The 56,753-nt window shown below is 52.9% G+C and carries 56 protein-coding genes and 1 tRNA gene (2 of these 57 cut by a window edge); 35 read left to right on the forward strand and 22 right to left on the reverse strand.

The window, feature by feature from the left end:
• From lptA to CLR77_RS08000, 5 genes are all read right to left on the reverse strand, one after another.
• On the reverse strand, positions 1–269 hold the start of the coding sequence (gene lptA, locus CLR77_RS07980) for a lipopolysaccharide transport periplasmic protein LptA (RefSeq protein ID WP_097460103.1). The gene continues 325 nt to the left of window position 1, outside the view; 269 of the gene's 594 nt are visible here — the first part of the coding sequence; its start codon is at positions 267–269; the stop codon falls past the left edge of the window.
• Entirely contained in the window at positions 238–840 is a 603-nt protein-coding gene (gene lptC / locus CLR77_RS07985; protein WP_097460104.1) for an LPS export ABC transporter periplasmic protein LptC, read from the reverse strand. The genes lptA and lptC overlap by 32 nt, the downstream gene beginning before the upstream one ends.
• A gap of 5 nt (positions 841–845) precedes the next feature.
• Entirely contained in the window at positions 846–1,391 is a 546-nt protein-coding gene (locus CLR77_RS07990) for a KdsC family phosphatase (protein WP_097460105.1), read from the reverse strand.
• Positions 1,392–1,489: 98 nt separating this feature from the next.
• Positions 1,490–2,464 carry a KpsF/GutQ family sugar-phosphate isomerase gene (locus CLR77_RS07995; RefSeq protein ID WP_097460106.1) on the reverse strand — a complete coding sequence of 325 codons (975 nt, stop codon included), beginning with the start codon at positions 2,462–2,464 and terminating at the stop codon, positions 1,490–1,492.
• A gap of 64 nt (positions 2,465–2,528) precedes the next feature.
• On the reverse strand, positions 2,529–3,497 hold the full coding sequence (locus CLR77_RS08000; RefSeq protein ID WP_097460107.1) for a calcium/sodium antiporter: 969 nt from the start codon (positions 3,495–3,497) through the stop codon (positions 2,529–2,531).
• A gap of 385 nt (positions 3,498–3,882) precedes the next feature.
• Between CLR77_RS08000 and CLR77_RS08005 the strand changes: the two genes are divergently transcribed.
• The 10 genes from CLR77_RS08005 to CLR77_RS08050 all read left to right on the forward strand — a co-directional run bounded on the left by CLR77_RS08005 (position 3,883) and on the right by CLR77_RS08050 (position 11,515).
• Positions 3,883–4,689, forward strand: coding sequence for an ATP-binding cassette domain-containing protein (locus CLR77_RS08005; RefSeq protein WP_097460108.1), 807 nt, complete (start codon positions 3,883–3,885; stop codon positions 4,687–4,689).
• Entirely contained in the window at positions 4,689–5,471 is a 783-nt protein-coding gene (mlaE, locus tag CLR77_RS08010) for a lipid asymmetry maintenance ABC transporter permease subunit MlaE (RefSeq protein ID WP_097460109.1), read from the forward strand. Before CLR77_RS08005 ends, mlaE begins: the two co-directional genes overlap by 1 nt.
• Positions 5,471–5,923, forward strand: a complete 453-nt coding sequence (mlaD, locus tag CLR77_RS08015) for an outer membrane lipid asymmetry maintenance protein MlaD (RefSeq protein ID WP_097460110.1) — start codon at positions 5,471–5,473, stop codon at positions 5,921–5,923. Before mlaE ends, mlaD begins: the two co-directional genes overlap by 1 nt.
• Before the next feature lie 43 nt (positions 5,924–5,966).
• Positions 5,967–6,644: an MlaC/ttg2D family ABC transporter substrate-binding protein gene (locus tag CLR77_RS08020; protein ID WP_227519851.1), complete on the forward strand. Its 678-nt coding sequence runs from the start codon at positions 5,967–5,969 to the stop codon at positions 6,642–6,644.
• A gap of 5 nt (positions 6,645–6,649) precedes the next feature.
• Entirely contained in the window at positions 6,650–6,988 is a 339-nt protein-coding gene (locus CLR77_RS08025) for an STAS domain-containing protein (RefSeq protein WP_097460112.1), read from the forward strand.
• A 130-nt stretch (positions 6,989–7,118) separates the two neighbouring features.
• Positions 7,119–7,364 carry a BolA family protein gene (locus tag CLR77_RS08030; protein ID WP_097460113.1) on the forward strand — a complete coding sequence of 82 codons (246 nt, stop codon included), beginning with the start codon at positions 7,119–7,121 and terminating at the stop codon, positions 7,362–7,364.
• Between the two features lie 66 nt (positions 7,365–7,430).
• On the forward strand, positions 7,431–8,693 hold the full coding sequence (gene murA / locus CLR77_RS08035) for a UDP-N-acetylglucosamine 1-carboxyvinyltransferase (protein ID WP_097460480.1): 1,263 nt from the start codon (positions 7,431–7,433) through the stop codon (positions 8,691–8,693).
• A gap of 33 nt (positions 8,694–8,726) precedes the next feature.
• Positions 8,727–9,374, forward strand: coding sequence for an ATP phosphoribosyltransferase (gene hisG / locus CLR77_RS08040; protein ID WP_097460114.1), 648 nt, complete (start codon positions 8,727–8,729; stop codon positions 9,372–9,374).
• A gap of 43 nt (positions 9,375–9,417) precedes the next feature.
• On the forward strand, positions 9,418–10,725 hold the full coding sequence (hisD, locus tag CLR77_RS08045) for a histidinol dehydrogenase (RefSeq protein WP_097460115.1): 1,308 nt from the start codon (positions 9,418–9,420) through the stop codon (positions 10,723–10,725).
• A gap of 31 nt (positions 10,726–10,756) precedes the next feature.
• Complete coding sequence (locus tag CLR77_RS08050; protein WP_097460116.1) at positions 10,757–11,515, forward strand: Nif3-like dinuclear metal center hexameric protein; 759 nt, start codon at positions 10,757–10,759, stop codon at positions 11,513–11,515.
• 51 nt (positions 11,516–11,566) lie between these two features.
• Here CLR77_RS08050 and CLR77_RS08055 read toward each other — a convergent pair whose 3' ends face one another.
• Positions 11,567–12,037 (reverse strand): YhcB family protein, encoded by a 471-nt coding sequence (locus CLR77_RS08055; protein WP_097460117.1) that lies wholly within the window; start codon positions 12,035–12,037, stop codon positions 11,567–11,569.
• A 191-nt stretch (positions 12,038–12,228) separates the two neighbouring features.
• Between CLR77_RS08055 and zapE the strand changes: the two genes are divergently transcribed.
• The gene (zapE, locus tag CLR77_RS08060) at positions 12,229–13,332 is read left to right on the forward strand and encodes a cell division protein ZapE (protein ID WP_097460118.1); all 1,104 of its coding nucleotides are present in this window, start codon (positions 12,229–12,231) and stop codon (positions 13,330–13,332) included.
• Positions 13,333–13,390: 58 nt separating this feature from the next.
• Here zapE and CLR77_RS08065 read toward each other — a convergent pair whose 3' ends face one another.
• The gene (locus tag CLR77_RS08065) at positions 13,391–14,575 is read right to left on the reverse strand and encodes a thiolase family protein (protein WP_097460119.1); all 1,185 of its coding nucleotides are present in this window, start codon (positions 14,573–14,575) and stop codon (positions 13,391–13,393) included.
• A 386-nt stretch (positions 14,576–14,961) separates the two neighbouring features.
• On the opposite strand from CLR77_RS08065, the gene CLR77_RS08070 reads away from it, so the two are divergent.
• The 3 genes from CLR77_RS08070 (at position 14,962) to CLR77_RS08080 (ending at position 21,663) form a co-directional block, all read left to right on the forward strand.
• On the forward strand, positions 14,962–16,818 hold the full coding sequence (locus CLR77_RS08070) for a DUF1302 domain-containing protein (protein WP_097460120.1): 1,857 nt from the start codon (positions 14,962–14,964) through the stop codon (positions 16,816–16,818).
• 69 nt (positions 16,819–16,887) lie between these two features.
• Positions 16,888–18,249, forward strand: a complete 1,362-nt coding sequence (locus tag CLR77_RS08075) for a DUF1329 domain-containing protein (protein ID WP_097460121.1) — start codon at positions 16,888–16,890, stop codon at positions 18,247–18,249.
• A 705-nt stretch (positions 18,250–18,954) separates the two neighbouring features.
• The gene (locus tag CLR77_RS08080; RefSeq protein WP_097460122.1) at positions 18,955–21,663 is read left to right on the forward strand and encodes a LuxR C-terminal-related transcriptional regulator; all 2,709 of its coding nucleotides are present in this window, start codon (positions 18,955–18,957) and stop codon (positions 21,661–21,663) included.
• A 23-nt stretch (positions 21,664–21,686) separates the two neighbouring features.
• Here the strand turns inward: CLR77_RS08080 and CLR77_RS08085 are convergent, their stop codons facing one another.
• The 14 genes from CLR77_RS08085 to pilB form a co-directional block, all read right to left on the reverse strand.
• A complete protein-coding gene (locus CLR77_RS08085) occupies positions 21,687–22,595 on the reverse strand; it encodes an acyltransferase (protein WP_097460123.1) in 909 nt (302 codons plus the stop codon).
• Positions 22,596–22,789: 194 nt separating this feature from the next.
• Positions 22,790–23,191, reverse strand: coding sequence for a YkvA family protein (locus CLR77_RS08090; protein ID WP_227519852.1), 402 nt, complete (start codon positions 23,189–23,191; stop codon positions 22,790–22,792).
• Positions 23,192–23,393: 202 nt separating this feature from the next.
• On the reverse strand, positions 23,394–24,299 hold the full coding sequence (locus CLR77_RS08095) for a glucosaminidase domain-containing protein (RefSeq protein ID WP_097460124.1): 906 nt from the start codon (positions 24,297–24,299) through the stop codon (positions 23,394–23,396).
• A 242-nt stretch (positions 24,300–24,541) separates the two neighbouring features.
• Positions 24,542–26,770 carry a hypothetical protein gene (locus CLR77_RS08100; protein ID WP_143269379.1) on the reverse strand — a complete coding sequence of 743 codons (2,229 nt, stop codon included), beginning with the start codon at positions 26,768–26,770 and terminating at the stop codon, positions 24,542–24,544.
• Between the two features lie 143 nt (positions 26,771–26,913).
• Positions 26,914–27,468, reverse strand: a complete 555-nt coding sequence (locus CLR77_RS08110) for a YfaZ family outer membrane protein (RefSeq protein WP_097460127.1) — start codon at positions 27,466–27,468, stop codon at positions 26,914–26,916.
• Between the two features lie 230 nt (positions 27,469–27,698).
• Entirely contained in the window at positions 27,699–30,044 is a 2,346-nt protein-coding gene (locus tag CLR77_RS08115) for a response regulator (RefSeq protein WP_097460128.1), read from the reverse strand.
• Positions 30,045–30,152: 108 nt separating this feature from the next.
• Complete coding sequence (gene tsaA, locus CLR77_RS08120; RefSeq protein WP_097460129.1) at positions 30,153–30,890, reverse strand: tRNA (N6-threonylcarbamoyladenosine(37)-N6)-methyltransferase TrmO; 738 nt, start codon at positions 30,888–30,890, stop codon at positions 30,153–30,155.
• Between the two features lie 30 nt (positions 30,891–30,920).
• Positions 30,921–32,000, reverse strand: a complete 1,080-nt coding sequence (locus tag CLR77_RS08125; RefSeq protein ID WP_097460130.1) for a hypothetical protein — start codon at positions 31,998–32,000, stop codon at positions 30,921–30,923.
• 94 nt (positions 32,001–32,094) lie between these two features.
• Positions 32,095–32,553: an HIT family protein gene (locus CLR77_RS08130; protein ID WP_097460131.1), complete on the reverse strand. Its 459-nt coding sequence runs from the start codon at positions 32,551–32,553 to the stop codon at positions 32,095–32,097.
• A 2-nt stretch (positions 32,554–32,555) separates the two neighbouring features.
• Positions 32,556–32,753, reverse strand: coding sequence for a DNA gyrase inhibitor YacG (yacG, locus tag CLR77_RS08135; protein ID WP_097460132.1), 198 nt, complete (start codon positions 32,751–32,753; stop codon positions 32,556–32,558).
• A gap of 106 nt (positions 32,754–32,859) precedes the next feature.
• Complete coding sequence (coaE, locus tag CLR77_RS08140; protein ID WP_097460133.1) at positions 32,860–33,477, reverse strand: dephospho-CoA kinase; 618 nt, start codon at positions 33,475–33,477, stop codon at positions 32,860–32,862.
• Positions 33,477–34,352 carry a prepilin peptidase gene (locus CLR77_RS08145; protein ID WP_097460134.1) on the reverse strand — a complete coding sequence of 292 codons (876 nt, stop codon included), beginning with the start codon at positions 34,350–34,352 and terminating at the stop codon, positions 33,477–33,479. Before CLR77_RS08145 ends, coaE begins: the two co-directional genes overlap by 1 nt.
• A 90-nt stretch (positions 34,353–34,442) precedes the next feature.
• Positions 34,443–35,663, reverse strand: a complete 1,221-nt coding sequence (locus CLR77_RS08150; RefSeq protein ID WP_097460135.1) for a type II secretion system F family protein — start codon at positions 35,661–35,663, stop codon at positions 34,443–34,445.
• A gap of 2 nt (positions 35,664–35,665) precedes the next feature.
• The gene (gene pilB, locus CLR77_RS08155; RefSeq protein ID WP_097460136.1) at positions 35,666–37,381 is read right to left on the reverse strand and encodes a type IV-A pilus assembly ATPase PilB; all 1,716 of its coding nucleotides are present in this window, start codon (positions 37,379–37,381) and stop codon (positions 35,666–35,668) included.
• A 385-nt stretch (positions 37,382–37,766) separates the two neighbouring features.
• Here pilB and CLR77_RS08160 point away from each other — a divergent pair, with 385 nt between their 5' ends.
• The 20 genes from CLR77_RS08160 (at position 37,767) to CLR77_RS08250 (ending at position 55,788) form a co-directional block, all read left to right on the forward strand.
• Positions 37,767–38,111 carry a pilin gene (locus CLR77_RS08160; protein WP_097460137.1) on the forward strand — a complete coding sequence of 115 codons (345 nt, stop codon included), beginning with the start codon at positions 37,767–37,769 and terminating at the stop codon, positions 38,109–38,111.
• Positions 38,072–38,215, forward strand: coding sequence for a pilin (locus CLR77_RS20560; RefSeq protein ID WP_097460138.1), 144 nt, complete (start codon positions 38,072–38,074; stop codon positions 38,213–38,215). Before CLR77_RS08160 ends, CLR77_RS20560 begins: the two co-directional genes overlap by 40 nt.
• Before the next feature lie 62 nt (positions 38,216–38,277).
• A complete protein-coding gene (locus CLR77_RS08170) occupies positions 38,278–40,086 on the forward strand; it encodes an O-antigen ligase family protein (RefSeq protein ID WP_158227146.1) in 1,809 nt (602 codons plus the stop codon).
• A 67-nt stretch (positions 40,087–40,153) separates the two neighbouring features.
• Entirely contained in the window at positions 40,154–41,710 is a 1,557-nt protein-coding gene (locus CLR77_RS08175) for an O-antigen ligase family protein (protein WP_097460140.1), read from the forward strand.
• Between the two features lie 35 nt (positions 41,711–41,745).
• Positions 41,746–41,821 (forward strand) — tRNA-Thr (locus CLR77_RS08180).
• Between the two features lie 354 nt (positions 41,822–42,175).
• Positions 42,176–42,949 carry a hypothetical protein gene (locus tag CLR77_RS08185; protein WP_097460141.1) on the forward strand — a complete coding sequence of 258 codons (774 nt, stop codon included), beginning with the start codon at positions 42,176–42,178 and terminating at the stop codon, positions 42,947–42,949.
• Between the two features lie 460 nt (positions 42,950–43,409).
• Positions 43,410–43,568 (forward strand): hypothetical protein, encoded by a 159-nt coding sequence (locus CLR77_RS20115; protein ID WP_158227147.1) that lies wholly within the window; start codon positions 43,410–43,412, stop codon positions 43,566–43,568.
• On the forward strand, positions 43,569–43,961 hold the full coding sequence (locus CLR77_RS08190; protein ID WP_097460142.1) for a phosphohexomutase domain-containing protein: 393 nt from the start codon (positions 43,569–43,571) through the stop codon (positions 43,959–43,961).
• Positions 43,954–44,943, forward strand: a complete 990-nt coding sequence (locus CLR77_RS08195) for an FAD-binding oxidoreductase (RefSeq protein WP_097460143.1) — start codon at positions 43,954–43,956, stop codon at positions 44,941–44,943. Before CLR77_RS08190 ends, CLR77_RS08195 begins: the two co-directional genes overlap by 8 nt.
• Before the next feature lie 19 nt (positions 44,944–44,962).
• Complete coding sequence (gene rfbF, locus CLR77_RS08200; RefSeq protein WP_097460144.1) at positions 44,963–45,736, forward strand: glucose-1-phosphate cytidylyltransferase; 774 nt, start codon at positions 44,963–44,965, stop codon at positions 45,734–45,736.
• Positions 45,737–45,740: 4 nt separating this feature from the next.
• The gene (gene rfbG / locus CLR77_RS08205; RefSeq protein ID WP_198962727.1) at positions 45,741–46,808 is read left to right on the forward strand and encodes a CDP-glucose 4,6-dehydratase; all 1,068 of its coding nucleotides are present in this window, start codon (positions 45,741–45,743) and stop codon (positions 46,806–46,808) included.
• A 38-nt stretch (positions 46,809–46,846) separates the two neighbouring features.
• Positions 46,847–48,160, forward strand: a complete 1,314-nt coding sequence (gene rfbH / locus CLR77_RS08210) for a lipopolysaccharide biosynthesis protein RfbH (RefSeq protein ID WP_097460145.1) — start codon at positions 46,847–46,849, stop codon at positions 48,158–48,160.
• Positions 48,160–49,035 carry an NAD-dependent epimerase/dehydratase family protein gene (locus tag CLR77_RS08215; protein ID WP_097460146.1) on the forward strand — a complete coding sequence of 292 codons (876 nt, stop codon included), beginning with the start codon at positions 48,160–48,162 and terminating at the stop codon, positions 49,033–49,035. Before rfbH ends, CLR77_RS08215 begins: the two co-directional genes overlap by 1 nt.
• Positions 49,032–50,051: a GDP-mannose 4,6-dehydratase gene (locus CLR77_RS08220; protein ID WP_097460147.1), complete on the forward strand. Its 1,020-nt coding sequence runs from the start codon at positions 49,032–49,034 to the stop codon at positions 50,049–50,051. Before CLR77_RS08215 ends, CLR77_RS08220 begins: the two co-directional genes overlap by 4 nt.
• Before the next feature lie 32 nt (positions 50,052–50,083).
• Positions 50,084–51,358 (forward strand): oligosaccharide flippase family protein, encoded by a 1,275-nt coding sequence (locus tag CLR77_RS08225; protein WP_143269382.1) that lies wholly within the window; start codon positions 50,084–50,086, stop codon positions 51,356–51,358.
• Positions 51,359–52,324, forward strand: coding sequence for a glycosyltransferase family 2 protein (locus CLR77_RS08230; protein ID WP_097460149.1), 966 nt, complete (start codon positions 51,359–51,361; stop codon positions 52,322–52,324).
• Positions 52,321–53,439: a GDP-mannose 4,6-dehydratase gene (gmd, locus tag CLR77_RS08235; RefSeq protein ID WP_097460150.1), complete on the forward strand. Its 1,119-nt coding sequence runs from the start codon at positions 52,321–52,323 to the stop codon at positions 53,437–53,439. Before CLR77_RS08230 ends, gmd begins: the two co-directional genes overlap by 4 nt.
• A gap of 6 nt (positions 53,440–53,445) precedes the next feature.
• Positions 53,446–54,411, forward strand: coding sequence for a GDP-L-fucose synthase (gene fcl, locus CLR77_RS08240; RefSeq protein ID WP_097460151.1), 966 nt, complete (start codon positions 53,446–53,448; stop codon positions 54,409–54,411).
• Positions 54,404–54,874 carry a GDP-mannose mannosyl hydrolase gene (locus CLR77_RS08245; RefSeq protein WP_097460152.1) on the forward strand — a complete coding sequence of 157 codons (471 nt, stop codon included), beginning with the start codon at positions 54,404–54,406 and terminating at the stop codon, positions 54,872–54,874. Before fcl ends, CLR77_RS08245 begins: the two co-directional genes overlap by 8 nt.
• 11 nt (positions 54,875–54,885) lie before the next feature.
• The gene (locus CLR77_RS08250; RefSeq protein ID WP_097460153.1) at positions 54,886–55,788 is read left to right on the forward strand and encodes a glycosyltransferase family 2 protein; all 903 of its coding nucleotides are present in this window, start codon (positions 54,886–54,888) and stop codon (positions 55,786–55,788) included.
• Between the two features lie 234 nt (positions 55,789–56,022).
• On the opposite strand, the gene CLR77_RS08255 is transcribed toward CLR77_RS08250, so the two are convergent.
• Positions 56,023–56,352, reverse strand: a complete 330-nt coding sequence (locus CLR77_RS08255) for a hypothetical protein (protein WP_097460154.1) — start codon at positions 56,350–56,352, stop codon at positions 56,023–56,025.
• Positions 56,353–56,626: 274 nt separating this feature from the next.
• Between CLR77_RS08255 and CLR77_RS08260 the strand changes: the two genes are divergently transcribed.
• Positions 56,627–56,753, forward strand: partial view of a glycosyltransferase family 9 protein gene (locus CLR77_RS08260; protein WP_097460155.1) — the beginning only. It continues 761 nt past the right edge of the window; the window shows 127 of its 888 coding nt (coding positions 1–127); the start codon lies at positions 56,627–56,629; the stop codon falls past the right edge of the window.

Here is a 56,753-nt window from a genome sequence, read left to right on the forward strand (position 1 = left end):
ACACCTTGTTTGTCCCGGTAGAGAACAACCTTGTCCCCGGTCAGTTTTGAACCTTCCTGGGTGACCACGACATCCCCAGTATAGGTGGCCGTACCCTGGCGATCATCGAGCCGGGCATGGTCGGCGGTCACGTGGATGGGTTGATTCGAGTTGAGGTTGAACGCCCATGCGGGTGCTGTGATCCAGGTGCCGGCCAGGAGCAGCGACGCCAGCGCCAGGTGCCGGAAAGCACAGGGTTCAGCGCTTGGTCTTGTCGGACGAGAGGTCATAATTGCCATCCACTTGACTATTCAACTCGAGAATTCGTTGGGCAACGAACGCCTTCATGCCAACGGCATGAGTTACGCCCTGGGCGTCGGTAATCGTCACTGGGGCGTCAGTGTGCACAATGCGGCTTTGGTTATCCAGTACAAGCCGGCTGGTGGTCAGGGTCGACGGCTGTTGTGCGTCGCCCTGGCGAGTCACGACGACGGAATCTTCCAGTGTCAGGCTGTCCTGAGAAATGTTGTAGATGCCTTTATCCGCGCGAATGTGCCAGGGCGCGCCGCCCTGTTTTTCGAACACTTCGGCGGTGGGCTGCTGGAGATATGCCTTGTGTTGGCTGTCATATTCTTCCGCGCGTTGACTGTGCATACGGGTGGATGGATCGCCGTCGGTATCGAAAGTGAAATAGAGGCCGTTCTCGACGAAGGCGTCGGGCTCTTGTGGGCCGCCGACGGGAGATTCGGCAACCGGTGTCGGTTCCTCGCTATGCCATACCAGGAACGCGAGAACCAACGCGGCGGCAAGTAGCGCCATATAGCGGACGATAGGGCGATCCCACCATTCGGCAATGGACATGGGGGCTAGCCTTCGCCCAGATAATGGGCGTGGATGTCGGCCAGGTGGCCCCGGGCCTGAAGGATCAGGTCGCAGACTTCACGCACGGCACCTTCGCCGCCGGCCGCCTGGGTGCTCCAGTCCGCCTGCTCGCGGACAAACCAGTGACCGTTGGGAACCGATATGCCGAGTCCGGCATGGCGTATCGCCGACAGGTCAGGCAGGTCATCGCCCATGTAAGCGACCGACGAAAGTTCAATGCCGAGTTCGCGCGTCAGCTCCCGGAGTGCGTCCAGTTTGTCTTCCCGCCCCTGGAGCAGGTGCTCAATGCCAAGGTCCCGTGCCCGTCGGGCCGTCAGTGGAGAGGTACGGCCTGTAATGATCGCCACGGTGACGCCGGATTTCTGCAGCATCTTGATACCGTGGCCATCGAGGATGTTGAACGCCTTAAGTTCGTCGCCCTGAGCAGAAAAGTACAGTCGCCCATCGGTCAAAACGCCATCGACATCCAACGCTAGCAGTTGAATGCGACTGGCAAGGCTTATCAGTGATTCCGGCAGGGGTTCGGTCACTGGGTCTCTCCTGTATCCTGATCTTCCGGTCCGCGGTATCGGTTCTGGCGTGCAACCGTATACACAAGGCTCTGTCGTTATGTCGAATTCAACCGTCTTTAGATGACGCCTGCGCGTAGCAGGTCGTGCATATTCAGCGCACCCACCAAGTGGCGCTCGCTATCGGTCACGATCAGTGCGTTGATTTTGCGTTCTTCCATGATGTTCAGCGCTTCAGCCGCAAGAATATCCTGACGGATTGATTTGCAGTTGCGGGTCATGACGTCGGCGATCGGTGTTGCATGGACATCGATATTGCGATCAAGGGTTCGCCGCAGGTCGCCATCGGTGAAAATGCCGACCAGGCGGCCATCGTCATCGATGATGGCGGTCATGCCCAGTCCTTTTCGGGACATTTCGAGCAGGGCCTCGCGCATCAGTGTGCCTTCGTGAACGGACGGGATGCGTTCGCCGGTATGCATGACATCCTCGACCTTCAGCAACAAGCGTCGACCCAGTGTGCCACCAGGGTGAGAGAAGGCAAAGTCTTCGGCACTGAAGCCACGAGCTTCCAATAATGCAACGGCCAATGCATCGCCCATCACCAGGGTGGCTGTGGTGCTGGATGTCGGCGCCAGTCCCAGGGGGCAGGCTTCCCGCGTGACACTGACGTCCAGATTGACCGCAGCTTCCTTTGCCAATGTTGAGGTGTCGCTGCCGGTCATGCTGATCAAGGGGGCGCCCATGCGCTTGATCAGCGGCAGGATGGTGATCAGTTCGGCGGTATTGCCGGAATTCGAAATGGCGATCACCACATCCTGGCCGGTAATCATGCCGAGGTCGCCGTGGCTGGCCTCTCCGGGATGCACAAAAAAGGCGGGGGTGCCGGTGCTGGCAAGGGTCGCTGCTATCTTGGTGCCAACGTGGCCGGATTTGCCCATGCCGGTGACGACAACGCGCCCCTGGCACGCCATGATGATTTCGCAGGCTTTTATGAAGCCTGTATCGATGTGCTCTCGCAGCGCGTGAATGGCATCGCGCTCGATATCGATGGTGCGCAGAGCTGACTGGATAAAAGCGTTGTCCTGTACCATGGCGTTACTGATCGATTAGCTCCGTGTGCAGTATTCGATGGCGGGTCCGGCCGTTCAGCAGGCATCAACCGCTTGCTCGGGCTGCCTGATAAAGGAGCAGGCTGTACCCCAGATAAACGGCGAGCAGTATACCACCTTCAAGGCGGGCCAGTTTTCCCTTTTTGGGCATCAGGTAGGCAAAGCCGGCAAGGAGGAATGTGAGCAATGCCATGGTGCCGTAGTCGCGTAACCTGACACTTTCGCTGATGGGGGTGGGGGCGATCAGTGCGGGCATGGCGGCGACGACCAATAGGTTGAAAAGGTTCGAGCCGATGATGTTGCCCAGCGCGACATCATGATGGCCTTTGATTGCGCTGGCCAGCGATGCTGCCATTTCCGGCAGGCTGGTGCCGACGGCGACAACGCTGAGGCCGATGATCAGGGGGTCCACATGCAGGTAATTGGCCAGTCCGACCGCTCCCCAGACCAGTAGGCGGGAGCCTGCGATCAGGATAGTGAGCCCGATTAACGTCCATGTCATTGCGCGTGCTGAGGAGTAGATCGGGGCTTCGTTCACTTCCTCGGTCAACTCGGGCGGTGCGCCGCCGGCTTTTCGACTGAGCAGCCACAGCGCAACGGCCATCATGGCGAGCAGGATGATGCCATCCAGCCGACCTAGAGAGCCGTCCGTGAAGAGTGGGTAGGCCAGTACCGTTGAGGCCAGCAGTATCGGTAATTCCCGAAGGAGGACGATTCTTTTCAGGGGGAGAGGGGCGACCAACGCCGTCACGCCCAGTACGAGGCCGATGTTGGCAATGTTCGACCCCAGCGCGTTGCCGATCGCCATATCGGGTTCGCCTGATAGCGACGCCGTTGCGGATACCAGGATCTCCGGTGCGGAGGTGCCAAAAGCAATGATCGTCAGGCCAATGATCAGTGGTGAGATGTTATGGTTTCTGGCGTAGGCTACCGCACCGTCAACAAAACGGTCTGCACCCCAGGTGAGCAGGGCCAGGCCCAGGAGTATGGCTAAAAACAGGGTGAGCAGCGTCATGATCGTTTCCGTGTTTGGCGCGCCGGCGCATTGTGCGGGGTAGGCGGATGCTATTCAACCCTGTATGATCCGATCCACCTTTCTTGGCGAATCTAGGTGTTGGGCATACTGGGCTTCTCGAAAAAGGTCTGGAGTGTTCGTTGATTGTCCAGCGATGTCGTGGTTGGGGTCTTTGTCATATATCGGACTGAGATAATTTGGTTTGATGTTTGTGTCTGTGCCTAAGTTGGCTTAATGTTGCCCCGTTTTTGCGAGCCCCTGGCGTCTCCGATACCCAGTTTCCTGTGTTGCCATTGCCATTGTCGGATAGATTCAAGCATTTCGATGGACGGGTGGGTTATCGCCTATACCCGAGAGCTGTGTTGCAGCGGAGCCTGATTGATTCATGAATCCGGATACGTACGTTGAAATACGCGACTTGACCTTTTACCGGGGCAGCCGCTGCATTTTCAATGATGTCAGCCTAAATGTTCCGCGTGGTAAGATTACGGCGATCATGGGCCCCAGCGGTACCGGCAAAACCACACTGCTCAAGCTGATCGGTGGCCAGTTGAAGCCTGACCGCGGGTCGATTCTTGTGGATGGCCAGCCGATAGCGGAACTTGATCGAGCAGCGTTGTACAAGCTGCGCGAACAGATGGGTATGTTGTTCCAGAGTGGCGCATTGTTTTCAGACCTGACAGTCTTCGAGAACGTTGCCTTTCCCCTGCGTGTGCATACCCGCCTCCCCGAAGATATGATCCGCGACATCGTCCTGATGAAGCTTCATGCGGTGGGGCTGCGCGGAGCCCGGGACCTGATGCCTTCCGAGCTGTCTGGCGGAATGACCCGGCGTGTGGCACTGGCTCGCAGCATTGCGCTTGACCCGGACCTGGTCATGTACGATGAGCCCTTTACGGGGCAGGACCCGATTGCCATGGGTGTGCTGGTGCAATTGATCCGGTTGCTGAATGACGCACTTGGCCTTACGAGTATCATGGTGTCCCACGATGTGCCGGAATCGCTGAGCATCTGCGATCACGTCTGCATTATCGCCGACGGGCGGATTATCGGAGAGGGAACGCCTCAATCGCTCAAGCAGCATCCGTCGCCCCTGGTGAGACAGTTCCTCAATGGTCTGCCCGATGGGCCGGTGCCTTTCCATTACCCGGCGACAGACTATCGTTCGGATTTGCTGGAGGCGGATCTTTGATGTTGGATTCAGTGGCCAATCTCGGCAGACGTGCCATGAATTTCATGTCATCGGTCGGACGCTCGGGCCTGTTTTTATCCAATTCCCTGGTTGGCGTACCGCAGCTGCGTACCGGTTTTCCGCTGCTGATGAAGCAGCTCTATTCGATCGGCGTGCTGTCGCTGGCGATTATTGTCGTATCTGGCCTGTTCATCGGAATGGTGCTGGGGCTTCAAGGCTACAACATCCTTATCGATTACGGCTCACAGCAGTCGATTGGCGTTATGGTGGCGCTGACACTGGTTCGGGAGTTGGGGCCGGTGGTGACGGCATTGCTGTTTGCCGGTCGAGCAGGCTCGGCATTGACGGCCGAAATCGGCTTGATGAAGGCAACCGAACAGCTTTCCAGTATGGAAATGATGGGCGTGGACCCCCTCCGACGGGTGATTGCACCGCGACTGTGGGCCGGCTTTATCAGTATGCCGATCCTGTCCATGATTTTCTGTGCCGTCGGTATCTGGGGCGGCATGCTGGTGGCCGTCAAATGGCTGGGTGTCTACGACGGCTCTTATTGGACGAATATGCAGGCGGCGGTGGTGTTCAGTGACGACATCGTCAACGGCATTATCAAGAGTGTGGTGTTCGGTTTCGTGTGTACCTGGATTGCGGTCTACCAGGGCTATGACTGTGTTCCCACCTCGGAAGGGATCAGCGCGGCGACGACGAAGACGGTGGTCTTCTCCTCGCTGGCGGTGCTGGGCCTTGACTTTATCCTCACGGCGGTGATGTTCGGAGGCTTTTGATGCGACAAAGAACCGTGGAAATCCTGGTAGGCCTGTTCATGATCGTAGGTATGGCGTCTCTGGCGTTTCTGGCGATCCAGGTGAGTGGGTTGTCGATACAGGCGCCTGAGCAGACTTACAAGCTATATGCGGATTTCAACGATATCGGTGGTCTGCAGGTTCGCGGTAAAGTATCGCTTGCCGGGGTGACGATCGGCCGGATCGGCGCGATCACACTGGATCGCAAGACCTATCAGGCCAAGGTCGAGATGGATATCTACCGCTCGGTGGATAATATCCCGACAGACAGTATTGCGGTTATCCGCACGGCGGGTCTGCTGGGGGAAAAGTATGTTGATATCTCGGTCGGGGCCGATACCAAAAACATGAAGGCAGGCGATTACTTCTACAGTACTCAGTCTGCTTTGAACCTGGAAAAACTCATTGGCAGTTTTGCCGCCGGGAACAAATAGGCGTTTTTGCGCTCAAATGCGGCGGCCAAATAGGAGTAAAACCGTGGAGAAATCCAAAATCAGCTTACCGGTTCTGGTGATGGCGCTGATGGCAATGCTGCTTGTCCCGCTGACGAGTTATGCGGGCTCCAATGATGAGTTGCGTCAATACGTGGTCGATAACACCCATCTTTTGATGAGTAAGTTGGAGACCAATAAGACTGTCTACCATACCGATCCGGATAAGTTCTATCAGGTCATGGAGGAGTCACTTGGCAACTTTGTCGATTTTAGACGTATTGCCGCACGTGTGATGGGGCGTTATGCCCGTCAGGCGACGCCGGAACAGCGCCATGCATTTCTTGAAAAGTTCAAGCACAGCCTCTTTGATAGTTACGCCAAGGCGCTGGTCGATGCCAAGGATTACCAGATCAACGTGAAGGACGTGATCCCCAATCCGCGTGATGATAGTCGGGCACAGGTTAATCTTGAAGTGGTCTCCGGTTCTGGCAATCGTTATCCGATAACCTATTCCATGTACCGTAACGATCAGGGTAAATGGGTGCTGGAGAATATCATCGTTGAAGGTGTCAATATTGGCCTGGCGTTCCGCGACCGTTTTGAACAGGACATGGAAAAGCAGCGCGGAAACGTGCAGGCTGTCATCGACAACTGGTCGGGTGCCGTCAAGCAGCTTGATGAGAAGCACCCGGGTCAGGGTTCGGCGACCGGGCAGTCCTGAGAATCATGAATCACGATACGACCGAAACCTTCAAGCTTGAGCGTCTGGATGATGGCAGTCTGATGCTTAGCGGTGTCCTTGATCACAGCAATGTGACGAGTGCGCGAGAGTTGGGCGAGAGTCTCCTCGCGCAGGCGGGTCCTGGTTGTACGATCAGTTTGTCAGGTTTGAATAGCGCACACAGTGCAGTGCTCTCCTTGTTGCTGTGCTGGTTGCGCTATGCCGCCAAGCGCCAGCAGTCGCTGGTGTTCGCCGATATGCCCGAGCAGCTCTACGATATGGCGCGTGTCAGCGGCCTGGATGACCTCTTGCCGTTGTCGCGTCAGGAGTCTCGCCCGGACTGATAGATCTGCGGCGCCGGTGATTCTCTGGGGGATCCCTGGCGTCGTTTTTGTCGTTCCTTCTTCCCCCTGTTCAGCCGATCTGTGTAATTCGGTACAATTCCCCTCTTTATCACCGATGCCGGGGCTTTTCATGCAGCAGCAAGACATCGAACAGCGTGTACGCGAACAATTGCCGGATTGCGAAATTCAGGTACAGAGTGACGGTAATCATTACTTGGTCGTCGCCATAGGTGATTGTTTCGACGGCCTCTCGCCGGTCAAACGTCAGCAACTGGTTTATGGCGCGCTGAAAGATCCGCTGGCGGACGGCACTATCCATGCCTTGACGATCAAGGCTTATACACCGGCGCAGTGGGCGCAGCGTCAAAACAGTTGATCCGAAAGTGCGGTGAGCCGCTTGGACTCTGGAGCATCGCCAGCTTTCGATATGGGAACATTATTTGTGGATAAATTGCTGATTCGGGGCGGCAAGCCGCTCGATGGCGAAATTCGTATTTCCGGCGCGAAGAACTCGGCGTTGCCGATTTTGGCGGCGACGTTGCTGGCGGATGAGCCGGTGACGGTAGGTAACCTGCCTCATCTCAATGACATTACGACCATGATCGAGCTGTTGGGACGTCTGGGCGTGGAGTTGATGATCGACGAGAAAATGAGCGTCGAGGTTCATGCCAATACCATTAAACATTTCACGGCACCCTATGAGCTCGTCAAGACGATGCGGGCCTCGATCCTGGTGTTGGGGCCGCTGGTGGCGCATTTCGGTCAGGCTGAAGTGTCATTGCCAGGTGGCTGTGCCATCGGTAGCCGGCCGGTCAATCTGCACTTGCAGGGCCTGGAACAGATGGGCGCCGATATCCGTGTCGAAAACGGCTACATCAAGGCGCGCTGTGACGGCCGCCTGAAAGGTGCTCACTTGTTCCTGGATACGGTAACGGTTACCGGTACCGAGAACCTGATGATGGCAGCGGCGCTGGCTGAAGGTAAGACCATTATCGAAAATGCGGCACGGGAACCGGAGGTCGTGGATCTCGCGGAATGCCTGATTGCCATGGGCGCCGATATTCGCGGGCATGGATCCGCGACTATCGAGATTCACGGCGTTGAGCGCCTGCACGGTTGTCGTTTCAACGTTCTGCCGGACCGGGTTGAGACTGGAACCTATCTGGTGGCTGCAGCAGCGACCGGCGGTCGGGTTCGTTTGAAGGACACTCGTGAGGACTTGCTCGAAGCGGTGCTGCTCAAGCTGGAAGAGGCTGGTGCCCATATCAGTACGGGCAATGGCTGGATTGAGCTTGATATGAAGGGCAACCGTCCGCGGGCGGTGAATCTGCGCACGGCGCCTTTCCCCGCCTTCCCGACGGACATGCAAGCACAGTTCGTGACCATGAATACGGTGGCGGAAGGGATCGGCTCGATTACCGAAACGGTTTTCGAAAACCGGTTTATGCATGTGCAGGAGTTGGTGCGCATGGGGGCAGATATCGCGCTTGAGGGGAACACTGCCATCATCAAAGGGGTTCCCCGCCTGACGGGTGCGCCGGTCATGGCGACGGATCTACGTGCGTCGGCCAGCCTGGTTATTGCCGGGTTGGTGGCGGACGGGGATACCATTGTCGATCGCATCTATCACATCGATCGTGGTTATGAGTGCATCGAAGAAAAGCTGCAGCTGCTGGGTGCCAGTATCCGCCGTTTGCCCGGTTAACGGGGACTGTTGAATGCTATGCCGGACAGGAACATGACACAGACTGTAACCATTGCGCTCTCCAAGGGGCGAATTCTGGACGAAACCCTGCCATTGTTGGCAGAGGCCGGTGTCGAGCCGGTTGACGACATTGCGCGTTCGCGGAAGCTGGTGTTTCCGACAACCCGTCCCGATGTGCGTTTGCTGGTTATCCGTGCCACGGATGTACCGACCTATGTGCAGTATGGCGGAGCCGATCTGGGCGTTACCGGCAAGGATGTTTTGATGGAGCATGGCGCCGAAGGTCTGTATGAGCCTTTGGACCTGAAAATCGCATGCTGCCGTTTGATGACCGCCGGTCGCAAGGACGAGCAAACGCCGGAAGGGCGTGTCCGTGTCGCGACCAAGTTCGTCAATCTGGCGCGCCAGTATTATGCGCGGCAGGGGCGGCAGGTGGATGTCATCAAACTGTACGGTGCGATGGAGCTGGCGCCCATTCTCGGGCTTGCGGACGAAATCGTCGACATCGTCGATACCGGTAATACATTAAGAGCCAATGGACTCGAGCCGAGAGAGTTGATTTGCCATATCAGCTCCCGGCTTGTGGTCAACCGTACGGCCATGAAAACCAAGCATCGGGTATTGCAACCGATTATCGATGACCTGGGCGCGGCGGTTGCCCGTCGGCAGGTCCCGGCCTGATTGATATCCTGGACGCCCGGCGTCCGTCGAATTCGAGGGTGTTATGAGCGCAGTATCCATTCGTCGTCTGAACAGTCGGCAGGCTGATTTTGACAACGCCCTGGCTCAGTTGCTGGCCTGGGACGACAGTGTTGATGCCAGCGTGGGCGAAACGGTGCGTCATATCCTCCGCGATATCCGGGAGCGGGGCGATGAAGCGCTGCTGGCCTATACGGAGCGTTTCGACGGCGTGCAGGCTGGTAGCGTTGAAGAGTTGGAGATCTCTCAGGAACGGATGCAGGCCGCGCTGGCGAAAATTCCAGCGGAACAGCGAACGGCACTTCAGACAGCTGCCGATAGGGTTCGCGATTACCATGAGCGTCAGGCGCAGGCGTCCTGGCGGTATGAAGATGACGACGGTACGGTATTGGGGCAGCAGGTCCTGCCACTGGATCGTGCCGGGCTGTATGTGCCGGGTGGCAAGGCGGCTTATCCGTCATCGGTATTGATGAATGCCATACCGGCCAAGGTTGCCGGTGTCGCTGAAGTCATTATGGTGGTGCCGACGCCCAAGGGCGAGGTCAATGACCTGGTGCTGGCTGCTGCAGCGGTTAGCGGCGTGGATAGGGTCTTCACCGTGGGCGGTGCGCAGGCTGTCGGTGCCCTGGCATACGGAACGGCGACGATTCCTGCCGTCGATAAGATCGTTGGACCCGGTAACATTTTTGTGGCCACAGCGAAGCGCGAGGTCTTTGGTACTGTCGGTATTGATATGATTGCCGGCCCGTCGGAGATTCTGGTGATCTGTGATGGCCAGACCGATCCGGATTGGGTTGCCATGGATCTCTTCTCCCAGGCTGAACACGATGAACAGGCGCAATCCATACTGGTGTGCCCTGACGAGACCTATCTCGACCGGGTGGAAGCCAGCATACGGCGCCTGTTGCCCGATATGGAGCGTTCGGAGATTATTGCGCGCTCACTCTCCGATCGCGGGGCCCTTATTCTCGTCGAGGATCTTGAGGACGCTGCTCGCGTCAGCAACCGGGTGGCGCCGGAACATTTGGAGTTGTCCGTTGCAGATCCGGAAGCGCTGTTGCCGTTGATTCGTCATGCCGGCGCCATTTTTATGGGGCGTTATACCGCTGAGGCGCTGGGAGATTATTGTGCCGGCCCCAATCATGTGTTGCCGACATCGGGTACGGCACGGTTTTCATCGCCGCTGGGTGTCTACGATTTCCAGAAACGCTCGTCATTGATCGGCTTTTCTGCCAAGGGGGCTGATCGCATGGGGCGCGTCGCGTCTGTGCTGGCCCGCGGTGAGGGTCTGACGGCGCACGCCCGTTCTGCCGAGTATCGCATCAAAGAGTGAGGCACCTGGCTCTTCGCTCAGGAGAATCTCCATGGCAAAGCGTGACGATATCATCCAGTTGCTGAATGGGTGGCTGGAACCGGAAAAATTCAAGGATTACTGCCCCAACGGGCTGCAGGTCGAAGGCTGTGGTGACGTCCATCGCATCGTTACCGGAGTCACTGCCAGCCAGGCATTTCTCGATCAGGCTGTTGCCGCTGGGGCCGACATGGTTCTCGTGCATCATGGCTATTTCTGGCGGGGCGAAGATCCCCGCATTCTGGGCATTCGCCGGCGCCGTCTGGCAACGCTTTTCGCCCATGAGCTGAATCTGGCCGCCTATCATTTGCCGTTGGATGCTCATCCGGTCATGGGGAACAACATTCAGCTGGCCCATGTGCTGGACTTCAGAGAGGCAAAGCCGGCGGGGGAGGCAGGCGAGAGCGGTCTGCTGTGGACGGGTACCCTGGAGTCACCGTTGTCGCCGGAAGCCCTGGCGGAGCGCATTGGCGAGCGCCTGAATCGCATGCCGCTGCATGTTGGCGGAGGGGCAGCGGAAATTCGGACACTGGCTTGGTGCACGGGCGCTGCGCAGGGTTTTATTGAGCAAGCCGTCGGGTTGGGAGTGGATGCCTATATCAGTGGCGAGATTTCCGAGCCGACGGTCCACAGTGCCCGCGAGTGCGGTATCCATTATTACGCGGCAGGCCATCACGCTACGGAGCGTTATGGGGTCCAGGCGCTGGGCGCGAAGTTGCAGGAAGCGCTGGACATCGAACACCTGTTTATCGATGTCCCAAACCCTGTTTGATCGAAGGGCTTGCCAGCAATACCCTGCTGGGCGTTGCTGGTGTCGGCAGCGTCAGGCCTTGTCCTTTTTCTCCGGACTTTTGCTGCCCTTCGGTGCGGGCTTGAAGCCGTAGGCCTCTGACAGGGTGCCCTGTTCGTCAGGACTGTCCTTGGGGGCGTAATCGCGGGGCGGTTCGATACTGTCGTCATCCGGCAGCGAGCGATCCCTATGGGACTTCCCTTCAAAGACCAGGGCCTGTTGAGATTCTTCATCGCTTGAAAGGCGGCTGGCGCTGCGGGCCATTTGCTGCTGCAGGTCGCGCTGAACATCATTCAGTCGTCTCAGCAACTGAGCGGATTCCATGAAGTGCGCATTGACGTCCGCCTGATAACGGGTGTGCTCATTACGCAACTCGTCCATCTGTTGTTGTAGGCGCCGCTCGCGGGGGCGAGTGTTGCTGCGGGAACCGGCGGCGACGAAATAACCGATAAGAAGCCCAATCAGCAGTGCGCCGAGGGCAATCAGGATCATGGTGGTTGTCATGCTGTCCTTCTTGGTTCGTACGACTTGTGTGGGCAGTATAGCGCCCTTACAACGCATTGGAACATGCCACCATTGCACCATGCTATACCGCGAATGGATAGATGGTGCCATGCGTCAAAATCAGCGACAATAGCCGGCCGCCGCTTGTCGGTGCGGCGCTCTTCAGTATACAGAGACGGGCAGTAGAATTAATGACACCCTGGCAAAGGTACCAGCAGGATCTTCAAAAGGACGGATTTCATCACGATAAGGCACAGGAATTTGCCGTTCAACGTCTACAGGTGCTGTATGACGCGTTGATCGTTGCCGAGCAACAACGTGATCAGAAAGGCGTGCGACGTCTGGCGTCACGTCTCAGAAGGCGAGGCCACGAGAAGCCGTTGACGGGGCTCTATTTCTGGGGTGGAGTCGGGCGCGGCAAGACCTACCTGATGGATACCTTCTTTGAAGCGCTGCCCTTTGAGCGCAAAATGCGGGTCCACTTCCACCGTTTCATGCAGCGGGTTCATCATGAGCTGAAGCTGTTGCGCGGCACTAAAAACCCGCTGGAGCGTGTCGGTAAGCTGTTTAGCGAAGAAACGGCGGTTATTTGCTTCGACGAATTCTTCGTCTCTGATATCGGCGACGCCATGATTCTCGCGGGGCTGCTGGATGAACTCTTCAAGCGCGGCGTCGCCCTGGTCTGTACCTCAAACATCGTTCCCGACGGTCTTTATAAGGACGGTTTGCAGCGTGCACGTTTTCTGCCTGCCATTGAACTTCTGAAAAAGCACACGGAAGTCGTCAATGTCGATGGCGGGGTGGATTACCGTTTGCGAACCCTTGAGCAGGCCCGGTTGTACCACTGGCCCCTCGACGGGGCGGCGGAAAGCAGTCTCGACAGTTGCTACCGTTCGCTGGCCGTTGAAGCGGGTTGTCATGACCTGGATTTGGAGGTGAACGGCCGCCTGATTCGGGCGCGTCAGCGTGCCGAAGATGTAGCCTGGTTTGACTTTGCAGCGCTATGCGACGGTCCGCGCAGCCAGAACGATTACATTGAGCTTGCGCGCGAATATCACGCCATTATCGTCAGCGATGTTCCTGTATTGGGTGGGGATAAGGATGATCAGGCGCGTCGTTTCGTCAATATGATCGACGAGTTTTACGATCGGCACGTCAAGGTGATTATTTCAGCGCAAGCGCCTATTACCGAACTCTATTCCGGCGGGCGCTTGTCCTTCGAGTTTGAGCGGACCGAGTCGCGGTTGCTGGAAATGCAGTCCCAGGAATATCTGGAGTTACCGCACCGACCCTAGGTCTCCGCTGAGAAAGCCAAAGGGGCGGCCGGTGAGCTGCCGCCCCGATGGCGAACGGTTAAAGCATTTCGATGGCCATCGCGGTGGCTTCGCCGCCGCCGATACAGAGTGCGGCAATGCCCCGTTTTTTCTCTTGGCGCCGCAGGGCGTTCATCAGGGTTACCAGAAGGCGGGAACCTGTCGATCCTACCGGGTGCCCTTGAGCGCAAGCACCGCCGTAGACATTGACCTTCTCCGCATCCAGTCCCAGCTCAATAATCGGCATCATGGCGACCATGGCGAACGCTTCATTGATCTCGTAGAGATCCACCTCGGAAGAGCTCCAGCCTGTCTTTTCGAGCAGGCTCTTGATGGCACCAACGGGGGCGATGGTGAATTCTGCCGGGTGACGGGAATGCGTCGCATGTCCGACGATGCGAGCGATGGGCTTGAGACCCCTTCTGACCGCTTCGCTTTCGCGCATCAATACCAGGGCAGAGGCGCCGTCGGAAATAGATGAGGCGTTGGCTGCGGTGATGGTACCATCCTTCTTAAAGGCCGGGCGCAGAGTGGGTATCTTTTCCAGATTGGCCGTCAGCGGCTGTTCATCGTCTTCAATGATTTGCTCACCCTTCCGCGTGGATACGGTAACCGGAACAATTTCATCCTTCAGCCAGCCTTCCTGAATGGCCTGTTGAGCGCGTTTCAGCGAGCGGATGGCATACTCGTCCATTTGTTCCCGCGTGTAGCCTTTCTGGTCAGCGACGTCCTGCGCAAACGCCCCCATCAGGCGGCCGGTTTCGGCATCTTCGAGACCGTCCAGGAACATGTGATCTTGCGCGGTATCACCGCCACCCATCCGGTATCCTTTACGGGCGTTGAGGAGCAGGTACGGCGCATTGGACATGCTTTCCATGCCGCCTGCGACCATGATGTCGTTGGTGCCGGCACGGATCAGGTCGTGCGCCAGCATGGTCGCCTTCATCCCGGAGCCGCACAGCTTGTTGATCGTCGTGGCGCCGGTCGCGTCCGGCAGTCCGGCTTTACGCATGGCCTGGCGGGCGGGGCCCTGCTTGAGGCCAGCCGGCAGTACGTTGCCGATGATCCCTTCCTGAACGTCTTCCGGTTTGATTCCGGCGCGCGCGATGGCCTCCCGGATGGCGATAGCACCAAGCTCGGTAGCGCTGACGCTGGCCAGAGAGCCCTGAAAACCACCCATGGGTGTGCGTACACCGCTGACGATCACCACACTGTCGTTGCTCATCTGTTTTTCCTCGTTGAATGCTGATACGACCACGTCGGAATGTCCGTGGCAAAAGCGGCATTTTAACCTTTTGCGGGGGTTCGGGCGAGGAGGTGGGTCAGGGGTGAAAAGGGATGCTTTGGGGGAGGGGCCTAAAATTGGTTGAATTTCAGATTAGGGTCTATAGTGATTTCTAGGCTTTTCGCCCGTATTTCCTGAGAAAACGGGTGGTTGTGGGTGAAAAATGGGGATGTGGGAGTAGGCGCTTTATCGTAACACGACGGTAAATTCATACTTTTGACTGATCAAAGTGGTCTTGGCCTCGGCTATATTGCGACCATCGCCTTTTACGCGCGTAACAATCAGAAAGAGCAGCGACTCACATAATAACGACGGAGTAGCGTTCAATGACAAGAAGAACACAACGGTGGCAAAAATGGGTCAAATTGCCGCTGGCCGCCGCAGTTGCAGCGGGTATATCGGCGCAGGCCAGCGCCTTACAATTTTATTTGGGTAGTATGGAGGGATCTTTCGATACCTCATTGAGTGCTGGTGTGGGCATTCGTACCCAAAGCCCTGATCAGAAATATATCGGGCAAGGCAACCTGGGACCTCAATATGCGTACTCAAATATCGGTGCTTCATCCGGTAACTACGATAATGGGGATCTCAATTTTAAAGCCGGCGATATCTACTCCGAATTGGTCAAAGGCACCAGTGAACTGTATTTGAACAAAAGTGTTAACGGCCAGTATCTCTCGCGTGTTGGTGGCTTTGTCCGCGGCCGTTATTGGTATGACTTCAAGCTCAAGCAGAACGATTTCGCGGTTAATTCTGTCGGTGAGCAGCACAAGCTCAATCATGAGGCATTGAATCGTGCTTCCGGTGCCGAGCTGCTGGATGCCTATGTCTACAGTGATTGGAACCTGGGTGATGTGCCTGTCAGTGTCCGGTACGGGCGGCAGGTGCTGAGCTGGGGTGAAAGTACCTTCATTCAGAACGGCATCAACATTATCAACCCGGTTGATGTTTCCGCTATTCGTGCGCCTGGCGCCGAGTTGAAAGAGGCCCTGTTGCCGGTAGAAATGTTCTACATGTCGGCGGGCGTGACCGACAACATCACCCTGGAAGGTTTCGTCCAGACCAAGTGGGCGCCGACACGTATCGACGATTGCGGCACCTTCTTCTCCAATAATGATTTTGTCGGTAACGGCTGTGGCCCGGTCCTGGTCTACGGTGAGCTGTCTGACAAGACGAACCTGGACAACGGCTATATCGTACCTCGGGTGGGAGACAAGCGTCCGGGTTCCAACGACCAGTTCGGCTTGGCGATGCGTTGGTATCTGCCGGACCTGAACGAGTCGGAGCTGGGCTTTTACTTCGTTCATTACAACAGCCGCCTGCCCTATGTGAGCGGCATCGTCAACGATCCGGCGAACGGCAAGGTGTTCCCGAGCTACTTCGTTGAATACCCGACGAACATTCACCTGTATGGCGTCAGCTTGAATACATCGCTGCCGGGTGGCTGGTCGCTGGGCGCCGAGTATAGCTTCCGCGATAACCTGCCGTTGCAGTGGAACGCGTTCGAGCTGATTTACGGCGGATTACAGTTACCTTATTCGCAGCTGTACCAGCAGCAGGTCGCCAACGGCGTAAATCCCGCGACCCTCGCCGGCAAAGAGGTTCAGGGTTACGACCGCTACAAGGTATCCCAGGCTCAATTTACCCTGATCAAGTTCTTTGACCAGGTCATGGGAGCCAGCCGTTTGAGCGTGGTGACGGAAGTCGGTGCTGACTATGTACACGGGCTGCCCAGCACCAATGTGGCACGTTACGGTCGTTCCGGCATCTATGGTATCGGCAGCTTTAACTACCAGACTGCTACTGGGACGATTAGTTGTACAACACCTGCAAATACGACTGGTAACCTCCCAACGAATATCAACACGTCTAATTGTACCAATGATGGCTTCACCACCCGTTTCTCCTGGGGCTACCGTATGCGCTTCGTGCTGGACTACCCGGATGTTATCCAGGGCGTGAACCTGCATCCGCAGTTGGCGTGGTCGCAGGATGTGCAGGGTAATTCTCCTGAGCCGGGTGCGAACTTCATTGACGGACGCAAGTCTGTTGGGCTTTCGCTTAAAGCGGTATACCTGAACAAATACACGGCTGACATCGCGTACACGAATTATTTTGGTGGCCGATATACGACTATGAACGACCGCGATAATGTGATGATGAGTGTCTCTTACTCGTTCTGAGTCGGCCTTATCAACAAGAACATGTTCGTGACGCGAGTCGCTTAGCGTTCATCTAATGAGGTTTTCTTGATGAAATTCAGTAAGAAACTGCTGGCCAGTGGGGTCATTGCTGTATCGATGCTGGCAGGGACTGCCTGGGCGAAAGTTTCGCCACAAGAAGCTGCCAAGCTCGATAACCAGTTGACGGGAATCGGTGCTGAGAAAGCTGCCAGTGCAGACGGACTGGTGCCAGCCTGGGACGGTGGTCTGACCAAGATCCCCGCCGGGTTCGACGGCAACAACTATGTGAATCCGTTTGCCGACGAGAAGCCCCTGTTCGTGATCGATCAGAGCAATGTGGACAAGTACAAGGATCATTTGTCCGCAGGTGAAATTGCGATGATCAAGCGCTACAAGGATTACACGATTCCGGTTTATACCTCGCACCGGACGGTGACCTATCCTGCCGACATTTATGCCGATGCCAAGAAAAATGCGGTTAACACCGAGTTGGTAACCGGCGGCAATGGCCTGAAGGATTTCGACACCGCTATTCCGTTTCCGATTCCGCAGAACGGGCTTGAGGTGATCTGGAATCACATCATGCGCTATCGTGGTCGCTCCCTCTCCCGGGATGTCGTGCAGGTAACGCCGCTGGCCAATGGCGACTACTCGCCAGTGCAATTCCATGAAGATCTTACCTTCAGGACGGCACTGACCGACTATAAGCCTGGCGTAGACTCCAACGTTCTCTTCTACTTCAAGCAGGCGATCACTGCACCCGCTCGTCTGGCCGGTAATGTCCTGCTGGTCCATGAGACCATTGACCAGGTGAAGGAGCCTCGCCGGGCCTGGATATATAACGCCGGTCAGCGCCGCGTTCGTCGTGCGCCCCAGGTTGCCTATGATGGCCCGGGTACGGCATCGGATGGTCTGCGTACCACCGATGACTTCGATATGTTCAACGGCGCCCCCGATCGCTATGACTGGAAACTTCTAGGTAAGAAGGAGCTGTATATCCCATACAACTCCTACCAAATCTTCTCCAAGAAGTACAAGTACAGCGATATCGTCAAGGCTGGACACATCAATCAGAACCTGGCTCGCTACGAGATGCACCGTGTATGGGTTGTTCAGGCAACTCTAAAACCGGGTAAGCGTCACATTTATGCCAAGCGGGTCTTCTACATCGACGAAGATACCTGGGGTGCTTCGGAAGAGGATATTTACGACAGCCGCGGGGAGCTCTGGCGTGTAGCTGAGGCCCATAATATCTACTTCTACGATCAGAAAATTCCCTGGTATGCCCTTCAGGCGATCTACGACCTGCAGTCTGGTCGCTACATCGCGATGGGTTTGACGAACGAAATTCCTAATGCCTATAAGTTCGGGGTGAAGCGTTCTTCGGAAGACTTTACGCCGGCTGCACTGCGGCGGGAAGGCATTCGCTAGTCCAATCTGAGAATCAAAAGGCCGGTGCGAGAGCACCGGCTTTTTTTTGCTTCATCGCACTTTACCGGGAAAAGCGGCTTTGATTTCAAAGAGAAGTCGCTGCCCCGATACCCCTTGTCATACCTGGAGGTTAGCGCTTGCTCCATCGGTAGGGCGCAATAACCGAAGGGCATTGCGCCGCATGGCAGCGGGCAAATTCCGAGTTTAGCTTCCGGGTGTAGTATCGCCGTTGGTCAGTCATGGGGTGTTGTTACACCGAGTGGCGTCTCATTCGGCGCAATGCCCTTCGGTTATTGCGCCCTACGGCTTTTCACGCTAATCCGCGACGATCCTTTTTTTGCCCGCTTTGCGCGACTCATACTTTTGTATTACTCTTGCCGCAAAACAACGGTTAATTAGGCCTTTTGCTCTTAGATATTGGCACTTTAAAACGAGTGTTCCAGTGAGCCTCAGAGGCTGGTTGTCTTCGACTCCTTTTTGGACTTGAGTGCAACCTCTCACTTACCGGTTTCAGGCTCAAGCGAAGGTCCGACAGATCAAGTCGGTAATCACCAGACGCCACAAGCGTATCCAGAACCGTTGTCATCACAATTTATCGTACAGCCCGAATACCTGTTTTGTAGGTCTGGGCTGTCGCATCAATAATCCGTTTCCTGATCAGTGCATTGTCCGAGAGCAGACGGACCGAGTGCTCGGGAGTGAGTGTTGAAAATTTTTCCTGACAATCAGGCCGCTAATGACCATATCGGCGTTCTGGGAGAAATAAAGGCGCCCCCTGGTGAATTGCGTTGGGAGTTATTGCGATCCCGTTGGCGAGTGCCGGCTTTGGCGGACGAGCTCGTGCCGAGAAAGCATCTGATGAAGGTGTTCGATGCGACGCGGGCGGGGGAGTCACTGCTGTTGAATGCTCCCGCCGGTTATGGGAAAACTCAGGCCATTCGTCTTTGGCTGGACGACGCCATTGCCGCTGGCAAGGTTGCCTGGTTGAGTGCCGAAGCCCGGGACAATGATCCCGAGCGTTTTGTTGGACTCTTGGCAGCCGGGCTATTGACGCCCCAGCAGTGTTCGGATCATGCCCGGCATCCATTACATTCACAGTTGTCTGCGTCAGACCGTCTGACGTTGGCTTTGCGCGCTTGGCAGGATTCAGAATCCCCGATTGAGTACCTGGTCCTGGATAATCTGGAGCAGTTCGAATCGGATGTCGTCGAACTTATTGTGCAGCTCCTGAAGGAGCTTCCGCCAACGTTGTCGCTGCTTATGGCTGCCCGCCGCCAACGTATATTGCCCCTGCAATCAGGTACATTGTCCAGGCAGTTCCGATTGCTTGGCGAGTCGGAGTTGGCATTAACGCTGGATGAAACGCAGCGCTGGTTCGAGCCGTTGCAACGGCTCGGCGTCATCTGCCCTCGTCGAATTGAGCAAGTCCACCTGCACAGTGAGGGGTGGATTGCACCGCTGGCTTTATACCGCCGAGCTTTGGCGCAATTAGGCGCCGGCCTGGGGAAGATGGTCGAGTTGCCGGAGATTGGACGCTTTTTCGAAGATGTCGTGCTGGCACCATTTGCTGGCAAGCTCTCGCTTCCGTTGTCCTGGATTGCCGAGCCTAAGGAGTTGAGTGAGGCCCTCCTTCAGCAGTTGGGGTGGCATGTGAATGATGCGGCGCCAGGGCGTCAATTGGCGTGGCTGGCTGCGGAAGGCTTACCGTTGGAGCCCGTTTCTGCAAACGGACAACGTTGGCGATTGAATCGCCTGCTTCGTGATTGGCTTGAATCAGAGCGAGCTGAAGGCCGCCAGGAGCGGTTGCGGCGCTTAGGTGAATGGTTGTTCCAGGAAGGGGATATCGCTGCCGGAGCAGCCTGTCTTAGGGGAAATATACCAACACAGCACCTTCAGGCCATGCTGTCGCAGGAGGCCGAACGTCTTCTGGGAAACCAGGATCTTCGCGGTCTCTATGACCTGTTCGCAGGCCCTGTGGAGCCGGAAGACCCAGCGTTGAAGCTTGTATATGGCTGGTGTCTGGCGTTGTCGGGGCGCTACCGGGAGGCAGTTGACCTTGCCGAGGAACTGCACCCTGCGCTTCCGTTACCGCTGTGTGCGCGGCAACGTTTACTGATTGCGTTCTCCGTGCGAGAACAGGGGGATAGTATCCGGGCTCAGGCTATTGCCGAGCAGGTTCTCGGGATGGCGTCAGAGGATCTGTCCGCCGGGGCTAAGCGGATGGCATTGTTGTTGCGTGGGGGTGTTTACGCGGGCAACTATCGCTTCCAGGAAGCGAGAGATTCTCTTCGGGCGGCCATTCGCTTGAGCCGTGAGCAGGGGGATAACGCCGGCGAAATGGTTTGTCTCTATGAGCAGGCTCGGATTGAGGTTGCCAGCGGGTACCTGGGGCGGGCTCTGTCACAATTGCAGGCGGGGTTGGCGTTGGCTTCAGAATCGCCTGTAAACCAGAGTCGTATTGCTCAATCCCGTCTTTTGGACGCCATGGCTTGGCTTTTCTGGCACCGTGGTGAGCGAGAAGCTGCTTTGTGTCAGGTGGCCCTGGCCGTTGATGAAGCCTTGAAGGTTAAGGATGTCGCGGTCTTACGAGGTTTCGTACTGAAGAGCCTTTTGGCCCGGGCAAACATGGATCTCGACGGGGCTATGCATTGGTTGGATGAAGCTGAACGCCATATGCAGCGTTGGCAGGTTGACGACGTCGTGTATCTGCCCATGATCTCGCTATGCCAGGCGATGATTTGGATAGATCGACAGGTGCCGGATGAAGCGGCTGCCTGTCTGGCTCGGCTCGATAGTTATCCGGCCCTACCCGCGTCGGAGTTATTCCCCTGGTTGCCGGGGATGGCTGAGCTGGTCGATATTCGCCTGTGCATTCATCAGGGGGATATTCCTGCGGCATTAACGCGCTTAACGAGACTGCAGCAACGCCATCTGTCCCTGCCGCCCCTGTCTGTCCAGGCCTTGCATTTGCAGCTTCTGCAGGTGTTATGTTTTCAGAAGAACGGACGTCCGGAGCAAGCGCTGATCACGTTACGGCAGGCTGTAGAATTGGCAGCCACTGAGCAACTTGTCAGTCCCTTTGCCGAAATGCAGACGGATTTGAGGGGGCTCGTCGCTAAGCTCTCGGTTGCTGGTGCGCAGAGGGAGTTCTTGGCGTTCCTGCAAGATCAGTTGGGTTGTGCCGAAGTGGGGGCCACGGATGCTCCGGGTGGACTCCCTGTGGAGCCGGTCAGTGATCGTGAGCTCGGGGTGTTGGAACTGATTGCGTTAGGGTTGTCGAATCAGGATATTGCCGACCGCCTTCACATTTCCCTGCATACGGTTAAAACCCACGCACGAAAGATCAATGCCAAGTTGGGGGTTCGGTCGCGCACACAGGCGATCGTGCGTGCGCGGGATTTGGGCCTCCTGTAGGTCTGCTGAGCGTTGCTCTGGCCTTAGACGGCTGCAGGGAAGCGTGCCCTTAGCTGGGTCAGACGCTGGTCCTTGTCTTCCCACAATTTTCCAACCCATTGCTGAAACTCATATCGGAATGCTTCATCGTTGACGTAGTCTTTGCCGAGGAATGTCTCTGGAATGGGCAGCTTGCGGATATCGATGACAATGCGCCGGATCCTGCCGCACAGGAATGCCCAGAAGCCGGTGATTCCATCGGGATAGAGTATGCTGATGTCGAGCAAGGTGTGCAGTTGTTCGCCCATGGCACCCAGTACAAATCCAACACCGCCGGCTTTGGGGCGTAGAAGGTTTTGGTAGGGTGACTGTTGCCTGTCGTGTTTGGCCTGCGTAAAGCGGGTGCCTTCCAGAAAATTGAAGACGGTGACGGGCGTATATTTGAACTTTTCACAGGCGCGCCGAGTCGTCTCAAGATCCTTGCCTTTCAACTCGGGCCGCTTCTCCAGCAGCTCCTTCGGATACCGTTTCATAAACGGAAAGTCCAGTGCCCACCAGGCGATGCCCAGTAAAGGGACCCAGATAAGCTCCCGTTTGAGAAAGAACTTCAGTAATGGGATACGGCCATTCAGCGCGAATTGAATGGCAGGAATGTCAGCCCAGGATTGATGATTGCAGGTCACCAGATACCAGTCTCGCTGACTCAGTCCTTCACGCCCTTCGATGATCCATTCGGTACGGTGTAATAACGCTAGAAACAGGCCGTTGCTGGTGATCCATATGTTGGCGATGCCGATCAATAGACGTGTGCAGAGCCTGCGCGACGAGCGCAATGGTATCACTAGCTTGAGGATCGACAGCAACAGCAGCGGGGGATACCAGAACAGGGTGCTCATGAGAATGAGCGCAATCGCAAAAACGCCTTTCAATGGCGCTGGCAAAAAATCCAGCATGGATCACGTGTCTCCGATACAGCCTAGGGTACTACGACGCGCTGGGCGCAGACGCAAACGAAGGGGGTTTCCGTTGTTTGTCCGGATTCAATCAATGGGAATCGGCGCGGGCATTATGCGTGACCCCCGAATTGTCGTACAGCTTTTTGAGTACAGCTGTATGCCCAGTGAGAGGGGGGATGGGTTGGTTTACTTTACTGGCTAGCCCCTTTGTCGGCGTCACTGCCGAGAAGGCTGTCGACGTGCTGCTTCGCCTGTTCCCGGATTTCCGGAGTGACATGAGTGCCGAGTGTGGCGATGGCTGCCAGCATTACGCTGAGATCGTCGGTGTATCCAAGAATGGGGGTAAGGTCTGGGATGGCATCGACGAAGCTGATGAAATAGCCCAAGGCGCCGATGATGACCGTTTTACACCAGCGAGGTGTTTCCGGTGCCCGTAGTGTCAAGTAGAGTGTAAAAGCCGCATCCAGCGGCAGCGCTCCGACCGTTCTGGCGCCCCTTTTTACCTTACGCCAAAAGCCGGCTCTGGAATAACGACCTGGCTGCGAATCGCTGTCGTTGGGTATTGGCATGGTGGCCGGGGCAGTATGCTTCACATTCACCTCCAATGCAGTGACGTGTTTCGCTAGGCTCCCTTTATAGTACGCTTAATTCGATTCTTGCGGTAATCAAGCAACGTCAGCCTTTCTAAGAGGCGCGTGCAGAAAGAAGGTCGGCATGCAGATGCATCTCCCGAGGCATATCTTACTCACGCTTGCGTCGGTTCAGCTGTAACGAGTCGGCCCGTACAATCCCCGTTTATCCACTCTTGATGGTGCTACCGGACCCTGTCGGGACTTTGGTGTTGTCCATCATTTGTGCCAGTTGGCTCAGGGTGCCGTCATCCAGGCCACCGGCCATGAGCTCCTTGAACTTCTCATCGTAGTACTGGAGGTTGTTATAGCGAATCATGCCCATGATGTCATGGACGTAGGTTTTCCCCTTCTGCGAGTAGCTGCCCAGCCCCTTTGCCAGGGAAATCCCGCTGGGAAACTTATTGTTGTCCCTGAGGGCTTCTCGCATTTTGCGCAACTTCAGGTAGCTGGTATGGCGGTTCAGGTTAGTGATATAGCTACGAATGGACTGGTAAGGCGAATCAAAGCTTGCCACTTCGTGACTGGCGCCATCCGCCCGCTGTTTGGGAACGATGCCGCAACCGGATTGGAAGCACCATTGTCCAAAAAGGTTGTTACCTTCTCGGGCAAAACGGGAGGTTCCCCAGCCCGATTCATTGGCGGCCTGAGCCAGAACGAGTGATGGAGGGACGATATCCATCCGGCGATCGAGCAACTTATACATCTCAGGACTGCCTATGGGGGCATCGATAGCCAACCGCTTACACTGTATCCGCAACCACTGTTTGTCTCTGTCGTTGAGCGTTGTCTTTGCCTGTAATGCTTGCAGGTGTTGACGAAGCTTGAGAATACGGGCGTTCGCAAGCACCACTCGAGGAAACAGGAAGGCAAAGAAGTGTGCCTTCCTGATTTCTGTTTCCTGATAGCGGTTGAAGTTCGGTAGCGGCGCCAGTGCCCAGTTCGGTAGTGGCGGAAGGACGGATTCATCAACGTTGTTGGATACGGCCATCTGTTTTGACATCCAGGCGCCAAGACCGAATGCCAGGATCAGCGCTATACCGAGTGTCGTCGCATGAAAACGTGCCCGCATGGAACCTTCTCTTATGATCGGAATATGTCGGGATTGTAACAGTCTGCGACGCTGCGTAACGTCGAAATTTGTAATCGTTGGTATCGTCAGGTGGCCGGAGCGAAGACAACAGTAATGGTCAGTAAAATGTCGGTGACACAGGTTCTTACCCGTGGCGCGACTGCTCGACGGAAAAGTTACATGGGGGGTGTTGGGAGAGGTGGCGGTCGCCCCTGTCGAGGAGCCGGGCGACCGTCTATCACTTATTGGCGATAGCCGAACAGCAGGCCAACTTCCTGGTTCTTTGTATCTCGCACAGAGAGGATCAGCAGGCTGTGGTTACTATCGGGGCTGACATAGCCGTCGAGCGTGAGAGTGCCGGTGCCGTCGGTAAACGTTACCTTGGCTTCTCCGCTGGCGCTCAGAGTCATTGGGCTGCTCGACGTCAGGGTGAAGGGCGAAATCGCCAGGGGCTTTGAGACTTCTTGCGAGGACAGCGTATGCACCGCTTTGACGCCGCTGAGATTCAACGTCGCGTTGTAGGCGGAGTCAAGACTGAGCGTGCTGCTGTTGTACTGGCTCAGGGTGTTGGTCGAATTGTTCATGGCCAGCGAGACACCTTGCAGCTTATAGGTGATGCCACTGATTACGGGTGTTGAAGACGGTTGTTTCATGGCGAGCATCATGCCTTGCCCGTCATCGGTGTTCGCGATCATAAAGCCGGCGAGATTGCCATCGGGACTGGCGGCACCGCTTTCAGTCACGGCTGTGTTGCTGGAGTCCGTATGGACAAAGGTCAGTCGCCCGGTGACCCCCGTCGGATCTTCCTGGCCCGCGCCAATCGTCCAGCTTTGGGTTGGAAGTGCGATTGTAATGGGGGCGGCGGCAACATTGCTGTTGTCACGGGAAATCTGCGTTCGGCTTGGCGCACCCGCATCGGTGATGGTTTGGCCGCTGATGAGCCAGCTGTGCAGGGTGGTGGCCACGGTAATCGGGGTGGCGGTTTCATTGAGCAGAACAGCAAAGGATATGGCGTTGTAGTTGCCTGACAGCGTTGTGGGCGTGACGTATTGGGGGGGAGTCGAGGTTTGCACTGGCTTGGCAATATTGAATTCCAGTTCTCCGGTATTCATGTCCTCCAGTGTCCGCTGCCGCTGATACGTGCTGGAGGTTTCGGTCAACTGGATGGCTTTGCCTGAATGGAAGTAGCTGCCGATCAGTGCGCTTGGGCTAGCTGCACCACCGTACAGGAATCCGTCGAAGAAGTAGGGGTTTGGAGACCAGCCGATCAATGTTGAGTCTGTGGCAGTGGTTACACTTTGCAGCTGTGCGCGGCTGGTCAGCAGGAAGCTGTCCGATCCTGCCTGATTATTGACGATTGCCGCGGCACCGGGTGAGGCGGCGTGTGTATTGGTTTGCCAGTCGAATTTGGTCGTGGGTGTGCCGTCTGTTTGCTGTTGCAATGTGCTGCGGTCGTAGGGGACATCGGTCCCGATGGAATTGATGGCAAATCCGAACAGGCTGAACGAGGCGAGGGTCGAACCTGGGTAGGTATAGCTGCTGCCGTAGGCGTCTGTGCTCAGGACCCGCACCGATGATCTCAGCCCCCACTGACCCGCCAGGGTCGTGGCCGTTGGATAGGCTTGGTCCAGTTCTGCGCCAAAGACCAGCGCATTGAAATCTACCGAGCTGGCGGCAATCTGCTCCGACACGGCGGCAGCATTATCCACCATTGTTGTCTCGATACCGTTAATGAAGTTGGTAAAATCTATTCGCGTTCCAAGAAATGAAACGGCCTGGTCTTCATTCAGGGTATCCGGAATATCAATTTCGAAACTCTGTACCTGATTGGAGAGGGAGGGCCACAGCAGTTCGCTGACGCAGAGTGACTGCGTGTCGATACAGTTGAGAATGTTGCTGAGCTGGGTCGAGGAAAAGCCGGTACTGAAAACGTTCTTGACCAGATACTCGGAGAAGGGGTTGATCAATATGTCTCGAGTTTCGTTGGCGGCCGGTGCGCTTACGGTAACGGTACCAATCGACGTATCGACATCGGCCTGAACGATAATGTCTGGTCTCAGCGGGGTGCCATTGGGGAATTCACCCTGCTCGAAAGTGAGGACTGTAGAACCGTCGGTATCGGTTGTCTGCGTGAAGGGATAGGACTTGATAACGTTCAGTTCCTGCGACACCTGCTCGACACGAAGGTTGCTGGGCTGCACGACATTAAGGTTGCGATGCGTGGCGGTACCATTCGGTACGATGGCTTTCGGCAACTGCACGGTGACGCGAATCTGGTAGGAGGTCAGCCCTGATGAGGTCGTGCCTGAGGACGTTGAGCCGCTGTTGAAACCCGACGAGTTACTGCTCGAGGAGGTTGGCGGGAAGGAGTTGGGCTTTAACGACCCATTGTCGCCGGCTCCGCCACAACCGCTCAGGATGAAAATAACGGGTAAAAGCAGTGACAGCCTGAGGGCTATTGGGAGAGACATGCATCAACATCCATTTGGCACATAAAAGGATGTTGATATTCTATCATGAGGAAAAGCGTCAAAGTTTGCTCAAGCGCACAGGGCGTCGGTCGTGGCCCTTATCTTGGGTGTCAATAAGGGCCAGAGCGATCTCGGAACGTCGCTTAAAAATACAACTTCATGCCGGCCATGAGACCGTTGTCCAGGACCCGGTTATCGCCATGTTCCGGCTCATAGCTGACGTAGCGGTAGCCTGCGTATACCTCCCCGTTACGAATGACCCGGTAGCTCACCCGGCCATCGAAATCCCAGATATGATTCGCTGCGTCAAAGGACAGTACGTTCGGCGCGTAGTGGATAGCACCACCGACCGACAGCCCGGGGACCTGCGGGATGTTGACGGTGGTGAAACCGCCGATTCCGATGCCGCCACCTTTGACCCCGTTGTCGTTGAAATACAGGCCCCGTACCCCGAGACCGGCCGTCGCGGGCAGGTTACCCAGTGCGGTACGTCCCTGTGCATGGAAATCGAGGTTGAAGATATTTCGGCTGCCTGTGTGATAGGTGTACCCCGCGCCAACATTAATGGGCGAGCGGCTGTCCATGGCATTTACCTGAGCCCTGGCGGAGTGGTTGGTCAAGCTGAGATCGAGGTCGCCGGCGAAGGCAGGCATGGCGGCACATGCGGTTATCAGGACGGTCAATGTCTTTGCTTTCATGGATCACCTCGAAAGTGAACGGCGTGAATGGACTATAGCGCTCCTATCCTCGCTTTCAGCGGCCTGACGTTGTGAATAAGGCTCCGCTTGGGGCGCTAGAGGGAATGGAGGCGATGTTAGCGATACGTTAGGTGGGCCTCAACTTACCACTTTTTAAGGAAATATTCAGCGCTTCACTGAGCCACAGTGGTTTTGCCCGGATACAGTGGTTTTCGGCCTGGAACGGCGGGCTAGACGTCCACCGCTGACTGGCAGAACTGCTCCAGCACGGCGCGTATCAGGTCGATACGGACGGGTTTGGCGATAAAGGCGTCCATGCCGGCACGCAGGCACTTTTCTTCGTCCTTCTCCATGGCGCTGGCGGTCAGGGCAATGACGGTTGTACGGGGCTGTCCGCTGTCCTGTTCCCATTGGCGAAGACGGCGAGTGGCTTCGAACCCGTCGACATTGGGCAATAGGCAGTCCATGAAAACGACATCGAAACGCTCGGCCTGGCAGCAGGCTACCGCCTCTTCTCCGTCCGTTGCGGTAACAACGGTGCAGCCCAGCTTCTCGAGCAGGCGTTGGGTCAGCGCCAGGTTGACAGGGTTGTCCTCGACGACGAGAACGCGAAGCGGTGAGCAGGGCAGCGGAGGAACGCGGGACGCGGATTCGGTAGCCGGGGCAAGGGAGAAACGGGTGACGAAGGTTCGGTGCCCCTGATCCCGGTCCAGAAGCAGACGCTGCAAAATCGGTAGCAGCGAAGACTCCCTCAACGTTTTGCTCAGGAACCCGTCGGCGCCAGCCTGCCGAAAGTGTTCGGCATCTCCCCGTTGCGGATTGGATGATAGCACCAGGATGCGCAGGTCTCGCCAGCAGGCGTTCTCGCGAATACGGCGGCAAAGCCGGTCTGTATCCATGTCCGGCAGGAACCCGTCCAGGATCAACACGTCAAAGGCTTCATTGTTTTCAAAGCCTTGCTGCAGGGCCTGTAGCGTATCGGAAGCTGTGCGGACGCTATCCAACTGCGCTTCGTGACGGGCGAGCATTTCCAGTGTGATCTTCCTGGATAACGCGTAGGAGTCCGCAATCAGGAGTCGCCGTCCGTGAACGGCGCTGGTGTCTACCCGAACGCGGGCGCTGTGTGTCGACGCCACAGGCAGGGCGAGCTCGATCCAGAAAGTGGAGCCTTGGCCCAGGGTACTGCGAACTTCCAGGCGCCCGTTCATCAGGGTCACGAGCTGTCGTGTAATGGTTAATCCGAGTCCGGCGCCGGAGAGTGGCCTACGGGCCTGCGGCGCCAGCTGGATATAAGGTTCGTAGATGAGTTCGAGTTCGTCGGGTGCGATACCGACGCCGGTGTCTTCGACGGAAAGCCGCAGCGTCACATTGCCGTTTTCGCGCCGGAGTACTTCGGCGCTCAGCATGACGTGGCCGGAGTCAGTAAATTTGATGGCATTTGAGACGAGGTTGAGTAAAGCCTGGCGGACTCGCACCGGATCGCCGAGCAGGGCGACGGGCAGGTCGTCGTCGATACGCAACTCCAGTGCCAGACCCTTCTCGCGGGCTCGCCCGCTCAGCATGACAACGACATCGTTCAGGGTATCACGCAGATCGAAGTCGATCTCTTCCAGCTCCATTTTGCCGGCTTCCATCCGGGAAACATCGAGCAGGTCGTTGATAATGGACGCGAGGTTTTCGGCGGATCGCTGTAAGGTTTCGACATAGTCCCGCTGTTCGGCGTCGAGTTGTGTGTCACCCAGAAGCGTTGCATAGCCAACGACGGATTGCAGGGGGGTTCTCAGTTCATGGCTGACGTTTGCCAGGAAGAGGTTTTTCGCACGGTTGGCGCGAATGGCGATATCCCGTTCGCTTTGCGACTGCAATTCGGATTCGCGGATACGCCGGGCTTCATCCAGTAACTGCACGCGCATACTGTTGAGCGCTCGTTCCAGCTCGCTGAGTTCGTCGTTGCGTGCGCGTTCACGACGCTTGAGGCGGAGCGGCGCAATCAGTGCATCGAAATTGAGCCGGCTGGCGTAGTCGGCCATGGCTTCCAGGTGACGGGTTAGCGTCAGACGAACGATGAGCAGCAGCCCGAGTGTCCCGACCAGCACAATGATGCTCTGCAGGATCAGTGTGAGAAAGGCGCGTTCGCGCAAGGCGTCATAGATGGGGGTGAGGGAGGAAACGAGGTCCAGGGTGCCGTATTGGCGCTGGTTGAGGTCGCTGGATCGAATCGAAAATTCCTGTTCGAACTGATGCCGTCCCAAGGGTTTGCCGACGCTGAACACCCGACCATTCGCCGTCGTCACGCGGGCATAGCTCAGTCCCGGAAGTTCTAGTAGGCCGGTCAACTGATGTTGCACATCACTGATGCGTTGGTTTTCCAGACTGCTGATCAGGCTCGGCATGATGACCTTGGCCGCTCTGGCCTGAGCCTGCTGGAGTTCCTCTCTCTGTTGCTGGAATTCGCTGTAGATTTGAACGCCGGTTGCGACGACGGACAGAATGAGACTGTAAAGTAGGACGTAGACCAAAAGTCGCCATGCCAGGGGGCGTACTCTGAAATGTCGGAGCATCCTTCTCAATGGCATGCTGTAATCACTCCCTGAGTGCCACGGTACAGTTATATGCTTATGCAAAGAGTTTAGCAGAATACAAGACGCTCCGTTGCGCCTTCAAACCAAACACATATTACCTTTTCAGGGGCTTTTGTCTGCGTTTCGGTGAATATTTTCGACAATAACGTTGCCAGGCTCTATTCGAAAAATAACATCAAGGTCATAGATGGCCATGGCGTAGGTCCGGTTTTCGGCTGCTCCCCGCCGGTAGCCTGGCCGGGGATCCTGAGCCAGAAGTTGGCTGATTAGCGCACGCAGTTGAGGATAGCGGCTTGAGTCAAAACCCAGTAACGTCCGTTCGGCAACAGGGGAAAAATCTACTGGGAGCAGGGGCTGCTCTGGCGCTTCGGCCCAGTCGGTGAAAGCGTCTTCGACGCGGTCGACGTAGGGGAGATAAGGTTTTATATCGACAATCGGCGTGCCATCGACCAAATCGACTCCGCTGACTTCCAATATCAGTCCTTCAGCTTCGCGTTTCAGACTTTTAAAGCGCACAACGGAGAGTCCCAGATTATTGGGGCGAAACGGGGAGCGACTGGCGAATACGCCGATGCGGCGGTTGCCACCGAGTCGTGGTGGACGGATCGTGGGTTGCCAGGTGTCGCGCACTGCCAGATGGAACTGAAAGGTGAGCCACAGGTGACTGAAACCCTCGAGCCCGCGGAAGGCTTCCTCTCGATCATAAGGTGAATGGATTAAAATCCGGCCGAGCGCTGCGCTTGCAAGACCGGGTTGGCGGGGAATCCCAAATTTCTCCGGGAAACAGGATCGAAGGGTGCCGATCGGCTGAATCTGGATGTTGGTATCTTCACTGTGCATAGGGACTTCAGAAGTTAGGCGTTAGGTGTGTCACCGGTTGTCGGTATTGAGTTCCTGTCCGGTAAAGAAGACTTCGATACGCATCGTGATCGAAGGGTTGGCATGGAAGTGATTATCCCGCTGAAAGTCGAGAGCGGGAATTATCTCGCCATAAAGCCAGGTTTTGTAGAGTCTGTAGCGGTAGGTCATATCGGTGAAGTAGCTCGTCGCCTGCCAGGATGGTTGGCTCCAGCCCAGTATACCGACACGTGGTACCAGCGTGGCTCGGACGTTGAGTCTTTTTTCACCCTGAACAGTGTGTGACCACTCGTAGCGCCCTTCACGGTCAACCCAGCGCAGCTCAGTCGCGCTAAGGACGTGCCAGCCATTGGCATACTCCCGGGAGAATCCCGCCCAACTCGAGGCCCCCCAGCCTTTTCCGGTGAAGGCATAGAGTTTCTCTTCGAGGTGTAGGTCCCATTCTGGAGTGATGGCCCAGCCCCGTCGTGCCCGTGCCCGCCAGAAAGGTTCCGGCGGGATGCGTAGACGAATACCGATATCTGTGGACATATCCCAATGATTCGCCAGTGACATCAGGTACCGGAATGCGCCGAAGGAGCCGGTATCGGTGCGTTGTGGTTGGGTGAGTTGACGGTCTTTCTCCTGCTGCGCGAGAGGGACGGTTTCCACGGGATTGTTTTCAATGACCAGCCGGAACTTACGCCTGACCGTCGGCAGATCCAGACGAAACCTCGCCTCGGGTTTGATCAGGCTCGTCTGGTTCTTCTCCCAGTGAGAGGCCAGACCCAGGCGAAGATAGCTTTCGTTGTTGGCTTCGACCGCTGTTTCACCTGACAGGCGTTCATCCAGCCAGTTGCCGAAGCTCCGGATACGCTCCGATTGGGTGTCATGCTCGTCGATCAGCCAGTCCGTCGTATCCTGCCACACGGAAATTCTGGCCGGAGAGTAGCGTTCATCCGGTTTGAAATCGTAGAAGTCGGGTGGGAGCCGGTCTATGGAAAGCTCGTTTCGAATGGCGTCATGCCCATCCTGGCCTTTGGCCAATGTGGGGAGCAGGGTGATGACCAGGCTGCAAGCCAGACCAAGTCGGCGAATGGAAGTTGACGTCATTCTCAAAGTCTAGCTGCAATTACCGCATTGGCGCCGGATTCCGCCGTCGCATAATACGTGGCGAAGCCTTACCGGTGACTCCGTTGGGGCTATATCAATCCTCAAGGGCCGACAGGGCTTCACGGAGCTGTCGTGCCTCAAGTTCCAACACATCGCGGGCACGTGCCCGACCGAATAACCCCGTGATGTGCAGCGCCAGTTTACCCAGGGACTGTAGCCCATCGCCGCGACGACGAGGGATCAGGTGAATGTGGATATGTGCTACCTGCTGGTTTGCAGCCGGGCCGTCATTGACCAGAATGTGCGAGCCTTCGATTCCCTGTCCGATCCGGCGCTGGGCCCTTAGAATCCGCTGGGCGATCCCAAACAGGTGGGATGCGCTGTCTTGCGAGAGTTCTGTCAGTTGCAGGGCGTGCTGTCGTGGGATCACGAGGACGTGGCCGTCACCAATCGGATGAATGTCCATGAAGGCCACGCACTGATCGTCCTCATAAACCATGGACGCATCGGCCTTGTTGTCCGCAATCGCACAAAAAATGCAGTCGTCAGGCATGCTCAATGTGGGGTGTCGTCCAGTTCAGGGTCGTTCGGATCTGTCGGTTCGGCAGCGATGCGGTACTCTTCGTTGGCCCATGCGCCCAAATCAATGAGCTTGCAGCGTTCCGAGCAAAACGGGCGATGGGTGTTACGGTCATCCCACTCGACCGCTTGACCGCAGGTGGGGCAGTCGACGACAAGGTTGTTCGTGTTCATGGAGATGGCAAGTTTCTCAGCAAGTGGCTATCAGTTGTATGCCACCGAATCATAACAGGTCGCCGGCTGCTGGCGCGAGACAGGTGCTTATCGTGAAGATCGCCTGCTAGGTCGTGCCGGCTCCCAATGTGGCCAGCTCCAGGTAGCGCTGGTGAAGTTGTTCGACGGCTCGTGCTAAAGCGTCGGGGGTAACCTCGTTGTCGATGATGTCATCGGCCTGAGCCCGGCGTGCTTCGCGAGGCATTTGCGCAGCCATGATCCGCTCGACCTGCTCTCGATTATTATTGTCCCGTGACATGGTGCGATTTAGCTGGGTGTCGGTCGATACGTCGATCACGAGGATGCGATCGACGAGTTGTTGTTGATCCGTTTCGAGAAGTAGCGGCGAGACCAGAATGACATAAGGGGACGTTGCGGCTTGCAGCTGTTGCTCTGTGCGCTGGCGGATCAGTGGATGCAGCAATTGCTCCAGCCATTGACGTTTTTCCTCGGTGGCAAAAACAATGGCTCTTAGGGCTGCTCTATCGAGAGATCCGTTCTCTTGAATCACTTGCGGGCCGAAATGCCTGGCAATGGCCTCCAGGGCGGGAGATCCCGGCTCGACCACCTCCCGCGCAACATCGTCGGCATCCACGGTCACGACACCATGTTGACGAAAATAAGCCGCCACCGTGGATTTTCCGCTGCCAATACCGCCTGTCAGGCCAACCACGAACGATGACATCAGCCCCCCAGATAACTTAGCCAGGCGTGATTGATCTGGGGTCCCCACCATAATGCCAGGATACCTGCGGCAGCCAGATAGGGGCCAAACGGAATCGGCACTTCGCGCCCTCGTCCGCCGAACAGAATCAGGCTGATACCGATGATGGCGCCAACGAGCGAAGATAGAAGTATCACTGCCGGCAGCATCTGCCATCCCAGCCAGGCGCCCAATGCCCCCAGGAGTTTGAAGTCGCCGTAGCCCATGCCTTCTTTGCCGGTTGTCAGCCGGAAGGCATGGTAGACAAGCCAGAGCACCATATAGCCCGCGACGGCACCCCAGAAGGCGCTTTCAAAATCGGTAATCTGGCTGGAGTAATTGAGGACCAGGCCCAGCCAGAGCAGCGGCAGGGTGATCTTGTCAGGGAGAAGCTGTGTATCGAAGTCGATCATCGCCAGCGCGATCAGTGCCCATACCAGCAACAGTGCCCAAAGGGCTCCCACAGTCGGGCCCAGGAGCAGTACCGTCAGCACCGTCAGTAGACCGGTCGCCATCTCGATCATGGGATAACGTACTGAAATTTTCGTCTTGCAGGACGAGCATTTGCCGCCGAGTAGCAGGTAGCTGATGACCGGGATGTTTTCCAGTGCGGTGATTTGGTGTCCGCATTGAGGGCAGCGTGAACGAGGCGTGGCCAGCCCGATGGACTGCTGTGCAGCCCTCTGGGCTTCTGGAACTTCCAGCAACTCTTCGCACTGGCAGCGCCACTCCTGATCCAGCATCTTGGGCAGCCGGAGAATGACCACGTTCAGAAAACTACCGATACATAATCCCAAGACCAACAAGGTCGGATAGAGATAAGCGGGGTGGGCCAGCAGCGTGTTCAGGGTTTCCATGCAAGCATCCGGTCAGGGGTTCCTGTCAAACGAGAACGGCGCTCGGGGAGCGCCGTTCTGCAGTCGGTTCCATCAATGTTCTGAAGCGGTTTAGTGCACCACCTTGCCCAACTGGAAAATGGGAAGGTACATGGCGATGATGAGGCCACCGACGAGAACACCGAGAACGGCCATGATCATGGGTTCCATCAATGTCGTCAGGTTGTCGACCATGTCGTCTACATCGGCTTCATAGTGCTCCGCGACTTTGGCCAGCATGTCGTCCAGATTACCGGACTCCTCACCGATGGCGGTTAGCTGAACGGCCAATACTGGGAAAACATTAGCCTGCTTCATGCTGACCTGTAGTTGCGTCCCACTGGAGACGTCTTCGCGTATTTTCCTGATGGCATCGCGGTAGACAGCATTGCCGGTTGCCCCAGCAACAGAGTCCAAAGCATCGACGAGCGGCACACCGGATGCGAAGGTCGTCGACAAAACCCGTGCGAATTTGGCAACAGCGGATTTGTCCAATATTTGTCCCACTATGGGAAACTTTAATAGATATCGATCTATTGCGTCAGCGAGTTTCTGGGATCGCCTTACAGCTTCTTTGAACCCGAATACGAAGATCACAATGCCGATGAGGACAACATACCACCATGCTTGAAGCCAGTTAGAAAGGTTAACCACCATTTGTGTGAATACGGGCAGATCGGCCCCAAAACCGCTGAAAAGTGCTTGGAACTGCGGAACAACCTTTATCAGGAGAATGCCGCTTACGATAAAAGCAACGATGATAACCGCTGCAGGGTAAGTCATGGCTTTTTTGACTTTTCTCTTTAACGTTTCTGTCTTTTCCATGTAAGTGGCGACGCGGTCCAGCATGTGCTCGAGTGCGCCAGCTCGCTCTCCGGAGTCAACGAGATTACAAAACAGGTCGTCAAAGTATTTGGGGTGTTTTCGGAGGGCGCCAGCGAAGCTTGTGCCAGAAGAAACGTCAGTGCGAACAGAAGCGACCAAGTCGCGAAGCCCCGCGTTTTCTAAACCGTCCAGTACGATATCAAAAGATTGCACCAGCGGTACGCCAGCTTTCATCATAGTTGCCAATTGGCGGGTCAATACCGCAATATCGAAAGGCGTGACCTTTTTTGATCCCCCAAAAAGCGGTTGTGCCTTTTTACGGACTTTCCCGGGAACGATGCCCTGCTTTCTCAATTGAGCTTTAACAAGGGCAATATTCGACCCGGAGATTTCTCCCGCTGTCTTATTGCCTCTACGGTCCTTTCCTTCCCAGGTAAAGGTGACGAGCTTTTCTGCTTTCTCTGCCATGGTTAATCCTTCGTCGTACGATTCGCTTCCTCAAGGCTGGTCATACCTTGCATCACCTTGAGTAATGCCGACTGCCGAAGCGTTCGGAAACCTTCTTTTTGGGCCTGTTCGGAAAGTTCGATGGAGCTGGCCTCTTCCATAATCATAGAAGACATTGCCTTGGTAATCCTGACGACTTCATAAATGCCCACTCGACCTTTATAGCCTCCATTGCATTTATCACAGCCCTTGGGGTGGTACAACGTGAAGCCTGTTTCAATTTGTTCTTCCGTGAACCCTTCCTTAAGCAGGACATCTTTAGGCACATCTAAGGGTTCTTTGCAGCTACAGAGCCGACGGGCAAGGCGCTGCGCAATGATCAGGCTGACCGAGGTGGCGATGTTGAACGCCGGTACGCCCATGTTCATCATCCGCGTCAGTGTTTCGGCGGCGCTATTGGTATGGAGGGTTGAGAGTACCAAGTGGCCTGTCTGCGCCGCCTTGATGGCGATGGATGCGGTGTCGAGGTCACGGATCTCACCGACCATGATGACGTCAGGGTCCTGGCGAAGGAAGGAGCGTAGGGCTTCGGCAAAGGTCAGACCCACTTTGGTGTTGACGTTGACCTGGTTGATGCCCTCGAGGTTTATCTCCGCTGGGTCTTCGGCAGTAGAGATATTGCGTTCCGGTGTATTGAGGATATTCAAACCGGTATAGAGCGAAACCGTTTTCCCGGATCCTGTTGGACCTGTTACCAGGATCATGCCCTGAGGTTGTGCCAGTGCTTCCATATACAGCTGCTTCTGATCGTCCTCATAACCCAGGGCATCAATCCCCAGTTTGGCGCTGCTGGGGTCCAGAATCCGGAGAACGATTTTCTCACCCCAAAGTGTCGGCAGGGTGTTGACGCGAAAGTCGATCGCCTTGGTTTTGGACAGCTTCATCTTTATACGGCCGTCCTGGGGCATCCTTCGTTCAGAGATGTCCAGTTGCGCCATGATCTTTACGCGGGCCGATATCTTGGGAGCAAGCTTGATGGACGGTTTGGACACTTCATGGAGGATGCCGTCAGTCCGGTACCTGACGCGGTAGGTCTTTTCATAAGGCTCAAAGTGGATGTCGGATGCGCCGCCCCGAATGGCGTCCAGGAGAACCTTGTTGACATATTTGACGATAGGGGCGTCTTCGGTCTCGGCGACATTGACGGCGCCTCGGTCTTCTTCTTCTCCACCACTGACATCGATGTCCTCGAGGTCCGAGTCCTCAAGCCCCTGCATTGTCATGTCATTGGCATCGACATAGCGGTCAATGGCTTCTTTGAGTTTACCCTCTTCAACCAGGATGGCGTCGGTGCTCAGGCCAGTATGAAACTTGATTTCATCGAGTGCCTGGATATTGGTGGGGTCTGACAGTGCAATGAAGAGGCGATTGCCCCGTTTAAAGAGAGGGAGCGCATTATGTTTGCGGACCAGTTTCTCATCGACCAGCTTCTCGGGAGCTGTATCAGAGAGAAAGGCCGAAAGATCGAGTACTGGGATCCCAAATTCCATTGCGGCCGAGTAAGCAAGTCCGCGGCTAGCGGCCAGATTGTTCTGCACCAAATAGGTGATAAGCGGGATCTTGTTGTTGTTGGCTTGGAAAAAGGCGTCCTTGGCGGCCTGTTCTTCAATCAGCCCGTCCTCCACAAAGCGCCGGGCGAGTCCGGTAAGGACAATATTGGTCTTGCTCGTGGTAGCCATGAGGCGGGGTACCTAAAAACGTAGTGAATGATCAAGCTCCTGAGCAAGGAAGTTTAGAACTAAGCTTAGGGATTGGAAAGGCAATAGGTAGTGATGCGAGCCTTGTCACGGAGGGAGTGACCAAAATCGACGTTTGAGGGGTGACGAAATTTGTCACTCTGAGACAGTCCTCGGCAGGCGCGTACGTATGATGTTGCGAGATATTGTGTTGCGTTATGATCGTAGTATTATGATTTAATGGATAAATTTCGCATTCCATTGTATTTGGCATGATGCCTGCTAGCTTTAAAGCAAGGCAGCCTAAAGAATTGAGACTTCGATAGCAGTTGCGAACGAAGAATGTATCAAAAGGCGGTCGGACAAAAAAACCACTGGAGGAAACAACATGAAGCGTACCCAACAGGGCTTCACTTTGATCGAATTGATGATCGTTGTTGCGATCATCGGTATTTTGGCGGCTATCGCGATTCCGCAGTATCAGGATTATATTGCTCGCAGCCAGATGACGCGGGTTTATGGCGAGTTGTCGGATCTGAAAACAAATGTTGAGCAGGGGCTGTTGAGTGGTCAGGCTGCATCTATGAGCACTCCTACCTCTGTCGGTGCCGGCAAGTCTTCTCTGATGACTGGTGATTACCCGACCGTTGACTTTACAGCTGGTGACGGTAGCGGTGATCTATTAAGGCGACAATGGGAGGCACATCTAGTACTGCGGTTGCAAATAGTGTAGTTGATCTGCATCGTGATGTTTCCGGTACATGGACCTGTGTAATTTCTAGCGTTCCGACTGGCTACAAGACTTCGTACACTCCAGACGGTTGCACGAAAAGCTAACGCTTGATTGTTTTGAAAAAGGGGGGCTATGCGCCCCCCTTTTTTTTCGGATGGGAAGTGGAATGAAGAAAACGGTCTATATTATTCTGGCGCTATATTTCTTCCTGCCATCGTTAGCAGTCATTCGCCCTTGGCCTCTAACTTCAATGGTACCGGATGGAGGGGCGTTAGTACTTTTTCTTGTTCTGGGTGCCTGGTGTTTGGCATTGCTCAAATTGGGCCGTTTTGTTTATTCTAAGTCTGTATTTATTTATTTGAGTGTTGCTGCTTCGAGCTGTATTTCTATTTATTTTTCCGATTACGCATATTCAGCAGTTTGGAAGTGGTATGTAATTGTTCTCTTTTCATGCGCTATATTTGTGCTTGGTTTGAGTCAGTTTTTATCTTTAGTTGGGGTTGAAGGCTATTTAAGGGTATTGAATAAGATCCTGGCACTGAGCGGATTTATATACGCCGTATTTGGCCTGTTTCAATATTACGGTATCGATAACATTTTGGGTATCTCGGGACATGTTGCTACGGATATAAGGTTGCAAGGTATTTTAGGGCAGCCAAATTTAAGTAACACGTTCCTTTGGGTGGCATTATTAGCTGTAGCCTACGATTTTTTCAACGAATCTAACCGGAAGATAGCCCGGTTCTCACTGATTTCTGTGATTCTTTGGGCTTCGGTGCTTACTGCATCGAGGATGCTATATTTATATTTTCTTTTATTGGTTTTCTACTATCTTTTTCTGAGTTTTTATAAGTTGGCTGATAGGGGGTACAGGAATTCAGTACTAGTTATTGTTGCGCAAGTTTTGGTTTTTATCATTTTTGTACCAAAACTGAGCGCTATCCTTGATACAGAGTTGGCAAGAGCTGGAGTTGTTGATCGCACGGCTCAGGTGAATGTGATGACTAGAGGCTTTCATGATTCGGCAAGAATCTCGGAGCTGAAGAAGGATTTTCATGCGCTGCGGCAGATGACGCCCACCCAATTGTTGGTTGGCATTGGGCCTGATAACTATGCGGCATTTTCCGAAGAGAAAGATCTTGGTCTTCCTTCCAGTCGGCAGTTTGAATTCCTATGGACCAATTCTCACAATATATTCACAATGTTCTTGGTACAAGGAGGATTCTTAGGTTTTGTTACGATACTAGCTTGTTTCCTGTATGTAGGGATTTGTATATTTAAGCATGCGAAGAAAAAGGAATATAGTTGGTTGATTGGTGGTGTTCTCGTTTTAGCTTTGCACTCGATGGTAGAGTATCCTCTCTGGTATCCATGGTTTTTGGGCTTGCTGGCAGTTTTGTTAATTCCTATATGTGGGGTTTCGGAAATACAAGGTGGAAAGGAGAGCTCGAAGAGAATTGTCGCAGTGTTTGTTTTTGTTTTTCTTTTGCTGTTTTTGTTTGACGTTGGTGGTCAGGCTCGCCTTATTGCTAAAGTGGCGTATTCAAAAAAACAAGATCGGCATGACTATATAGCACTTTCCCTAATGGGTTCTCACGCGTTGTTAGGGCCTTACGCGACTCTAGTAAAATATAGAATGTTTTCGCCAGAAAAGGGAAATTTGAATGGCCAGCTTCGCCAGGTCGATAAGATGATGAGTTGGCGGCCTTTTGATTTGGTTTTTATGAGAAAGTTCACAATAGAGGCTATGATGGGGGACGTTTCGGCAGCGTGCGTAACCGCTACCGAGTTAAGTAAGCTGTATACCTTTGCCGCACCGCTAATAATGACTAAAGCGACGATGATTCATGGGCTTGATGCAAATAATATTGGCGCTATTTACAGTTGTGTGTCCAAGGGGTTGGCTGAGCGAAATATCAGCTTTTTGGATGCTGAGAAAATAGACAAAAAAATGATTGATGGCCTGCACATGTAGTGAACTTATTTGGTGGTAGGCTATCGGGTTGAGTTTTGTCATGGTTTTTATGTGGCTGAGAGCTTAGATGTCTAATACCAAGCGATATATTTTCATTTATTTTTTAATTTATATTGTTGTTTCGCTTTCCTTGGCAGAGGCTTTTTGGGGGCAATTTTTGGGGTTTGGTATTGGTTCTTATGCTGCCAGAAGATTTTCTTTGATTTTAATAATTGTTTGCTCTGCTATTTTTGGTTCTTTATTTTTTGGCTGGGTTAGATTGCTGGGTGGGCCTAGATCTAGATTTTTTGTTTTCATTGGTTTTTTTGTGATTTTATTTTCTTGCTTGGCTTCGCAGTTTAATTCGACTAATGGTTGGTCGTGGATAGAGGTCGGGCTGTATCTTTTGTATATTATTTCGGTATCTGGTTTGGCGAAATTTTTCCTGTCCCAGCGGAAAGGTGCTAATTTCTTTTGGTATGGAAATTTTATTCCATTTGTAGTCGGGTTTTGCGTTATTGTTTATGCGATATTAACGATTCCGGTTTATATTTATTCTGTGTCAGATGGTTTTGGTTCGATAAGATCATTTATACCATGGGGATTTATTAATATTCGTTATTGGTCTCAAGTTGCTACTTGGGTTCTTCCTATTCTTCCTTTGGCTGGTGCCAATGCTTTCCTGTGGAAAGGACGTTTCTGGCGCGGTGCTATATTTTTCTCTGGGGCTCTGTGGTGGTGGATTGTATTTATTTCTGTTGCAAGAGGGACTGCGTGTTCAATTTTTATTTCTACTGTCTTTGTTCTGATCTTATTTAAAGGCTCTGCAAAGGCTTGGTTTATCGAATCAATAAAGTATGTTTTTGGTGGGACGTTGCTTTGGTTGCTGCTTTCTGTAATCGTGCCGTATGTCTTTTTCGGCGGAGCGGATTTTCCGCACGGAGGCTTAGGCTCGGATGGGAGAGGGCCGCTTTGGTTGGAGGCTTGGAATATGGCCTTGCAACACTTTCCGCTGGGTATGGGGGGGCAGTCTTGGCTCACGCATAGCATTCTAACAGAGGCTTATGAGAGTAGTGCTAGGTTTGCCCATCCACATAATATGTATCTTATGTGGGCTGCAGAATATGGCTGGCTTTCTGTTGTGGGTCTTTTGATCCTTTTCGGGGGAGTTGGGGCTCATCTTGTAAGGAGATTGGACGGTTTGGCGGCTTGCTCTTCCTTGCAAAAGCTTTCGCTTGTTTCGGTAACTGCTAGCGTGGTGGCCGCCATGATTCATGCTGGGGTTTCTTCGGTATTTATAACCCCTGCATCTATGATTGTTGGCTTGATTGTTTTTGCGATGTTTTGGGCTGAGGTCTCAGACCAGAAAGGTGCAGGGGAATGCGGTGGTTATGCTGCCGTTGATGAGGGAATTGGGTTCGGTGAAGCCTTGTGGAGCAAAAGGCTTTTGCGGGCGGGGTTTTTCACGGTAATAACACTGGTTTGCGCTTTTTGGGTTTGGGGGTGTGTAGATTATTATCGTGCCATGAGAGCCGATCTCCCCTTCTATCAAACGGTACTCAGAAAAGGGGTGGAGCCTCGATTCTGGCTACACGGCAATTTTCCGCGCCCGCCAGAACTAATGCCGCCTTCTTCGAGAGATTGAAACGTCGGGAACCTACATCTATAATCGCGCTCCGTGCCGAAATAGCTCAGTCGGTAGAGCAACTGATTCGTAATCAGTAGGTCGGCGGTTCGATTCCGCCTTTCGGCACCATGATTGCCACATCGTGACCCTGCGCTCCATCAAGTAGCAAAAAGCTGTCTGTTGAGGGATGAAGCTGCGGAAGCGTACTTTTAATTTGTTGTGTGGATGCCGACCATCCAAGATAGTGCATTAGTTGGCTTTTCACGCAATAGAATGGCCTTTGCCCTCGAGCTTGACGATTTTTCGTAAGAAACTTCGCAGTTTTGGCGGAATAGATGTCCTCGGAAGCTATTTGCTGCTCTTCCTTTATAAGCGTTGCATCGACGCCGTGGTGCTTTCGTTTGGCGATTATGCATGGTTATGCAGCTTCGGTGGACATGCTGGATCGCTGGTGGTGCGGTTTGTGATATTAAGGAGTGTGTTTTGGAAAAGTTCGATCGCAGTTCTTCGGCTGCTGGCTACGGGTCGAGTGAGATCAGCTTGGTTGACCTCGCCAAAATCGCGATCAAGTGGAGAAAGCTCGAGTTCATCATCTTGGCGCTGTGTTTTTTTGCTGGTCTGGCCTACGTGTTACTGGTTCCTCGCTCTTTTGAATTCAGCTCCGTTTACCAGATGGCAACGGGGGGCGATCAGCCGCTTGAGGTCCCTGCAGCGCTGCTTGCAAAAATTGAGGATTATTACGAGCCTGCTGTATATCAGCAGTTGTCGGAGGGTTCGGGTAAATCGCCTGCTAGCGAGATAAAGCTAGACGTCTCAAACCCGTCCTCCACTACTTTGGTGACTATACGGTCGATCGGGCCCAAATCAAAAATCAAGCTCGTTCAGTTGCTTCACCAGAAAATGCTTAAAAAAATTGATGAAGAACAAAGCCAGTTGTTGGCCCGCAAAGAAAGTACACTTAATGCCCAATTAAAGGCGCTGGATGAGCAATTGAAAATTTTGGGTCAAGGGCGCAGCGGTGATGGAGGCGCGGCAGTAGTTGCATCCACCATAGGCGAAAAAAACGACGTTCAGCAAGCTCTTGCTAACTTGGCGGGGGGGCAGGTGCTGGTGTTGGCTCAGCCCAGTCAGAAACCGAAAGGACTGAGTCGTGCACTTGTCCTTCTCTTATCGCTACTATTAGGCGCATTTTTGGCGTTGCTGGCTGGATTTGGCGCTGAATTTGCGGCGTTGGTCAAGGCAAGCTACAGAGAGTGATTGCCTGATTCCTAAACCATAGAAAGGCAGGGCTCTCGCGGGAAAGGGGTGATGCTCTCAAAATATTACCGGGGGATGCGGCGGACCCAAGAGGTTTCGTTGAGTTTCGCCGAAAGAGTAGATCAGCAATCTTGGTGGGCTCATTTTTTCTATCTGGAGCTCGTGTCCATATTTGAATAATGTTCGATTGCTTATTTATTATTAGTAGCTGAACTTGATTTAGGTGTCTGTATCTTTCCTGTGATTCTTCTGGCAAATTCGCTCTGTACTTCAAGGGGCCTTTGAAAAGTCTATTCTGCGGCGAATTGCTGCGTGGCAGGTTGCTCGAACGCTCACCTACTTACTGCCGCGCTGGGTCGAGCCGCAGACGAAACACTGGTCTCATATGATATGACGAACTGTTACTTCCTTTACGCAGAGCCTCAAAACTGTGCACTACTCGCCGATGACCACGAATAACATGGCGACACTAACGTGTTTTAACGCCTATGGCATCCGCGGTCGGCTTGGTGCAGAACTCAGCGAAGACATTCCTTCCTGTATAGGTTGTGTCAAAATCATCAACGATCCGCACCTGACCTGGACCTCCATCGATGTCCGCCAGCAATACGGCAGTTAGATGAGTGCTCACCACTATTTTTATGATTTTGCCTACTGTGGCGGCAAGATTCCCAGACCGTTGGTGGCTGAGGTGATTTGTCTTGGGGGCAAGCCAATGTGCAGGCTGGTCAACACTCGCCCTCAGGCCTATGGTTGTGATGGCGAGGTTAGTTTCAAGGTGCTGGACGTCAAAGCCTGCATTCGACAAGTAGAAACTTGCCGCTCATCCTTGGGCCTTCAAGTGGATGAAACCGATGGGCTGCCTCTGGAATTTGGTGGCTGGCACATGAATCTACGTGGTTCCAATACTGAGCCGTTGCTCAGACTGAACATCGAAGCCAAAGCAGATGTCACAAAAGTTGCGCAGCAGTTTGCCTCTGTAACGAAAGACTTAGAGTCCGTTAATGCCTAAAAAAGTAACGCTTGCAAATGGCAATGTTTTTGATGCCGGGGCTAATCAAACAATCCTCGAGGCAGCAGCACAGCATGGGGTGGCATTGGAACACAGTTGTCGCACCGGTCGATGTGGCGTCTGTAAAGCGGAAGTCATCTGTGGCGAAACGGAAGCAATCAAGCCAGAAGAATCCCTGACTGAGCAGGAAAAGGCAAAGGGCTTTATTTTGACCTGTTGTCGTTCTGCATCATCTGATATCCGGTTGGATTTAGAAGACCTTGGAGAGCTAGGTAGTATTCAGGTGAGGACGCTGCCCTGCCGTATCGACAAGCTTCAGCCTCTGTCCAGTGATGTGATTGAAGTAACACTGCGTACTCCGCCCAACAGTCACCTTGAATACCTGCCGGGCCAGTATGTGGACATGATCGGAAAAGATGGCCTGCGCCGCAGTTATTCGTTAGCCAACGCCCCACGTGAAGATGGCAAAATCACCCTGCAAATCCGCAAGGTCCAAAATGGACAGATGAGTCATTATTGGTTCAATGAAGCTCAACCTAATGATTTGCTCCGTATGGAAGGGCCACTGGGTACGTTTTGTTTACGTCAAAAAAAAGCGTCACACCTTTTACTCCTGGCAACTGGGACTGGAATCGCACCGATCAAGGCAATTCTGGAACAGCTTTCAGTCGTGCCGGAATTGAATGCTTACCGTCAAGTACACCTATATTGGGGGGGGCGAACAGAGCAGGATATATATTGGCAACCGGAATTTCCTGAGTTGCCACTGAAATATACTCCTGTGTTGTCACGCGGGAAGAACTGGCACGGTCGCACTGGGCATGTGCAGCAAGTTGCAATCGCTGATGGAATCGATTTGAAAGATGCGGTGGTATATGCCTGTGGCTCTGAAGCAATGATTCGTAGCGCACATGAACAGCTGACGGCAGCTGGTCTAAATACAAAACACTTTTACTCCGATGCTTTTGTAAGCTCGAACTGACCCGAAATCCGGAGGAAGGATGAAAGCAGTCATTTTGGCAGGTGGTCTGGGAACGCGCCTGAGCGAAGAAACCAGCACACGCCCCAAGCCGATGGTGGAAATTGGCGGGAAGCCAATCCTATGGCACATCATGAAAATGTATTCCTCCCACGGCATCAATGACTTTGTAATTTGCTGCGGCTACAAGGGGTACGTGATTAAGGAGTACTTTGCCAACTACTTTCTGCATATGTCAGATGTCACCTTCAATATGCGTGACAACAGCATGGAAGTACACAACAAGCGTGCTGAGCCATGGAACGTAACTCTGGTGGATACCGGTGAGCAAGCCATGACTGGTGGCCGTCTGCGTCGTGTGGCTGACTATGTTAAGAACGAAGATGCTTTCTGCTTTACTTATGGTGACGGCGTTGGTGACATTGATATTGCTGACAGCATCCGTTTTCATGAGGCACATGGTAAGGCAGCAACTCTGGCTGCAACCTATCCGCCGGGTCGTTTCGGTGCACTGGATATCCAGAACAAGCAGGTGATGAACTTCAAGGAAAAGCCCAAGGGCGATAATGTCATGATCAATGGCGGGTTTTTCGTGCTGAAACCGAAGGTACTGGATTACCTTACTGATGACAGTACTGTATGGGAGCAGGAGCCCTTGATGAATCTGGCAGAGGATGGCGAGCTGATGGCGTATGAGCATCACGGATTCTGGCAGCCTATGGATACCCTGCGCGATAAAAATTTATTGGAAGAACTGTGGGAAAGCGGCAAAGCTCCCTGGAAAACCTGGGAATAACCTGATGACTGCAATAGTCAATCCCGCCTTTTGGGAAGGCAAAAAGGTATTTTTAACAGGCCACACCGGTTTTAAGGGCAGTTGGCTTTCCCTTTGGCTGCAAAGCATGGGTGCAGAGGTCAAGGGCTTTGCACTAAAACCGCCAACTACCCCCGCACTTTTTGAACAAGCACGTGTTGCAGACAGTATGGAGTCAGAAATCGGAGATATCCGTGATCTGGGGTCTATCAGTGCCAGTATGATCGCATTCAACCCCGACATTCTGATTCATATGGCAGCACAGCCACTGGTACGTTTTTCCTATCGGGCGCCTGTCGAAACTTACGCCACCAACGTCATGGGCACGGTGCATGTGCTGGAAGCTGCACGTCAGTGCAGCCACCTCAAGGCCATCGTCAACGTCACGACAGACAAATGTTATGAAAACCGCGAATGGGCCTGGGGTTATCGCGAAAATGAGCCCATGGGCGGCCACGACCCCTACAGCAACAGTAAAGGTTGTTCGGAGCTGGTGACGTCCGCCTATCGCAACTCGTTTTTTAACTCGCCAGATACCGCCGCGCTGGCCTCAGCCCGAGCCGGTAACGTGATCGGTGGTGGTGACTGGGCTGAAGACCGGCTAATCCCTGATGTACTTCGCGCTTTCGAAAAAAAACAGCCGGTGGTTATCCGTAACCCTCTGGCAACTCGTCCATGGCAGCATGTACTGGAACCGCTTAGCGGTTACCTTAAGCTGGCTGAAAAGCTCTATAACGAAGGGGCGGCGTATGCAGAAGGCTGGAACTTTGGACCGCGTGATGAAGATGTGCAACCGGTAGAGTGGATACTCAGCCATATGGTTCAGCACTGGGGTGAGGGGGCTAGCTGGCAGCTGGATACCAACCCTCAGCCACACGAAGCTCAATTGTTGAAGCTGGACATCAGCAAGGCTGCCGCCAAACTGAAATGGCACCCACGCTGGTCTTTGGCGCAGTCACTGGACAGTGTCGTCGAGTGGCATCAGTGCTGGCTGGCGCATGGTGATATTCGCCAGAAGACTCTCGATCAGATAGCGCAATATCAGGCTCACTGACCACAAGATTTACTTACAGTTAGAATTGCAGGCAATTTATGACACCCGAAACACTCCGTCAGGAAATCAGCAAACTGGTTGAACAATACGCCAATACCGCCCTGGCACCAAAACCTTTCACCGCCGGCGAAACCGTGATTCCGCCATCAGGCAAGGTTATTGGCGCACGTGAACTTCAGTTGATGGTTGAGGCATCACTGGATGGTTGGCTGACCACCGGTCGCTTTAACACAGAGTTCGAGCAAAAACTGTCTGAATTCATCGGTGTAAAGCATTTGATCACGGTCAACTCGGGCTCATCGGCGAATCTCGTCGCCTTCAGCACCCTGACCTCGCCCAAGCTAGCTGAACGGGCTATCAAAAAGGGTGATGAAGTAATCGGTGTGGCTGCAGGCTTTCCAACCACTGTTAACCCTATTGTACAGTTCGGTGCGGTGCCGGTCTTTGTTGATGTGGACATGAAAACCCACAACGTTGATGCAGACCTGATTGAAGCGGCGATCACCCCTAAAACCAAGGCGATCATGCTTGCACATACCTTGGGTAACCCGTTCAACGTGGCGAAAGTCAAAGCTCTGTGTGAAAAATACAACCTATGGCTGGTGGAAGACTGCTGTGATGCACTGGGAGCAACTTATGATGGCAAAATGGTTGGTACCTGGGGTGATATTGCTACCCTGAGCTTCTACCCTGCTCACCATATCACGATGGGTGAAGGCGGTGCCGTATTCACCAGCAACCCGACGTTAAAGGTGATAGCTGAATCTTTTCGAGACTGGGGCCGTGATTGCTACTGTGCTCCCGGTTGTGATAATACTTGTGGCAACCGTTTTGGCCAGCAGTTTGGTACTCTGCCGCAAGGCTACGACCACAAGTATGTGTATGCGCACTTGGGGTATAACCTGAAAATCACTGATATGCAGGCTGCTTGTGGCCTAGCGCAGTTGGAGCGTGCGCCTGAATTTGTTGCCACACGCAAGCGTAACTTCGCCCTTCTGAAAGAGCGTCTGGCTAGTCTCAGTGACTACCTGGAAGTCGTCGAAGCTACCCCCAACAGTGACCCCTCATGGTTTGGCTTCCCGGTTACCCTCAAGGAAAGCAGTGGTGTACGGCGTGTAGATCTGCTCAAGTATCTGGACCAGCACAAAATTGGTACACGCCTGCTTTTTGCCGGCAATCTGATCCGTCAGCCTTATTTCCAGAACGTGGAGTATCGGGTGGTTGGAGAACTGACCAACACCGACCGCACCATGAGTCAGACCTTCTGGCTGGGTGTTCAGCCTTCACTTAGGCAAGAGCACTTCGACTTTGTGGGTGAAAAGCTGGAAGAGTTTTTCGGGCTGAACTTCTGATGCAGCACATACTGCTGACCGGTGCGACTGGTTTTTTGGGTAGCCATCTGCTGGAGGCTCTGCTAGGTCGGGGCTACAGCGTAACTATTCTCAAGCGCTCTACCTCTGATACATGGCGAATTAACCACTTGCTTGCGCAGGTTCGCGCGTTTGATATTGACTTGGTGCCCTTAGACGAAGCTTTCAAGGAAAAGAACGTCGATGCTGTATTTCATACGGCATGCACTTATGGCCGACACGGCCAGGCAGCAAATGAGGTGGTTGAAACCAATTTGTTGTTTGGTCTGAAGCTGCTCGATGTAGCCACCGCCTATAATACAAAAGCCTTCTTTAATACAGATACTTTATTGCCAAAATATCTGAATGCTTATTCACTATCGAAACGGCATTTTTCCGAATGGCTCAAGCAGCGCAGTGACAAGATCCAGGTGATTAATCTCAAGTTGGAGCATATGTATGGACCTGGAGACGATCAAACAAAATTTGTACCTTGGCTAATTAATCAGCTGCAGCGAAACGTTGAGCGTATTCCACTAACTGAAGGTAAGCAGCTGCGGGATTTTATCTACATTGATGATGTGATATCAGCTTATATGCTGACATTAGAGAAAAGGATGCAACTACCGAGATTCAGCGAGTTTGATGTCGGTACGGGTAATCTCATCAGTGTCAGAGAGTTTGTTACGACCCTATATGAAATTTATCAACAGTTGAACCCAAATTCCAAGACCCTGCTAGGCTTCGGCGATATTCCTTTAAGGGATGGTGAGATGATGAAGGTCGAAGTTAATAATGCTGCTTTAAAAGGATTGGGATGGGATTCGGCAGTATCTCAAAATCAGGGACTATCACGATTGCTTAAGGTGATTGCATGAAATATCTGGTTACCGGCGGGTGCGGCTTTTTGGGGTCCAATATAGCGCGCGAATTGATTAAATTCGGCCACGAGTTGGTGATATTTGACAGTCTCTATCGTCATGGTAGTTACCAGAACCTTGAGTGGTTAAAAAAACAAGGTGAATTCCAGTTTATTCATGGTGACATTCGCAACACCAACGATGTAGAGCGAATGGTTCGAGTGCACCAACCAGATGCGATTTATCACTTGGCTGGGCAGGTTGCAATGACAACCTCCGTAGACGATCCACGTATGGATTTTGAGGTCAACGTAGGTGGAAGCTTTAATCTTCTAAACGCCGTACGTCTATACTCACCAGAAAGCGCCGTTATTTATTCGTCCACTAATAAGGTTTACGGCGATCTGGAACAGTTCAATTATCAAGAAACAGCTACTCGCTATGAATGTGTTGATAAGCCAAATGGCTTTGATGAAAGTGTCAACCTGGACTTCCACTCCCCTTATGGCACATCCAAGGGGAGCGCTGATCAATACATGCTGGATTTTGCCCGAATTTATGGTTTAAAAACAGTCGTTTTTCGCCATTCATCTATGTTCGGAGGTCGCCAGTATGCAACTTTTGATCAAGGATGGCTGGGCTGGTTTACTCAAAAAGCCATCGAAATAAAAAGTGGTTTTGCGGGAGAACCCTTCACTATATCCGGTAATGGTAAGCAGGTGCGTGATCTTCTTTATGCGAGTGATTGTGTTTCTCTGTACCTGAAAGCTTTTGAAAATATTGAAAGAATAAAAGGGCAAGCCTTTAATATCGGTGGTGGAATCAAAAACTCTTCGTCATTGTTGGAGTTGTTTGCCTTTCTGGAAAGTGAGTTAGATATTAAGATGAATTATCGAAAATTGCCGCCAAGGCAGAGTGATCAAAGGTTGTTTGTGGCTGATATCACAAAGGCTCAAAAACTCATTGGCTGGCAGCCAGAGGTCAATAAAGTGCAGGGAATAAAAAAAATGATTGAGTGGGTGTCAAGCCATTGAGTCAGTCCCTTGCGCGAAGTCAGAATTACAAGGTGCAACTAAAAGGCTCAATTTTTTATAAATTTGGAGCTATTTTTGCAACCTTTGTAGCAATGCCCATCATGATTAAGTATTTGGGTGTTGAGCAGTTCGGTGTTTGGTCTACCATGCTTACGCTTGTTAATTGGGTCATGCTTTTTGATTTGGGTATTGGTAATGGTTTGAAGAATAAAATATTGGAGGGGCTTGCCAAGAATGAAGGTAAGGAAGTTGTAAGCTATATCTCTACGGCCTACGTATTAATAGGCTTGGTATCTTTTGTTTTCTTTGCTTTTTTTGCTTTTGCTAGTTTTCATATATCATGGCGTGAGGTATTTAACTCGGCCTCCATGAGTGAAGGCGAGTTGAGGTATTCTGTTATAATTTTGAGCTTTTTCGTTTTTTTTAACTTCTGGATGAGTCTAGTTAATCAGGTATATCATGGCCTGCAAATGTCGTCTTTTGTTGCGCTAGGCCAGTTTTTATCGAATGGGTTGGCATTGTTGTTTGTGGCGTTGCTGTACCGTTTTTGTGGGGCTTCCCTTATAAAAATGGTTCTGGTGTATGGCTCGGCTCTAGTGATTTCCAATGGGGCGTTGAGTTTTTTTATTTTTAAGTCAAATGCGGAAGTAAGGCCATCTATAGCGGGCTTTGATACAAGGAAAATAAGTCCTTTATTGTCGTTGGGTGGTAAGTTTTTTGTCATACAGATTTCCATGCTTTTAATATTTATGACGGATAAAATAATTATAACTCAGTTGCTTGGGCCTAAGCAGGTTACACCTTACGATGTTGTCTTTAAACTTTTTAGTGTTTTCACTATTTTTCATAGTTTGATACTCTTACCTATTTGGTCTGCATATTCCAATGCTTATGCTCAGGGCGATTTTGTCTGGATAAGAGATGCGTTAAAAAAGCAGATAAAGATAGCTTTTTTTATTTTCTTGGGTGCTGGTTTTATGGCGTTTATAGGGCCATTTATCGTAAGGGTTTGGGTTGGAAAGAATTTAGAGGTTAGTAATTCGCTTTATTTGTTTTTTTGGGGGTTTGTGGGTGTTTCTGTTTGGAGTAATGTTTTTGCTTATTTTGTGAATGCAGTTAATGAAATAAATTTGCAGATTGTAACTTCGGTTGTTGCTGCGATAATTAATGTTCCCATGTCAATATACTTTGTTTCTTATTTGGGGCTTGGGCTTGGAGGCGTTGTGTTAGCGACGACGCTAAGTCTATCAATTTTTGGTTTGGTTGGACCTGTCCAGGTTTTAAATATTATAAGGCATAGGTTGTAAATGGATAATCTTGTATCAATATTGGTGCCTGTATACAATCGTGAGCATTTTATTGCTGAAACACTACATTCTGCACTATCTCAGACGTATAAAAATATTGAATTGATAGTTGTTGATAATGCTAGCCAGGATGATACTTGGCGAGTGATTCTGGATTTTGCCGCTAAAGATAGTCGTGTCAAAGCTTTTCGAAATGAAACCAATATAGGGCCCGTAAAAAATTGGAAGCGATGTATTGAGAAGGCCAGCGGTTTTTATGGGAAAATTTTGTGGTCTGATGATCTCATTTCACCAAACTACCTTGCGAAGTGTTTGCCGCTGTTTGATGAAGAAACGGCTTTTGTATACTCTGGAGTGAAGATTTTTACGGATAGTCCAGAAGATGGTGACGCTTGCTACTTTATTGGAAATACAGGATTAAGAAAATCTTCTGAATATATAACTAGGGCGCTGATTGATAATAATGTACCTGTTTCGCCTGGATGTGCTGTTTTTCGCTTAGATGATTTGAAAAAAAATCTTTTAGTCGATATAGAAAATAGAGTTAATAGTGATTTTTCCATGCATGCCATTGGCAATGACCTGCTTCTTTTCCTGTTAACTGCAAAGGATTACAAAAAATTTGGCTTTGTGGCAGAGGCTCTTTCGTTTTTTAGAGCGCATCCGGGTTCAATCACTATATCATCTGTCGATGGTAAGCTCCCGTTGCACTATATGTTGGTAAGGGCTTATTTTGCTGAACGTTTCAAAAATGACATGATTGATCAGGTTGCGGCTAATGCTTGGTTCTTGCTCAAGAAATATCCGTCGCACAGCTCTTTTGGTATAAATGACCTCAGTGACTTCTTTTGTGACGATGTAAAAATTAATTACAATTTTTTTGCTTTATCCCTGATTAAACGGTTGGTTTGGATGCCTGTCCGAGTAGCCAGAAAAATATTCCGTATGCTGGAAGGAAAAAAATGAAAAAAGCCCTCATCACCGGTGTCACCGGCCAGGATGGTTCCTACCTTGCTGAGTTCTTGCTGGAGAAAGGTTATCAGGTACATGGCATCAAGCGCCGTGCCTCTCTGTTCAACACCCAGCGGGTGGACCACATCTATCAGGATCCACACGTTGCGCAGCAGAATTTTGTGCTGCACTACGGTGATTTGACTGATTCCTCCAACCTCACCCGCATCCTGCAGGAAGTTCAGCCTGACGAAGTATATAACCTAGGTGCGCAGTCCCATGTGGCTGTGAGCTTTGAGTCACCAGAATATACTGCAGATGTTGATGCTATGGGGACATTGAGGTTGCTTGAAGCGATCCGTTTTCTCGGGCTTGAGAAGAAGACCAGGTTCTATCAGGCTTCCACTTCCGAGTTGTATGGTCTGGTCCAGGAAACCCCCCAGAAGGAAACCACACCCTTTTACCCGCGTTCACCCTATGCGGTGGCCAAGCTTTATGCCTACTGGATCACTGTCAATTACCGTGAGGCCTATGGCATGTATGCCTGCAACGGTATTCTGTTTAACCATGAATCCCCGCGCCGCGGAGAGACCTTTGTCACTCGCAAAATCACACGTGGCCTAGCCAACATTGCTCAAGGCTCGGAGAGTTGTCTTTACATGGGTAATCTGGACGCGCTGCGGGATTGGGGACATGCCAAGGACTACGTACGCATGCAGTGGATGATGCTGCAACAGGAACAACCGGAAGATTTTGTCATAGCCACGGGTGTGCAGTATTCCGTGCGTCAGTTCATTGTATGGTCTGCCAAAGAACTGGGCATCACACTGCGCTTTGTAGGTGAGGGCGTTGACGAGGTCGCGGTCATCGAGGCCATTGAGGGCGACAAGGCACCGGCATTGAAGGTAGGTGATGTTATTGTTCGCGTGGATCCTCGTTATTTTCGCCCGGCCGAAGTAGAAACTTTGCTGGGTGATCCAGGCAAGGCGAAAGAAAAATTAGGCTGGGTGCCGGAGATCACTGTGCAGGAAATGTGTGCAGAAATGGTAGCTGAAGATTTGAAAACAGCAGAGCGCCATGCTCTGCTGAAAAAACACGGTTATGAAATTCCGGTATCAGTAGAGAATTGATCAGCGATGGAAAAACAAAGAATCTTTATTGCTGGCCATAACGGCATGGTGGGCTCTGCGTTATTGCGCCAGCTTCAGGACCAGTCAGATGTGGAGCTTGTCACTCGTAGTCGCGCCGAGCTGAATCTACTGGATCAGACCGCCGTTCAGCAGTTTTTCCAGCAGGAACAGATCGATCAGGTTTATTTGGCTGCTGCCAAAGTGGGTGGCATTTATGCTAATAATACCTATCCGGCAGAGTTTATCTACGAAAACCTGATGATCGAAGCCAACATCATTCATTCGGCGCATCAGGCTGATGTCCAGCGCTTGCTATTCTTGGGTTCATCTTGCATTTACCCCAAACTGGCTGAGCAACCGATGACCGAAACGGCGCTGCTGACTGGTGCGCTGGAACCCACCAACGAGCCCTATGCCATCGCCAAGATTGCTGGCATCAAGCTCTGTGAAAGTTATAACCGTCAGTATGGAAGAGACTATCGCAGTGTCATGCCAACCAACCTTTACGGTCCGAATGACAATTTCCATCCTGAAAATAGCCATGTCATTCCTGCCATGATGCAGCGCTTCCATGACGCCAGGATGGTTTGTGCGGATCAGGTCGTGGTCTGGGGTAGCGGCAAACCCAGGCGCGAGTTTCTGCATGTGGATGACATGGCCGCTGCCAGCGTGCATGTAATGAATTTGGACGTGACAACCTACGAGGCCAACACGCAGCCGATGTTGTCTCATATCAACGTGGGTACCGGGTTGGACTGCACCATTCGCGAACTGGCTGAAGCCATGCAACGCGTCGTTGGTTTTGAGGGTGAGTTGGTGTTTGACGCCAGTAAACCTGATGGCGCTCCCCGCAAACTGATGGATGTATCGCGCCTGAAATCACTAGGGTGGAAGGCTAGCATTACGCTGGAAGCTGGTTTGCGGCAAACCTACCATTGGTTTCTCGCCCACAAGGAGCAACTGCGTGGCTGAACGATCAGCTTGGCTGGATGCCGCCACTTTTAAAACTGTGGTGTCGTCGACGCCTCTGGTCTCTATCGACTTCTTGGTTGAGAATGAGCGGGGTGAGTATCTGCTGGGGCGACGTAAGAATCGCCCGGCTCAGGGAAATTGGTTTGTGCCTGGCGGGCGTGTTCGGAAAAACGAGTCCTTGGATATTGCCTTTAAGCGCCTTACAGGCACGGAACTGGGTGTTGAGTTGGAAAGGACCTCTGCTGAGTTCAAAGGGGTGTATGAGCATTTTTATCGGGATTCGATTTTTGGGTTGCAAGTATCCACTCACTATATTGTGATGGCTTATAAGGTGCGTTTGCATTCCGATTTTATTCAGCTGGATGTAAACCAGCATGAAAATATGCTCTTGGTCAAACCCGAACACCTTGAGCAGTATGATGTCCACCGTCATACCCTTGATTATTTTTATGGGACGCTTTGAATAACCTTCTTATGAAAACCCCCGACTACTCCACCACCCGCCACCTAACGCCCGAAAAGCCAGCTTGTTTTGATACCTCGCAAGCTGGGCTGACAACTTTGCAGAAGATCCCGGATCATGATGGCAAGATTGCCGAAGGCGGTCTGCGGCTGCAAGGGCAGTTCAAAGTGAGTTTAAATGAAAAGCCGCTGATCACTGTTGTGACCGTGGTTTACAATGGCGCTGATTGCCTGGAAGGCACGATCAAAAGTGTGATCGAACAGCGCTATGACAATGTGGAGTACATCATTGTTGATGGAGGGTCCACTGATGGCACTCTCGATATTGTCAGGAAATATGAGCATGCCATCGACTATTGGGTGAGTGAGCCGGATAAAGGGATTTATGATGCGATGAATAAAGGGATTGATCTTGGGAGCGGGCAATGGATCAATTTTATGAACGCCGGAGATTATTTTTTTGATATTGATATTTTGTGTAAAATTTTCAGAAATTCGGCAGTGGTCAGTGGTGCTGATGTAATATATGGTGATCATGAAGTTAGATACCCTAACAAAACTAAAATCGTTAAAGCTGGTAGGATTGAGAAGCTATGGAAAGGAAGTCAGTTTTGCCATCAGTCTGTGCTGGTGAATCTAAATCAACATAAAAAAAACAAGTTCAATATCTGTAAAAAAATGGCAGCGGATTTCGAATTTTTCTATGAATCAAGTAGGAATGGTTCGTTAATGCGTCATGTGGCTTGTGTTATTTCTAAAATTAGCTCAGGTGGCGTTTCTGATGTGAGGAGGATTGATTCTATATTGGAATGGTGGATTGTTGTTGACAAAAAAACAGTTGTTAATTTATTTTATATTTTTAGAATTATTGGTGAGATGTTAAAGGGCGGTGTAAAAAAATACCTTCGAAAATAATTTAGGGCTGAATTAGTGGCTGCATTTCTAATATAGTCGGCATGGCCTTGGTCGATTCAGACTGAACTGCTTCGCGAAGCTACTCTGGTCATTTTCAGAACATGTTCGAGTCTGCCCGCTAACTGTGGCTAAGAAGTAATCGTTTGTTGATCGGATTTCGGTATTCGGGAAATGTAAGCCTCCAAGCGAGTATGCAGGGGTGATATCGAGAACGGAGCTAACGGGCCTGTCTCTTCAGAAGAGCCAAGCCTCGATAGAGGTCATGGCAAACGCCAAAGCCAGAGCAGTGCGATCGGAGCGCAGATCCCCCCCCTTTTTGTAACCATCCCTGAAATTGGCGAATACGAAATTAGGGTTCTCCGGCCTACAATGAGGTAAACGGAGAACGACATGAAGCAAATCATGATACAGCGAGTCACAGATCGTCAGGACCCTTAAAATCAGGAGTGTGTTGACTATTTGCCGGCTTGCGTTATGTTGTTGAACCGAAGCATCTTCGACGAAGTCGGCGTGATGCGCGAGCGCTATTTTGTCTAGTGCGACGATACGGACTTCGTCTGGCATATGCACCACCGCGGTGTGCGCATACGCTTTGAACTAACGTAACTGTTCTTCAGAAGGTTAGCATGCCGACGGTTAGAGTGTGCTCGCCGTTTACGGTGTACTTTCCGGATCGTAAACGCATTTAGCTTATCCGGAAAGATCTTCATGGACTCAAAAAAATCATTTGCTCTCCTCTACGTCATGGCAACAAGGTTGATACGAGCGTTGCTTCTATCGAAAAATGTCTTCCAAATGGATTGGGTAGGCGTTCGGGATTGGTTTAATCTTCAGTTGCATGATGAAAGAAATCATTAAGCCAGCTATGCATTTTGCTTTCGTCCAGGTTAAGGCCTTCGGTGATCTTACTGTAACAGCGACAATATTACGCAACCTGCCGCAGGAGTCGCTGGCGCGCTGCAAAA

Source organism: Mangrovitalea sediminis, from assembly GCF_002514725.1.
GTDB classification, from domain to species: domain Bacteria; phylum Pseudomonadota; class Gammaproteobacteria; order Pseudomonadales; family Oleiphilaceae; genus Mangrovitalea; species Mangrovitalea sediminis.

What these genes read in the sequence shown, in the direction of transcription:
- fcl (WP_097460151.1), top strand. Translation starts at nt 53,446, where the DNA reads ATGGAAAAACAAAGAATCTTTATTGCTGGCCATAACGGCATGGTGGGC.
- CLR77_RS07995 (WP_097460106.1), bottom strand. Translation starts at nt 2,464, where the DNA reads ATGGTACAGGACAACGCTTTTATCCAGTCAGCTCTGCGCACCATCGAT.
- tsaA (WP_097460129.1), bottom strand. Translation starts at nt 30,890, where the DNA reads ATGCACAGTGAAGATACCAACATCCAGATTCAGCCGATCGGCACCCTT.
- lptC (WP_097460104.1), bottom strand. Translation starts at nt 840, where the DNA reads ATGTCCATTGCCGAATGGTGGGATCGCCCTATCGTCCGCTATATGGCG.
- CLR77_RS08005 (WP_097460108.1), top strand. Translation starts at nt 3,883, where the DNA reads ATGAATCCGGATACGTACGTTGAAATACGCGACTTGACCTTTTACCGG.
- CLR77_RS08160 (WP_097460137.1), top strand. Translation starts at nt 37,767, where the DNA reads ATGAAGCGTACCCAACAGGGCTTCACTTTGATCGAATTGATGATCGTT.
- coaE (WP_097460133.1), bottom strand. Translation starts at nt 33,477, where the DNA reads ATGTCATCGTTCGTGGTTGGCCTGACAGGCGGTATTGGCAGCGGAAAA.
- mlaE (WP_097460109.1), top strand. Translation starts at nt 4,689, where the DNA reads ATGTTGGATTCAGTGGCCAATCTCGGCAGACGTGCCATGAATTTCATG.
- CLR77_RS08050 (WP_097460116.1), top strand. Translation starts at nt 10,757, where the DNA reads ATGGCAAAGCGTGACGATATCATCCAGTTGCTGAATGGGTGGCTGGAA.
- CLR77_RS08115 (WP_097460128.1), bottom strand. Translation starts at nt 30,044, where the DNA reads ATGCCATTGAGAAGGATGCTCCGACATTTCAGAGTACGCCCCCTGGCA.
- CLR77_RS08075 (WP_097460121.1), top strand. Translation starts at nt 16,888, where the DNA reads ATGAAATTCAGTAAGAAACTGCTGGCCAGTGGGGTCATTGCTGTATCG.
- yacG (WP_097460132.1), bottom strand. Translation starts at nt 32,753, where the DNA reads ATGAACACGAACAACCTTGTCGTCGACTGCCCCACCTGCGGTCAAGCG.
- CLR77_RS08230 (WP_097460149.1), top strand. Translation starts at nt 51,359, where the DNA reads ATGGATAATCTTGTATCAATATTGGTGCCTGTATACAATCGTGAGCAT.
- rfbH (WP_097460145.1), top strand. Translation starts at nt 46,847, where the DNA reads ATGACACCCGAAACACTCCGTCAGGAAATCAGCAAACTGGTTGAACAA.
- CLR77_RS08250 (WP_097460153.1), top strand. Translation starts at nt 54,886, where the DNA reads ATGAAAACCCCCGACTACTCCACCACCCGCCACCTAACGCCCGAAAAG.
- CLR77_RS08100 (WP_143269379.1), bottom strand. Translation starts at nt 26,770, where the DNA reads ATGTCTCTCCCAATAGCCCTCAGGCTGTCACTGCTTTTACCCGTTATT.
- rfbG (WP_198962727.1), top strand. Translation starts at nt 45,741, where the DNA reads ATGACTGCAATAGTCAATCCCGCCTTTTGGGAAGGCAAAAAGGTATTT.
- CLR77_RS08055 (WP_097460117.1), bottom strand. Translation starts at nt 12,037, where the DNA reads ATGACAACCACCATGATCCTGATTGCCCTCGGCGCACTGCTGATTGGG.
- CLR77_RS08255 (WP_097460154.1), bottom strand. Translation starts at nt 56,352, where the DNA reads ATGCCAGACGAAGTCCGTATCGTCGCACTAGACAAAATAGCGCTCGCG.
- CLR77_RS20115 (WP_158227147.1), top strand. Translation starts at nt 43,410, where the DNA reads ATGGCGACACTAACGTGTTTTAACGCCTATGGCATCCGCGGTCGGCTT.
- CLR77_RS08065 (WP_097460119.1), bottom strand. Translation starts at nt 14,575, where the DNA reads ATGAGCAACGACAGTGTGGTGATCGTCAGCGGTGTACGCACACCCATG.
- gmd (WP_097460150.1), top strand. Translation starts at nt 52,321, where the DNA reads ATGAAAAAAGCCCTCATCACCGGTGTCACCGGCCAGGATGGTTCCTAC.
- zapE (WP_097460118.1), top strand. Translation starts at nt 12,229, where the DNA reads ATGACACCCTGGCAAAGGTACCAGCAGGATCTTCAAAAGGACGGATTT.
- rfbF (WP_097460144.1), top strand. Translation starts at nt 44,963, where the DNA reads ATGAAAGCAGTCATTTTGGCAGGTGGTCTGGGAACGCGCCTGAGCGAA.
- CLR77_RS08070 (WP_097460120.1), top strand. Translation starts at nt 14,962, where the DNA reads ATGACAAGAAGAACACAACGGTGGCAAAAATGGGTCAAATTGCCGCTG.
- hisD (WP_097460115.1), top strand. Translation starts at nt 9,418, where the DNA reads ATGAGCGCAGTATCCATTCGTCGTCTGAACAGTCGGCAGGCTGATTTT.
- CLR77_RS08190 (WP_097460142.1), top strand. Translation starts at nt 43,569, where the DNA reads ATGAGTGCTCACCACTATTTTTATGATTTTGCCTACTGTGGCGGCAAG.
- CLR77_RS08025 (WP_097460112.1), top strand. Translation starts at nt 6,650, where the DNA reads ATGAATCACGATACGACCGAAACCTTCAAGCTTGAGCGTCTGGATGAT.
- hisG (WP_097460114.1), top strand. Translation starts at nt 8,727, where the DNA reads ATGACACAGACTGTAACCATTGCGCTCTCCAAGGGGCGAATTCTGGAC.
- CLR77_RS08130 (WP_097460131.1), bottom strand. Translation starts at nt 32,553, where the DNA reads ATGCCTGACGACTGCATTTTTTGTGCGATTGCGGACAACAAGGCCGAT.
- CLR77_RS08175 (WP_097460140.1), top strand. Translation starts at nt 40,154, where the DNA reads ATGTCTAATACCAAGCGATATATTTTCATTTATTTTTTAATTTATATT.
- CLR77_RS08085 (WP_097460123.1), bottom strand. Translation starts at nt 22,595, where the DNA reads ATGCTGGATTTTTTGCCAGCGCCATTGAAAGGCGTTTTTGCGATTGCG.
- CLR77_RS08030 (WP_097460113.1), top strand. Translation starts at nt 7,119, where the DNA reads ATGCAGCAGCAAGACATCGAACAGCGTGTACGCGAACAATTGCCGGAT.
- CLR77_RS08000 (WP_097460107.1), bottom strand. Translation starts at nt 3,497, where the DNA reads ATGACGCTGCTCACCCTGTTTTTAGCCATACTCCTGGGCCTGGCCCTG.
- CLR77_RS08215 (WP_097460146.1), top strand. Translation starts at nt 48,160, where the DNA reads ATGCAGCACATACTGCTGACCGGTGCGACTGGTTTTTTGGGTAGCCAT.
- mlaD (WP_097460110.1), top strand. Translation starts at nt 5,471, where the DNA reads ATGCGACAAAGAACCGTGGAAATCCTGGTAGGCCTGTTCATGATCGTA.
- CLR77_RS08170 (WP_158227146.1), top strand. Translation starts at nt 38,278, where the DNA reads ATGAAGAAAACGGTCTATATTATTCTGGCGCTATATTTCTTCCTGCCA.
- CLR77_RS08110 (WP_097460127.1), bottom strand. Translation starts at nt 27,468, where the DNA reads ATGAAAGCAAAGACATTGACCGTCCTGATAACCGCATGTGCCGCCATG.
- CLR77_RS08195 (WP_097460143.1), top strand. Translation starts at nt 43,954, where the DNA reads ATGCCTAAAAAAGTAACGCTTGCAAATGGCAATGTTTTTGATGCCGGG.
- CLR77_RS08095 (WP_097460124.1), bottom strand. Translation starts at nt 24,299, where the DNA reads ATGCGGGCACGTTTTCATGCGACGACACTCGGTATAGCGCTGATCCTG.
- CLR77_RS08220 (WP_097460147.1), top strand. Translation starts at nt 49,032, where the DNA reads ATGAAATATCTGGTTACCGGCGGGTGCGGCTTTTTGGGGTCCAATATA.
- CLR77_RS20560 (WP_097460138.1), top strand. Translation starts at nt 38,072, where the DNA reads ATGGGAGGCACATCTAGTACTGCGGTTGCAAATAGTGTAGTTGATCTG.
- CLR77_RS08145 (WP_097460134.1), bottom strand. Translation starts at nt 34,352, where the DNA reads ATGGAAACCCTGAACACGCTGCTGGCCCACCCCGCTTATCTCTATCCG.
- CLR77_RS08150 (WP_097460135.1), bottom strand. Translation starts at nt 35,663, where the DNA reads ATGGCAGAGAAAGCAGAAAAGCTCGTCACCTTTACCTGGGAAGGAAAG.
- pilB (WP_097460136.1), bottom strand. Translation starts at nt 37,381, where the DNA reads ATGGCTACCACGAGCAAGACCAATATTGTCCTTACCGGACTCGCCCGG.
- CLR77_RS08125 (WP_097460130.1), bottom strand. Translation starts at nt 32,000, where the DNA reads ATGACGTCAACTTCCATTCGCCGACTTGGTCTGGCTTGCAGCCTGGTC.